Here is a 50,212-nt window from a genome sequence, read left to right as displayed (position 1 = left end):
GCCGGCGGCGCCCCCGTCACCGCCAAGGGCGCCCCGATCGCCGGCATCGGCGTCGCCGGAGCCCCCTCCGGCGACCTCGACGAGAAGTTCGCCCAGGCCGGCGTCGCCTCCCTCGCGAAGTGACCCCCGCGAGGAGGCGCGCGTGAAAGAGCGCCCCCAGCTGGTGGTGGCGCCCGGATCCCCCGCCGGGCGCCACCGCCTTTTTCGTTTTTGACCTTTTAAGATCGATACGTGTCACAGCGCAGCCGGACCAGAACGGCCACCCTCGCCGCCGCCCTGCTCACCCTCGCGGTGCTCGCGGGCGGCTGCACCGAGGCCGGCGGCGTCCGGGGCACCCCCGGGGCCGCCGGGCTGCGCGACCCCTTCTTCCCGAAGCTCGGCAACGGCGGGTACGACGTCAGCCACTACGGCCTGACCCTCGCCTACGACCCGGCCTCCGGACGCCTCGACGGCACCACCGAGATCACCGCCCGCGCCGGCCAGGACCTCAGCGCCTTCAACCTCGACCTCGCCGGCCTCACCGTGCGCGGCGCGACCGTCGACGGCGCCCCCGCCGCGTACAACCGCGCCGGGAACGAGCTGACCCTCCGCCCGCACGAGGAGATCCCCGAAGGGGCGGAGTTCCGGGCCACCGTCACCTACACGGGCGTGCCCGAGCCGCTCACCGACGCCGACGGCTCGAAGGAGGGCTGGCTGCGCACGGCGGGCGGGGCGGTCGCGGTCGGCGAACCGGCCGGCTCCATGACCTGGTTCCCCGGCAACCACCACCCCTCCGACAAGGCCTCCTACGACGTCACGCTCACCCTCCCGGCCGGGACCGACGGCTTCTCCAACGGCATCAGGACCGCGCGGCGGACGGAGCCGGACGGGCGGGTCACCACCGAGTGGCACTCGGCCGAGCCGATGGCGAGCTACCTCGCGACGGTCGCGATCGGCCGCTACGAGACCGGGACGGCGACCGCCCTCGGCTCCGTGCCCGTCCTGACCGCCGCCGAGCCGCCCGTCGCGGCGGGCAGCGCCGCGCTGCGCGGCGAGATCCCCGGGATCCTCGCCCGCCAGGTGGAGCGCTTCGGCCCGTACCCCTTCTCCGCCGCCGGGGCGATCGTCACCCGGGACGGGACCCTCGGCTACGCGCTGGAGACCCAGACCCGGCCCGTCTTCCCGTCTTCCTCCTTCGACCGGACGACGCTCGTCCACGAGCTGGCCCACCAGTGGTTCGGCAACTCCGTCACGCCCGCGGACTGGCGGGACATCTGGCTGAACGAGGGCTTCGCGACGTACGCGGAGTGGCTGTACTCGGAGGAGTACGAGCACGTGCCCGCGCGCACCCACTTCGCGCGCGCCTTCGCCCAGGACGCCAACTGGGCCTTCCCGCCCGCCGCCCCGCCCTCCGCCGAGAACCTCTTCGACCCGCCCGTGTACCAGCGGGGCGCGATGGTCCTGCACAAGCTGCGCGAGACGGTCGGCGACCGCGTCTTCGACGAGATCCTGCGCGGCTGGCCCGCGAAGTACCGCCACGCCAACGCCACGACGGACGACTTCACGGCCTACGCGGAGAGCGTGGCGGGCCGCGACCTCGACGCGCTGTGGGACGTCTGGCTGTACGGCGACGAGAAGCCGTCCACCCCCTAGTTCAGGCTCTTCCGCATCACGACGCACGCCCGGCCGTGCGCGAGGTCCGGGCGGCGGGCCGTCTCCTCGTAGCCGAGCGCGGTCCAGAAGGCCAGCGCCTTCGGGTTGTTCTCCAGGACGGCGAGCCGCAGCCCGGTGCGGCCCCCGGCACGGAAGCGGTCCTCGACGTACGCGGCCAGCCGGCGTCCGTGGCCCGCCCGCCGCTCGTCCGCGTGGACCATGAGGAGCCCGAGCCACGGGTCGGGATCGGCCGGGTCGGGATGGCGGCCCAGGGTAACGGCCACGGCGACGAGCCGGCCCTCGGAGCGGGCGAGCAGGACCTCGGCGCCCGGCTGGGCGAGCTCCTCGGCGAGCGCGGCCGCGACCTGCTCGGGCCGGATGTCGGAGGGATCCGGGAAGTCGCCGCTGAGCTGCTGGAACTCCTCGTTCGAGGCGTACAGCGCGGTGAGCTCGGTGAGCAGTGCGCCGGGGAGGGCGGCGCCGTCCTCCAGGGCCTTGGGGGCGAGGGCTTCGACGATCACGGGAAGAAGGGTAGAGCCCCGGCCGGGCATCCCGGCCGGGGCTCTACGGCGTCGCGACGGGTCAGAGGTTGACGCCGAAGTCGCGGGCGATGCCTTCGAGGCCCGAGGCGTAGCCCTGGCCCACGGCGCGGAACTTCCACTCGGCGCCGTTGCGGTACAGCTCGCCGAAGACCATGGCCGTCTCGACGGCCGCGTCCTCGGAGAGGTCGTAGCGGGCGAGCTCGGCGCCGCCGGCCTGGTTCACGATGCGGATGTACGCGTTGCGCACCTGGCCGAAGTTCTGCGAGCGGGACACCGCGTCGTAGATGGAGACCGGGAAGACGATCTTGTCGACGTTCGGCGGGAGGGCCGCGAGGTTGACGTTGATCTGCTCGTCGTCGCCGCCGCCCTCGCCGGTGCGGTTGTCACCGGTGTGCACGATGGTCTGGTCCGGCGTCGACTTGTTGTTGAAGAAGACGAAGTGGGCGTCCGAGGCGACCTTCCCGGCGGCGTCCACGCCGATCGCGGAGGCGTCGAGGTCGAAGTCGGTGCCGGTGGTGGTGCGGACGTCCCAGCCGAGGCCCACGGTGACGGCGGCGAGGCCCGGGGCCTCCTTGGTCAGGGAGACGTTGCCGCCCTTGGACAGGCTCACAGCCATGGAAAGTCCCTTTCGTCGTGATGTCGTCGCTCGCCTGGAGAAACGCGCTTCGGCCGTCGGCGGTTCCCGCAGGCGGCCGCGGGAAAACAGGATGACTCGTACGGCCCCCTGCGGGGAACATGGAGGGCATGTCCGGTCCGTATCCCATCCGCGGCTCCGTCTCGCTGCCCGAGGCCGAGCTCCAGTGGCGTTTCTCGCGGTCGTCGGGGCCGGGCGGTCAGCACGTGAACACCAGCGACTCGCAGGTGGAGCTCCGCTTCGACCTCGCGGCCACCGACGCGCTCCCCGAGGTGTGGAAGGCCCGCGCCCTGGAGCGGCTCGCCTCCCGCCTGGTCAACGGCGTCGTGACGGTCCGCGCCTCGGAGCACCGCTCCCAGTGGCGCAACCGCGAGACGGCGGCCGTCCGCCTGGCCGCGCTCCTCGCCGAGGCGACGGCCCCGCCGCCGAAGCCCCGCCGCCCGACGAAGATCCCGCGCGGGATCAACGAGCGCCGGCTGCGCGAGAAGAAGCAGCGCGCGGAGACCAAGCGCACCCGCCAGTCCCGCGACTGGAGCTGACGGCCGGCTCAGGACAGCTGCCGGTACTTCCCCTGGAAGTACGTCAGGGGGCCGCCGTTCCCCGTCCGCAGACCGACCGTCAGGACGCGGCCCACCACCAGCGTGTGGTCGCCGGCCACGACGCGGCTCTCCGTGCGGCACTCCAGGACCGAGAGGGCGCCGCCCATGAGCGGGGCGCCGCTCTCCTCGCCGCGCGTGTACGGCAGGTCGGCGAAGAGGAGCCGGTCGCTGACCCGGTTCTTCATCGCGAAGCGCCCGGCGACGTGCCGCTGGTCCTCGGCGAGGATCGACACCGCCCAGACCGGGACGTCGGTGAGCAGGTCGTCCATGCGGGAGCCGTTGCGGAGGCTGACGAGGACCAGGGGCGGGTCGAGGGAGACCGACAGGAAGGCGGTGGCCGTCATGCCGACGTCCTCGCCGCGCGGGCCGTCGTCGGGGTCGTGCGCGGTCACCAGGACCACGCCCGCCGCGAGGCGGGACATGGCCGCCCGGAACTCGTCGTTGCTCACCCCCTCAGCATGAGGGATGGCGAGATCGGACACGGGGGGCGAGGCGGGCGTCTTCTGCAGCACACCCGCACGCTAGCCCCGGGCCTCCGCGACCCGCATCGGGCCCCGGGACCAGTCGGTCACGGCCGCCGGACCTAGGACCCGGCACCCGCCGCGAGGATTCGCCCGACCCGCCACGACCTGCTGTGACTTGAGTCACACGGGGCAGTATTTGCTGACCCTGTGTACCGGGGGCGCAGCTCGCTGTGATTCAGTGGCGGTGACAGTGCAACACGAAGCCGATGAGAACCCTGGAGTTGCTGTCGAGGTCTCGGGGAGAGCGAGCGATGGAGACCGAGTCGGAGCCTTACGTCCGTCTCTCGACCCTGCGGCAGCTGCATCAGGTCGTGGCGGACCTCAATACTGCCCGCAGCCTGGCGGACACCCTGCAGACCGTCGCCGACGGTGTGGTCGCCGGTCTCAACTACGAGCTGGCCTGCGTCAACCTCGTCCGCCCCGACGGTGACCTCGTCGTCGCCGCCTTCGCCGGAAGCTCCGCCGCGGAGGCCCTGATCACCGGCCGCGTCGGCTCCCGCACCTCCTGGGAGCGGCGCCTGTCCATGGGCGTCTCCTGGGGCGACCTGCGGTTCATCCCGCACACCGAGGGCTGGGTCCTCATGGAGGACGACGTCCCCCAGTGGCACACCGACGGCCCCGCGCCCCGCTTCGAGGACGAGTGGCACCCGCACGACCGGCTCTACGCCCCGATGTACGCCTCCGGTTCCGGCCGTGAGCTCCTCGGCGTCATATCCGTCGACCGCCCGCGCAACGGCCGGCACCCCGGCCCCTGGGGCCAGGAGGCGCTCCAGATGTACGCCTCGCAGTCGGCCATCGCCATCAGCAACGCCCGCCTCCGCTCCAACATGCAGCGCGCCCTGGTCCGCCTGGAGCGCGAGCAGCAGGCCCTGCGGGCCTCGGAGGAGTCCTTCCGGCAGGCCTTCGAGTACGCCCCCTCCGGCATGGCGATCGCCGAGATGGGCGGCGACCAGCACGGCCGGCTGCTCCGCACGAACGACGCCCTGTGCCGGCTCCTCGGCCGGCCCGCCTCCGTCATGCGGCGGTACTCCTTCGCCGACCTCGTCCACCCCGAGGACATCGGGACCCTGCTCCGGACCTCCGCCGAGGGCGGCCGGGCCGAGCTGCGGCTCGGCCGGCGCGACGGCACGTACGTCTGGGTCTCCCTGCGGAACTCCGTCGTCGCCGACACCGCCGACGGTCCCCGCTTCCTCCTCACCCACGTCGAGGACATCGAGGAGCGCAAGCGGCACGAGCTCCAGCTCGCCCACCGCGCCTCGCACGACGCCCTCACCGGCCTCCCCAACAGTGCCGAGCTGCGCTCCCGGCTCTCCGCCCGGCTGTGCGAGCGCCCGTCGGCGCCGGGGGACGAGGCCGCGTACGGCACGTACGACGCGCAGCGGGACGGCGGCTACGGGGCGGGGCACGGCGGCTACGAGCCCGCGTACGACCCGTCGTACGACTCCGGCCACGAGCCCCGGCCGTACGAGCACGAGCACGAGCACGGCTTCGGTTTCGAGCCGGCGGGCGGCGCCGGTCCGTACGACCACCACGTCCACATCGTCGCGCCCACGGGCGGGGAGATCGACGACGGCACCAAGGGGCTCGCGGTCCTCTTCTGCGACCTCGACGGCTTCAAGTCGATCAACGACCGCTTCGGGCACCACACCGGCGACGCCGTCCTCATCGAGGTCGCGCGCCGGCTGACCACCGGCGTGCGGGACGGCGACACCGTCGCCCGGCTCGGCGGTGACGAGTTCGTCGTGCTCGCCGACGGCCTGGGCGCCGCCGACGCGGCCGACCTGGCCGTACGCCTGCGGAACGCGATCATCCCGCCGATCCGGGTGGACGGGCGGGCGGTCCGCGTCGGGGCGAGTTTCGGCATCGGCTGGGCCGAGTGCGGGATGACCGTGGAAGAGGTCCTGAACTCGGCGGACCAGCGGATGTACGTGGAGAAACGCTCCCGCGCCAAGGTCCACCGGCGGGCGGGCTGAGTCGCGCGCTGGTCCGTTCGGGGTAGGCTCGGCCGGTCGGCGACGGCTGGCGAGCATGGAGAGGTGACCCGGATGGCTGCCGGTAACGACGGCGCGAACAAGCCCGAGGACGACGATCCGTTCGGCTATCTGTACGCGGACGGACAGGCAGCGGGCGCTCAGCCCCCGCAGGGCGGCGGCTACGGCTACCCCGGCCCCGCGCCCGCCCAGCCAGGCGTGCCCCGGACCTCGTACAACCAGGTCAGGACGGTCGGCGAGCGCCAGTACGGCCACCACCAGCAGCAGCCGTACGTGCCGCCGCAGCAGCAGGCCCCGTACGGCCAGCCGCAGGCGCAGTACGCGGCGCCGGAGACGTACGGCGCGCAGCCGGGCCCCCGCACGGCCCCGATCCCGTCCCAGCGCGGCGGCTCGGGCCGCGGCCCCAACACGAAGGGCCTGCTGACCGGGGCGATCGCGGTCGTCGCGGTCGTCGTGATCGGCATCGCGGCCGCGGTGATCTCGAACTCGGGCGGCGAGAAGGACAAGGACGGTCAGGCCGGCGGTTCGCCGTCGAGCGGGCCGCCCGCCACGGTCTCCGAGCAGCCCAGCACCACGCCGAGCGCCGAGAAGACCCCGGAGGAGCTCCCCAAGCAGGACGCGGCGACGCTGACGCTGGGAGGCTCGGCCGCTACGGAGAAGACCGTCGCGGGTGCCGAGGGTGTCGGTGGTGTGTACGTGTCGGGCTTCGACGCGCGCGGCGCCTCGGTGACCTGGAAGGCGAGCATGCCGACGGGGGGCAAGTACCGCCTGACCGTCCGCTATGCCATCCCGGCGGCAGACGCCAACGCGACCCTGACGGTCAATGGCAAGGCGAACTCCCTGCCGCTCGGCCTGAAGAACTTCATCCACTCCACGGATCCGAACCTGGAGAAGAACTGGCAGACCACCTGGGCGCCGGTCGATCTCCAGAAGGGCGACAACGAGATCAAGATCTCGTGCGAGCAGGGCAATCAGTGCAACGTGCTGCTCGACTGGCTGGAAGTCACTCCCGCCCCAGCGGAGTAGCGGCTCGTTCGCATCCCGCAAGCGGCTCGAATACTCGTTCCACTGTCTTGTCGGCATTCGTAAGATCAACTACGGATCAGGCGTTCCCTCGTCGAACGTGAGGGGATGCGGGACAACCAGGGGAGGACCAGGATGCGCGCTGCAGTGAAGATCGCCTCGATCGGCGTGTTGTCTTCGAGTCTGCTTTTCGGAGCGTCGCCTTCGGCGTCTGCGGCCGTATCAGGGGCCTACGGACACGTCGACTGGAACGTTCGCGCGTCGGCCTCGACGAGTTCTACCGTGATCGCCCGGATTCACGCTCTGGGCACTGGGAACCCGGACACGGTCCCTTGCTGGACGGCCACGTGCACGGGGCGGGTGACCGCTGGCGCTTACAAGTGCGCCAATGAAACCGCCACGTACTACACCTGGACCCCTCTGAACTATGGAGGGGTGAAGAGGTGGGTCGCCGACAGGTGCGTGACGCTCGGTCGCATCGCCTGACACTTCGTCCGGCCGGATACTGCTGACAGGGTCGCAAGGCCGAAGGATGTTTACGGGGAGACCGGATACTCCGTCACCTTCACCCGGGTCAGCAGGTCCTCGTAGGCCGTGGCGTCGAATTCGCCGGCGACCGGCGAGAGGACCGTGGCCGCCGAGAGGGCGACCGCTCGGGTGAGGCGGTCGGGCCAGGGGGCCCCGTCGACCAGGCCCGAGAGGAGGCCGGCGACGGCCGAGTCGCCCGCGCCCGTGGGGTTGCCCTTCACGGCGGCGGGCGGGGCCGCGCGCCACAGGCCCTCGGGGGTGGCGGCGAGCAGGCCCTCGGGGCCGAGCGAGGAGATCACCGCGTGGGCGCCCCGGCGGCGCGCGTCGCGGGTGGCCCGGTGGGGTTCGCGGGCTCCGGTGAGCTGGGCGAGTTCCTCGGCGTTCGGCTTGACCAGGTCGGGGCGGGCGGCGATGCCGCGCCGGAGGGGTTCGCCGCTGGTGTCGAGGAGGACGGGGACGCCGGCCGTGCGGGCGAGGCGGATCAGTTCCGCGTACGCGCCGACGTGGATGCCCGGCGGGAGGCTGCCGCAGAGGGCGACGGCCCGGGTTCCGTCGAGGAGTTCCGTGAAGCGGGTGCGGAAGGCGTTCCATTCCGCGGCGGTGACGTTCGGGCCCGGTTCGTTGAGCTGGGTGGTGTCCCCGCTCGCGGTGTCGACGACCGCGACCGTACGGCGGGTGGGCCCGGCGGTCTCGACGAGTTCGTCGCGGACCGGTGTCGTCGCGAGCAGGTCCCGCAGGGTCGCGCCCGTCGCGCCGCCCGCGAAGCCGGTGGCGACGGTCTCGTACCCGAGGGCGCCGAGGACGCGGGCGACGTTGAGTCCCTTGCCGCCGGGCCGCTCGATGACCTGGGTGACCCGGTGGGAGGCGTGCGGGGTGAGCGCGGGGACCCGGTAGGTCAGGTCCAGTGCCGTGTTGAGGGTGACCGTGAGGATCAAGACCCGTCCACCCCCCGTACTCCTCGTGAAGTTCTGCGGAACGCGCGCTCCGACGGGCACCGATCATGCCAAACGAAAGGCGGTTGGCCCAGACCCCCGGCCAACCGCCCTCGTGAGTGACACCTGATCAGGCGGTCGTGTCCGCCGTCGGGTCGACGATCCACTCGCCCTTGCGCATGACGCCCTTGAGGGCGAACTCGGCGTCCAGGACGACGATGTCGGCGTCCTTGCCGGGCTCCAGGGAGCCCACGCGGTCGTACACGCCGAGCAGGCGGGCGGGGTTGGCGGAGATGGCCTGGACGACCGCCTCGACGGGGAGGCCGTCGACGGTGGCGGCGCGCTGGAAGGCGCGGTCCAGGGTGAGGGTGGAGCCGGCGATGGAGCCGCCCTCGACGAGGCGGGCGACGCTGTCCTTCACCTCGACGGCCAGCGGGCCGAGCATGTAGCGGCCGTCGCCGAAGCCGGCGGCGTCCATGGCGTCGGTGATGAAGGCGACGCGCTCGGGGCCGGCGTGGTGGAAGGCGAGCTCCAGGGCGGCCGGGTGGAGGTGGGTGCCGTCGTTGATGAGCTCGACGGTGATCCGCTCGTCCTCCAGGAGGGCGGCGATCGGGCCGGGGGCGCGGTGCCCGAGCGCGGGCATCGCGTTGTACAGGTGGGTGGCGACGGTGGCGCCCGCGTCGATGGCCGCCTGCGTCTGCTCGTACGTGGCGTCGGTGTGGCCGATGGCGGCGATGACGCCGTGCTCGGCGAGCAGGCGTACGGAGTCGAGGCCGCCGGGCAGCTCGGTCGCGAGGGTGACCATCTTGGCCCGGCCGCGGGCGGCGTCGATCAGCTTGCGGACCTCGGCCGGGTCGGGGTCGCGGAGCAGCGTCTCGTCGTGGGCGCCCTTGCGGCAGGGGGAGATGAACGGGCCCTCGAAGTGGAGGCCGGCGATCTCGCCCTGTTCGGCGAGCTCGGAGAGCAGTCCGGCCCGCTGGGTGAGGAAGTCCATCTCGCCGGTGACGAAGGAGGCGACGACGGTGGTGGTGCCGTGCAGGCGGTGGGTGTGGACGCCCTTGAGTACCTCGTCGACGGTGCCCGAGGTGAAGGACGCGCCGCCGCCGCCGTGGTTGTGCATGTCGACGAAGCCGGGGACGAGCCAGTGGCCGGTCAGGTCGAGGACGGGGGCGTTCTCGGGGGCGGAACCCGCGATGCGGTCGCCGTCGACGATCACGCGTCCGTTCTCGACCGTTCCGGTGGGCAGCACGACGTGCGCGCCGGCGAGAACCTGGTGATCGGCCATCAGGCGGAAACCTCCGAGTCGAGGGAGAGAAGGTCCCAGGCGAGGAGGCCCGCGCCCAGGCATCCGGCGGTGTCCCCGAGGGCCGCCGGGACGATGGCGGGCAGCTTCTGGAACGTGACGCGTTCCTCCACGGCGGCCCGGAGTGGTGTGAACAAGGTTTCCCCGGCCTCGGCGAGACCGCCACCGATGATGAGCGTGCGGGGGTCCAGCAGGGTGAGCGCGGTGACGAGTCCGTCGGCGAGGGCGTCGACGGCGTCCTGCCAGACCCGCACGGCGGTGGGGTCGCCGGATTCGACGGCCTTCGCGCAGTCGGCGGCGTCGGCGTCGGGGTCGCCGCTGGCCTCGGCCCAGGCGAGGGAGACGGCGGAGGCGGAGGCGTACCGCTCCAGGCAGCCGCGCTGGCCGCAGCCGCAGTCGGTGCCGCCGGGGCGGACGACGATGTGGCCGATCTCGCCGGCGTAGCCGTGGGCTCCGGCCTCGATGCGGTCGCCGATGCCGATGGCTCCGGCGATGCCGGTGCCGAGGGGCACGAAGAGGAAGCGGTCGGCGCCGTTGCCCGCGCCGATGCGGCCTTCGGCGAGGCCGCCGGTGCGCACGTCGTGGCCGAGGGCGACGGGGATGCCGTCGAGGCGGCGGCTGAGGAGTTCGCGCATGGGAACGTCGCGCCAGCCGAGGTTGGCGGCGTAGACGGCGATGCCGTTCTCCGCGTCGACGATTCCGGGGACGGCGACTCCGGCCGCGGCGGCGGGCTCTCCGTACCGCTCCTGGCCGAGGGCGCGGAGCTCTTCGGCGAAGCCGAGGATGGTCTCCACCACGGCCTCGGGGCCGCGCTCGCGCCCGGTGGCGCGGCGGGCCTCGTGCAGCAGGGTGCCGTCCGCCCCGACAAGGGCGGCCTTCATGCCGGTGCCGCCCACATCCAGGGCGATGACGTGTCTCACGGGGGACAGTCTGTCGCGGGACCACCCAAAAGGTCTAGTCCACTGAGCAGGATTGTTGCGCTCGGATACAAATTCGAGGCCGGTCATGGGGTCATGGTCCCGCCGCAGTTGCGGAAGTGATATCCGAGTGGTGTAGACCTCACACCCGGGCGCGGGGCAGACTTACGGCCCTGAGAAGAGCAAACACGCAGATCAATGCGGCGAAAGCTCTGGAAAAACGACAGCTCAACGACGAGCAAAAGGTGGATGAAGCCGTGGAGCGGCGACGATTCCTTGGACTGACCGCGGCCGCCGCCGCCCTCGGACTGACCACGACGGTCGCCGGCTGCGGCTCCCTCGGCGGTGACTCCGGCGACGTGACCCTGAAACTGGTCGCCGCCGACTACGACCTGACCGGTGGCGACACCACCAAGAAGTACTGGACCGACCTCGTCGCCGCCTTCGAGGCGAAGCACCCCGGGGTCAAGGTCGAGGTCGACGTCGTGTCCTGGGACGACGTCGACCGCAAGGTCGCCGACATGGTCAAGGCGGGCAAGGCCCCCGACATCGCGCAGATCGGCGCCTACGCCGACTACGCGGCCGCCGGGCAGCTCTACGCCGCCGACGAACTCCTCTCCATACCCGTGCAGGCCAACTTCCTCGGCCCGCTCGTCTCCGCCGGCGAGTACAAGCGCACCCAGTACGGCATGCCGTTCGTCGCCTCCACCCGGCCGCTCTTCTACAACAAGGACCTCTTCGAGGAGGCCGGCGCCGAGGCCCCCACCACCTGGGACGAGCTCACCGCGGCCGCCGCGAAGCTCAAGGCCAAGGGCGTCCCCACCCCCTTCGCGCTGCCGCTCGGCCCCGAGGAGGCCCAGGCCGAGGCCCTCATGTGGCTGCTCAGCGGCGGCGGCGGCTGGACCGACGCGTCCGACCGCTACGCCGTCGACTCCGACGCCAACGTGCGCACCTTCGAGTGGCTCCGCAAGAACCTGGTCGGCAAGGACCTCACCGGACCGGTCGCCCCCGCCAAGCTCAACCGCAAGGCCGCCTTCGCCGCCTTCGCGAACGGCGAGGTCGGCATGCTCAACGGCCACCCCTCGCTCCTCAAGGAGGCCGCGAAGAAGGGCGTCCAGGTCGGGCAGGTCCCCCTCCCCGGCGCCGACGGCACGCCCAAGACGTCCATGGGCGTCGCCGACTGGATCATGGGCTTCAAGGAGAACGGTCACCGCAAGGAGATCGGCGACTTCCTCAACTTCGTCTTCAGCGACGAGAACGTCCTGAAGTTCGCCGGCGACAACGACCTGCTGCCGGTCACCGTCACCGCCTCCACCCGCATGGAGACCGACCCCGAGCACGCCAACCTGCGCGTCTTCCTCAAGGTCCTCCCCGACGCGCAGCTCCCGCCCGTCGGCAAGACCTCCTGGGCCAAGGTCAGCGAGAACGTCAAGCAGAACATCGGCAAGGCCGTCGCTCCGGACGGCCGGCCCGCCGACGTCCTCGGCCGGATCGGCCGGGCGGCGACGGCGGCGGAGGCCGCCGAGTAATAGGTTGGTCGTATGACCGTGAGCGAGGGAACGGACGAAGGCGGGCTCGGGGAGCGCGAGCAGGCGCTCCTCGCCGTCGAACGCCGCTCCTGGCCCGGCCCCGGTGCCAAGGAGCGGGCCGTCCGCGAGCGGCTCGGCCTCTCCGCGACCCGCTACTACCAGCTCCTCAACGCGCTCCTCGACGACCCGCGCGCCCTGGCCCACGACCCCGTCACGGTCAACCGGCTGCGCCGGGTCCGCGAGGAGAAGCAGCGGCGCCGCGAGGGCTGACTCCGGTCAGTGACCCCGGCCACGCTGACGGGGTCCCCGTACGTCGGTAGGGTCGGAAACATGGTCAACAGCCTCCCGCACCCGACCACACCGACCGGCCGCGACGGTCTGGCCGCGCTCCTCGCGCGGCCCGAGAAGGCCGTCGTCGCCCTCGACTTCGACGGCACCCTCGCCGAGATCGTCCCCGACCCCGAGCAGGCCCGCGCCCACCCCGGCGCCGTGGCCGCCCTCGCCGCCCTCGCCCCCCAGGTCGCCTCCGTCGCCGTCGTGACCGGCCGCCCCGCCGGGGTCGCCGTCCGCTACGGCGGCTTCGCCGGCGTCCCCGGCCTGGAGCACCTCGTCGTCCTCGGCCACTACGGCGCCGAACGCTGGGACGCCGTCACCGGCACCGTCAAGGCCGCCGCCCCGCACCCCGGCGTGGCCTCCGTCCGCGCCGAGCTCCCCGGCTTCCTGGACCGGGCCGGGGCCTGGCCGGGCGTCTGGATCGAGGAGAAGGGCCGCGCGGTCGCCGTGCACACCCGCCGCGCCCTCGAACCCGAGGGTGCCTTCGAGGCCCTCAAGGGCCCGCTGGGCGACCTCGCCATCGCCCACGGCCTCGTCCTGGAGCCGGGCCGCATGGTCCTGGAGCTGCGCCCGCCGGGCATGGACAAGGGCGTGGCGCTCGCGGAGTACGTACGGGAGGTGGGCGCCGGGTCCGTGCTCTACGCGGGCGACGACCTGGGCGACCTGCCGGCCTTCGCGGCCGTCGAGAAGCTCCGCTCCGACGGCACCCCGGGCGTTCTCGTGTGCAGCGGCTCCACCGAGGTCCCGGAGCTGTCCGACCGCGCCGACCTCTCCGTCCAGGGCCCGGCGGGCGTGGTCGCGTTCCTGACGGAACTGGCGAGGGCCGTACGGGAGGCCTGACGCCCCCGGCACGCGGCGGGGAGCTCAGCGGCGCAGCAGGTCCACCACGCCCGCCAGGTCCTCCTCGCCGCTGCCCGCGTCGAGCCGGCGGCGCATCAGCCCGAAGTACGGGCCGATCAGCTCCGGGCTGACGCCCTGCCCCTCGGCCGTGGCCAGGAACGTCGGCGTGCCGGCCACCTGCATGGCGAGGTTCGAGACCACGCCGGTGGTGTAGTCGCCGCTCTTCAGCCGGGCGGCGGTCCCCAGGACGTGCGGGCCCGTCATCGCCGTGATCCACCCGGAGAGCAGCGGGGCGAAGGCGACCGGGTCGATGTCCTCCCCGCGGATCAGCGCGAAGGCCTGCGCGGCGCCCGCGAACATGCCGTACATGGCGCTCAGCAGGGCCACGTCGTGCAGGGCCGCGAAGCCCGCGTCCTCGCCGACGTAGGTGGTGCCGGCCGGGACGGCCAGGGTCTGGCGGTGCCGCTCGAACAGCTCCCGCGAGCCGCTGTAGAAGACGTACCCGCCGGCCTCCGGGACGCCGATCATCGGCGGGACGGCCATGATGCCGCCGTCCAGGTGGCGGGCGCCCCGCTCCTCGGCCCACACGGCCCGGGCCCGGGCCTGGGCGGGCGTCGTGGTGGTGAGGTCGACGAGGTCCTTGCCGGTGAGGTCGACGCCGTCCAGGGCGGCGTCGACGGAGTCGTCGTCGAGGAGGCAGACCACGACGAGGGTGCTCGCCGCGACGGCCGAGGCCGCGCTGTCCGCGGCCTCGGCGCCCTCGGCGGCGAGGGCGTCCGCGCGGGCCGGGGTGCGGTTCCAGACGGTGAGCGGATGCCCGGCGGCGAGCCAGGTCCGGGCGAGGGCGGTGCCCATGGCGCCGAGGCCGAGGAGGGTGACGGGGGGCTTCGCAGGCGTGTTCGCTGTCATGCCCACCAGGCTGCTCCGGGGCTCTGACCTGCTCAAGTACCCACTTTCGAGTGGGTGGTTACCCTGAGGTGAGCGAACAGGTCAGGAGGGGTGGGGCGTGGCGACACTGAACCGGCCGGGTGCGTCCGACGGGCACGTCTGCGGGATCGACGCCGCGATGGAGGTGATCGGGGGCAAGTGGAAGGTGCTCATCCTCTGGGCGCTCCACGAGCAGCCGCACCGCCGCTTCGGCGAGCTGCGCCGGCTGGTCCCGGGCATCACGGAGAAGGTCCTCGCGTCCCACCTCCGCGAGCTGGAGGCGGACGGCATCGTCGACCGCGTCTCGTACGACGAGGTTCCACCCCGCGTGGAGTACACCCTGACGAAGGACGGCATCCGCCTCAACGACGCCCTCGGCCCCCTGGCCGCGTGGGGCAGGGAGCGGGCCGGGGACGCTGGTTCCTGAGCGCCTCCAGCTGGTCCAGGAACCAGCGCTGCGGCGGCAGGGCCGTGGCCGCGGCCGCCAGGCGCTTCGTGCGGTCCGCGCGTTCCGCCGGGGGCATGGTCAGGGCCGTGTGCAGGGCCTCCGCCGTCTCGGTCACGTCGAAGGGGTTCACCGTGAGGGCGTCCTCGTGGAGTTCCTCGTGGGCGCCCGCCTCGCGGGACAGGACCAGGGCGCAGCCCGCCTCCGAGACGACCGGTATCTCCTTCGCGACCAGGTTCATGCCGTCGCGCACCGGGTTCACCAGGGCCACGTCGGCGAGGCGGTAGGCGGCGAGGGAGCGGGTGAAGTCGTCCTCGACGGAGACCAGGACCGGCTGCCAGTCCGCCGTGCCGAACTCGGCGTTGATCTCGTCGGCCAGTTCCGTGACGGAGGCCGTGTACGTCCGGTAGGCGTCGAGGTCCTGGCGCGACGGGTAGGCCGAGGCCAGATGGACCACCTGTTCGCGCCACTCGGGGTGGGTGGTCAGCAGCTCCCGGTAGGCGAGCAGGCCGCGCAGGATGTTCTTCGAGAGTTCGGTGCGGTCGACGCGGACGACGGTCTTCCGGCCGCCGGTCTCCTGGCGGAGGCGGGCCAGGCGGTCGTCCACCTCCGGGCGGTGTGCCAGCGCCCGCAGCTCCTCGCCGTCCACTCCCAGGGGGTACGTCGCCACCCGGGTGCGTCCGAGGTCGCCCGCGCCGCTCTCGAAGGCCTCCGCCCACGCGCGCGTGTGGAAGCCGAGGCGGTCCGCGCCGAGCATGCCCCGGAGGAGTTCCCCGCGGATGTCGGCCGGGAGCATCCGGAGGTGCTCCGGGGACGCCCACGGGGTGTGCGTGAAGTGGGCGATGCGCAGGTCGGGGCGGAGCTCGCGGAGCTGCCCGGGGACGAGGGCCAGGTGGTAGTCCTGCACCAGGACCGCCGCGCCCTCGGCGGCCTCAGCCGCCAGGGCCTCGGCGAAGGCGCGGTTGTAGGCGCGGTACGACTCCCAGAGGCGGCGGAACTCCGCGTCGAAGACCGGTTCGCGGGGGATGTCGTACAGATGGTGGTGGAGGAACCACAGCACCGAGTTCGCGATGCCGTTGTACGCGTCCGCGTACACGGAGGGATCGATGTCGAGCATCCGCACGCCCGGCTCGCCCGTCCCGCGCCGCACCGCCTCCCGGTCGCCCTCGCCGAGCGCCGCGCAGACCCAGAGGCTCTCGGCGGAGTCGATGGTGCTGAGGGCGGAGACCAGGCCGCCCCCGCCTCTGCGGGCGTCGAGCGAGCCGTCCTCGCCGAGCACGTACGAGACGGGGCCCCGGTTGGATGCGACGAGCACAGTAGCCATGTGGCGAACCTAGCCCGTCCCGTAAACGCTCAAACGTACGTATACGAGACGGGCTGATCCGGCCACGGGCGGTCACCGCAGGTCAGTCGCGTCGGCCGCGCATCGCCGCCTTCGCCACCAGGCCCGTCGCCGCCAGCGCCACCGCGAGCGCGCCGAGCAGCCAGAGCCGCTCGCCGTTGCTTCCCGTCTCCGCCATGGAGCCGGTGCCGGTGCCGGTGCCGGAGCCGGTGCCGGAGTCATAGCCGAGGTCCGGTCCCGAGCCCGCGTGGTGGCCGCCCTGCGGTCCCGGGGCCGGGGGAGCCGGGGGGGACGCGGTCGCCGGGACGGTGGGCGAGGTGCTCGGTTCCGGGGAGGACGGTTCCGGCTCCGCCGGGGTCGGTGAGGGCTCCGTCGGGGTGGGCGTGGGGGTCGGCGTCGGCCTCTCGTGCTCCAGCCTCGGGGTCGCCGTGCAGGACGGGTCCCGGCTGCCGTGTCCGCAGTTGGAGCGGGGTGTCTCCGCCTCGACGCCGGTGCGGAGTCTTCCGTCGCCGGTCGCCGGGTCCTTGACCGTCACCGAGTAGGTGACGGTCGCGGTCTTCCCGGCCGGGACGGTCCCCACGTACCCGATCCTCGGCTTCTCGTACGAGACCCTGCCGAGGTCCGTCCGCACGTCCCCGTTGTAGTCGGCGTCGTCCAGGATCCCCGTCAGGTCGTCGCCGAACCTCGCGTTCGGGTGGTCGGTCCCGCTGACGTTCTTCGCGGTGATCGTGTACGTGAGGGTGTCGCCCGGCTTCACCGTGCGCGGGCTCGCCGTCTTGGTGATCTCCAGGTCGGGGACCGGCACGGAGAAGGCCAGCGCGGACGGCACGTAGGTGTCGCCGCTCGTGGAGAAGGTCAGATCGGCGGAGGTCGCGCCCGGCGGGACGGCGCCGGCCGGGAGGTCGAAGGCCTTGGCGTCGATGCTCAGGTTGTCGGTCGGCTTCGGGGAGACCGCGCCGTCGTCCTCGCCGACGAAGAAGTTGTCCGTGTCGCCGGTGCGGGCCTCGGTGACGTTCCTGCCGTCGACGAGGAACCTGTCGCCCGGGGTGTTCCGGTCGCCCTCGTACGCGGTCACGCTCGCGCGCACCGTGCCGGGGCCCCGCCGGAAGCCGTCCACGGTGATCGTGGTGGCCGGGGAGGCCGAGCGCTGGAGGATGTGGCCGCCGTAGACGTGGATGCTCCGCCGCTCGGGTGCCTTCACCGGGTCCGGTCCCGGGAACCTGTGGACGACCGTCAGGGACCAGCCCGCCACGCAGCCCTTGCCGCTCGGCGCCCAGAGGTTGCCGACCGCCACCTGCGCGTCCGTCCCCGAGACGCCCGCGAAGGCGGCGGTCACGTCGGACTCGCCCGTGTAGTAGTGCGGGCCGCCGGTGTCGGCCGGGTCGGCGACCATGCTGTCGATCGAGACCGGGGTCGCCGCGCCCGCCCCGACCTTGATCAGCGGGGCCGTCGTCGTCGGGTCGCCGGGGGAGCGCCCGACGTCCGCGCCCGAGGGGTCGCAGCGCTTCAGCGGGGCGCCGCCCGGGCCCTTGTACGTGCCGTCGTTGCCGCCCCAGAAGAGGCGGGCGTACGCGACCTCGGCGCCCGCGGGGATCTTCACGTGGCCGGTGCTGGAGCCGAAGCCGTCGTCCCCGATGCCGCCGGCGTCGATCCGCCGCATCACGAAGGTGTCGTTGTCGTCCGAGCCCTGGCCGGACGCCGCCGTCGCGCAGCGGCCGGCCAGGTCGGCCGGGGCGGTCGGGCAGCCCATGACCGTGTTGCCGATCGTGGTGAAGTCGCCGTACAGCGACGCGTCGTACCGCTTGCCGAAGGGCTCGATCACGTCCGCGGCGGCCGGGGCGGCCGCCGTGAACGCGAGCGAGCCCGCCGTGAGCCCGATGGCCGCGAGCACCCTGCTCAGGTGAGGTTGTCTGAAGCGCATAAAAGGGCAATTTATGCAAAACGGATCATCATGCGGCGTTACGCCACGCGGCGGTGCGCGTACTCCGTGATCTCGGCCATCGGCGGCCGCTCCTCCGTGTCCACCGCGTACGTCCGCGGCTCGAAGCCCTTCTCGCCCCGCTCGAACTGCGTCAACCTCGGCCGCACCAGATGACCCCGCGAGAGCCGCAGCTGCGCCGTCCGGTAGATCGCCGCCGCCATCCGGCCCAGCGCCTGCCCGTCCTGGTGCCGATGCTTGCGCACCCCTACGTCCACCTGTGCGAGCGCGTCCAGGCCCACCGTGTGCAGGGCGTCCACCAGCAGCCCCAGCTCCACTCCGTAACCGACCGGGAAAGGGAGCCGTTCGAGCAGCGAGCGCCGCGCCGCGTACTCGCCGCCCAGCGGCTGCACGAAGCCGGCCAGCTGCGGCCAGTGCAGATTGAGCAGCGGGCGCGCCACCAGTTCCGTCACCCGGCCGCCCTGACCGGGGGTGTCTCCGAACGGGCGGTCGTACATCGCCTTGACGAAGTCCACGTCCGGGTCCGTGAGCAGCGGGCCCACGATCCCCGTCACGAAGTCCGCGGAGAAGTCCCGCAGGTCCGCGTCCACGAAGCACACGACGTCCCCGCTGGTCACCATCAGCGACCGCCACAGGACCTCGCCCTTGCCGGGCACGGCCGGTATCCGGGGGAGTATCGCGTCCCGCGCCACCACCCGCGCGCCGGCCGCGGCGGCCACCTCCGCCGTACGGTCCGTGGACCCCGAGTCGATCACCACCAGTTCGTCGACGAGCGGCACAGCCTCGGTCATCAGCTCGCGGCGGATCACGGCGACGATGTCCCCGACCGTCGCCTCCTCGTTCAGCGCGGGCAGGACGACGCTGACCTTCGTGTTCCGCTTGGCGGCGAGGATCCGCTCCAGCGGCCGGTCCGCCACGGACCAGGACCGCCGGTCCAGCCAGCGCTCCACCTCTTCCAGCACGTGATCTCCATCTCGCGGTTCGGACGGCCGGTTCAAGCGTCCGGGCCTTCGGTTACAGTCTTGAACAACGCGGATGCCCGATGCACGTCGGGGTGCCGCCCGCGCCGGAGCGCAGGAACGAAAGTCCACCGCGCTTCACAATCGAATACCGCTCATCCAGAGGGGCAGAGGGAAACGGCCCGTTGAAGCCCCGGCAACCCTCCAGTCGGTTACTCGTCCTCCAGCGAGGTCCCCGACTAGGGAAGGTGCCAAATCCGTCTCATGACGAAAAATTCGTCATGGGAAAGATGAGGAGAAAGGGCCTCGCCTCCATGGCTGTACAGACCGTCGCACCCACCACCGTCGACCTCGGTCCCGCGTCCGGACTTTCCTGTCGCGAATGCGGTGAAATCTTCCCGCTCGGCCCGATCTTCGCCTGCGAACTCTGTTTCGGACCGCTCGAAGTCGCGTACGACCTCCCCACCGGTGACCCCGAGGCGCTGCGCAAGCAGATCGAGGCCGGCCCCGCCAACATCTGGCGCTACGCCCCGCTGCTGCCCGTCCCCGCCGACGTCGCCGAGAAGCCGAACCTGAACCCCGGCTGGACCAAGCTCGTCCAGGCCGACAACCTCGCCCGCGAGCTCGGCGTCGCCCCCGGCAAGCTCTTCGTCAAGGACGACTCCGGCAACCCGACCCACTCCTTCAAGGACCGGGTCGTCGCCCAGGCGCTCGAAGCCGCCCGGGCCTTCGGCTTCACCACCCTCTCCTGCTCCTCCACGGGCAACCTGGCCGGCGCCGTCGGCGCCGCCGCCGCCCGCGCCGGCTTCCGCTCCTGCGTGTTCATCCCGCACGACCTGGAGCAGGGCAAGGTCGTCATGGCCGGTGTCTACGGCGGTGAACTCGTCGCCATCGAGGGCAACTACGACGACGTCAACCGCTTCTGCTCGGAGCTCATCGGCGACCCGCTCGGCGAGGGCTGGGGCTTCGTGAACGTCAACCTCCGCCCGTACTACGGCGAGGGCTCCAAGACGCTCGCGTACGAGATCTGCGAGCAGCTCGGCTGGGTCATCCCCGACCAGCTCGTCATCCCGATCGCCTCCGGCTCCCAGCTCACCAAGATCGACAAGGGTCTGCAGGAGCTCATCAAGCTGGGCCTCGTCGAGGACAAGCCGTACAAGATCTTCGGCGCCCAGGCGGAGGGCTGCTCCCCGGTCTCCGCCGCCTTCAAGGCCGGCCACGACGTCGTCCGCCCGCAGAAGCCGAACACCATCGCCAAGTCGCTGGCGATCGGCAACCCGGCCGACGGCCCGTACGTCCTCGACATCGCCCGCCGCACCGGCGGTGCCGTGGAGGACGTGAACGACGAGCAGGTCGTCGAGGCCATCAAGCTCCTCGCGCAGACCGAGGGCGTCTTCGCCGAGACCGCGGGCGGCGTGACCGTCGGCGTGACGAAGAAGCTCGTCGAGGCCGGTCTCATCGACCCGGACCTCACCACCGTCGTCCTCAACACCGGCGACGGACTCAAGACCCTGGACGCGGTGGCCGACACCTCTCAGGCGACCGCCACCATCCGCCCGAGCCTGGACGCGTTCCGCGACGCCGGCCTGGCGCTCTGAAAGGTTAAGAAGACATGGCCGTGAACGTCCGCATCCCCACCATCCTCCGCACCTACACGGGCGGTCAGTCCGAGGTCCAGGCCGAGGGCGCGACCCTCGCCGAGGTCATCGCGGACCTGGAGAAGAACCACACCGGGATCGCCGCCCGCGTCCTGGACGACCAGGGCAAGCTGCGCCGCTTCGTCAACGTCTACGTCAACGACGACGACGTGCGCTTCGAGCAGGGCCTGGAGACGGCCACCCCGGCCGGCGCGGGCGTCTCGATCATCCCCGCCGTCGCCGGCGGCTGCTGACCTTTACCAGTCGGTACGAATTGCCCCTTCCGCGCGATAAGCGGAAGGGGCAATTCTGTATGGTTGAGCGCGGTAGAGTTGGGGAAGTCCCCTCCGCTGCTCATGCCGGACGCATATGAGAATGCGTCCCCGCGCGACAAGAAGCAGCCAAAGTGCCTGCGCGTTGTGTACGTTCTGCGCGCTTTGCCGGGCCCGACTTGCCCCGTAATTCAGGGGATTCTCCCCAATTCCCCTTTCCGGGGCGCCCAGAATTCTCGGTCGAATGACCTGTTGCAGAGGGCAGTTGGGCAGATACATTCAGCGGCGGTCGACGCGTTCCGGCGCAGGGTCTGACCCGGGTCCGCGAGGTGCGGTCCCGCGCAAGGGCCAGTAATAGGGGAGTTAGGCATGGCTCAGGGCACCGTCAAGTGGTTCAACGCGGAGAAGGGCTACGGCTTCATCGCGGTCGACGGTGGTGCGGATGTTTTCGTCCACTACAGCGCGATCCAGATGGATGGCTACCGCAGCCTCGAAGAGGGACAGCGAGTCGAGTTCGAGATCTCGCAGGGCCAGAAGGGTCCGCAGGCGGACATGGTCAAGCTCGCCGTCTGAGCGCGGCGCGATCGGCCACCGACGCAACGCCGTCGAGGGGTCCGCATCCCTGAGGGGATGCGGACCCCTCGTGCGTTCCCGAGCCTCGTGCGTGAGGTGCCCGATCCACGAGAGTCGCTTGCACTCGCATGGGTCGAGTGCTAATCATTGGCGTTAGCACTCGGAAGGTGAGAGTGCTTACGAGGATCGGGCAGACGAGGTCCGCGGCCAGGTGGGGCAAGGAACCATCGGGCACGCAGGCCGTCCGTCGCGGGCGTCGGCGCGGTCCTGGAGCGTTATCCACCCCATGTCCGGGAGGACCACTTCACATGGCCAAGATCATCGCGTTCGACGAGGAGGCCCGGCGCGGTCTCGAGCGCGGCATGAACCAGCTCGCTGACGCCGTCAAGGTCACCCTCGGCCCCAAGGGCCGCAACGTCGTCCTCGAGAAGAAGTGGGGCGCCCCCACGATCACCAACGATGGTGTCTCCATCGCCAAGGAGATCGAGCTCGAGGACCCGTACGAGAAGATCGGCGCCGAGCTGGTCAAGGAAGTCGCCAAGAAGACGGACGACGTCGCCGGCGACGGTACGACCACCGCCACCGTCCTCGCCCAGGCGCTCGTCCGCGAGGGCCTCCGCAACGTCGCCGCGGGTGCCAACCCGATGGCCCTCAAGCGCGGCATCGAGAAGGCCGTCGAGGCCGTCTCCGGCGCCCTGCTCGAGCAGGCGAAGGATGTCGAGACCAAGGAGCAGATCGCTTCCACGGCCTCCATCTCCGCCGCCGACACCCAGATCGGCGAGCTCATCGCCGAGGCGATGGACAAGGTCGGCAAGGAAGGCGTCATCACGGTCGAGGAGTCCCAGACCTTCGGTCTGGAGCTGGAGCTCACCGAGGGCATGCGCTTCGACAAGGGCTACATCTCGGCGTACTTCGCCACCGACATGGAGCGCATGGAGGCGTCGCTCGACGACCCGTACCTCCTGATCGTCAACTCCAAGATCTCCTCCGTGAAGGACCTCCTTCCGCTCCTGGAGAAGGTCATGCAGTCGGGCAAGCCGCTGCTGATCATCGCCGAGGACGTCGAGGGCGAGGCCCTGTCGACCCTGGTCGTCAACAAGATCCGCGGCACCTTCAAGTCCGTCGCGGTCAAGGCCCCGGGCTTCGGCGACCGCCGCAAGGCCATGCTGAACGACATCGCCATCCTCACGGGCGGCACGGTCATCTCCGAGGAGGTCGGCCTCAAGCTCGAGAACGCGGGCCTGGACCTGCTCGGCCGCGCCCGCAAGGTCGTCATCACCAAGGACGAGACCACCATCGTCGACGGTGCCGGTGACAGCGAGCAGGTCGCCGGTCGCGTGAACCAGATCCGCGCCGAGATCGAGAACTCCGACTCGGACTACGACCGCGAGAAGCTCCAGGAGCGCCTCGCGAAGCTGGCCGGCGGCGTGGCCGTCATCAAGGCCGGTGCCGCGACCGAGGTCGAGCTCAAGGAGCGCAAGCACCGCATCGAGGACGCCGTTCGCAACGCGAAGGCGGCCGTCGAGGAGGGCATCGTCGCCGGCGGTGGCGTGGCCCTGCTCCAGGCGTCCAACGTCTTCGAGAAGCTCGAGGCCGACCTGTCGGGCGACGAGGCCACCGGTGCCAACATCGTCAAGCTGGCGCTCGAGGCCCCGCTGAAGCAGATCGCGGTCAACGCCGGTCTCGAGGGCGGCGTCGTGGCGGAGAAGGTCCGCAACCTGCCCGTCGGCCACGGCCTGAACGCCGCGACCAACGAGTACGTCGACCTCATCGCCGAGGGCATCATCGACCCGGCGAAGGTCACGCGCTCCGCGCTGCAGAACGCCGCGTCGATCGCCGCGCTGTTCCTCACCACCGAGGCCGTCATCGCCGACAAGCCGGAGAAGGCGTCCGCGCCGGCCGGCGGCGGCATGCCGGGCGGTGACATGGACTTCTGATCCTGACGGATCGGTGGTTCATCGCTGAACGCGCAGCTCGCGTACGCGAACGAGGGCGGCACCCCCACCAGGGGGTGCCGCCCTCGGGCGTTCGGCGGATGCTGGAGGAGTGAGTTCCCTCCGGGAAGGGGTCGCGACGATGGTCACCCTGCTCACGACACCGGCCGACCGCGAGCTGGTCGTCACCCGCACCTTCGACACCGTGCCGGAGCGGCTCTGGGAGGCGTGGACCCGCCCCGAGCACGTCCGGGAGTGGTACGGCGTCGCCGCCCTGACGACCACGGTCGTCGACATCGACCTCCGTGTCGGCGGAGCCTGGCGCTGGGGCCAGACCGGTCCGGACGGCCAGGAGATCGTCTTCTCCGGCGTGTACGAGGACGTCGTCCCGGCGGAGCGGCTCGACTACACGGAGGTCTTCGAGCAGATGCCGGACGGCGAGCCGGTCCGGGTGACCCTCACCTTCGACGCGACGCCCGACGGCGGCACGGCCCTGACCAGCACGTCCTTCTGGCCCTCGAACGAGAGCAGGGACCAGGCGCTGGCGGCGGGCATGGAGGCGGGCATCAGGGAGCAGTACGACCGGCTCGCGGAGTACCTGAAGACGCTGTGAGCCCGACGGGCGGCGCGCCGCCGCTCACGCCGGCGGGGCCAGCAGGTCCTCGTCCTGGCCCGAGTGGCGCAGGGAGGCCGTGACGAAGCCGTTCGCCTTCAGTTCCTCGACCGTGGCGCGGAGGAAGGCGACGGTCTCGGGGCGGCGGGCGACCGTCGTTCCGACGGCCTGGCGGATCTCCATGAAGCGGCCGTCGATCAGCCGTACGTCCGGGTGTGCGGCGGCGTACGCGGTGAGCGGCTGCCGGATCCCCGCGCCGACCTCCAGGGCCTCGGCCCGGAAGGTGTCGACGCCCTCGTCGCCGCGCACCACGGTCGCGTGGGTGAGGCTCCTCGACAGGAACAGGTCGTACGCGGAGCCCTTCTTGACCCCGATCCGCACGCCCGGTGCGTCCACCTCCTCGACGGTGGTGAGCGCCGAGTCGCGCGGCACGGCGTACACGCCCTCGATGACGACGTACGGGGCGGTGAACGCGACCTCCGTCTCCCGGGCCGGGTCCACGGCGAGGAAGCAGAGGTCCGCCCGGCCGTCCGCCATCGCCTCGAAGGACTTCCGCGCCGCGTCGAAGCAGAGCAGCTCGACGGGGAGGCCGAGCCGCGCTCCGATCTCCCGCGCCAGATCCACGGTGATCCCGCCGGGGGCCTCGGGCGTGCCCTGCGCGAGCACCGGGTTCCCGAGGTTGACGGAGGCCCGGAGGACCCCGGTGGGCGCGAGGTCGGCGGCGATGGCGGGGTGCGGTGTGGTGGTCGTCATGGGCGGAGTCTAGGCAGGGGGCGGGGTGTGGTCGGGGCGGAGTCAGGGCAGGGGGGTCGGGGCGGAGTCGGGCAGGGGCGGGGTGTGGTCGTGGTCGGTGACCGAGGCCCCCGCTCCCCGCCGGTGAACACCCCCCGGCCGGGCGGGGGTTGGCCCCACCTCTCACTCGCCGGTCTGCCGGATGGGTGGCGGGGGCCCGGTCCGCGAGGCTGTGCGCATGACAACGAACCGTGGACGCAAGGCCCTGTTGCTCACCCTCTCCGCCGCCGTCGTGGCCGGCGTCGCCCTCGCCGGGGGCGGGGTCGCCCCCGCTGCCGCCGCCGGGCTCGAGTGGGGTGACTGCGACCCCGCCGTGAAGCCGCTGCCGGGGCAGCGGTGCGCCACGCTCTCCGTCCCCCTCGACTACGCCGACCCCGAGGGCGAGCAGATCGGGCTCGCCGTCGCCCGGCTGCCCAGCACCCGGCCCGAGGCGCGGCGCGGGACGCTCATGGTGATCCCGGGCGGGCCGGGGAGCTCCGGTGTGCAGCGCCTCGGGCAGAAGGGGGCCGCCCTCGCGAAGGAGATGAACGGCGCCTACGACCTCGTCGCCTTCGACCCGCGCGGGGTCGGCGGCTCGGCGAAGGCCCGGTGCGGCTTCGGCGAGGACGACCGGCGCCTGGTGACCCTGCGGTCCTGGCCGGCCGCCGACGGCGGCATCGGCGAGAACGTGGCCCGCTCGCGCCGGATGGCCGAGGCCTGTGCGCGGAACGGCGGCGCGATGGTCCGCGGTCTGACCACGGCCAACCAGGTCCGGGACCTGGACCGGCTGCGGCAGGCGCTCGGTGAGCGGAAGCTGTCGGCGTGGAGCGTCTCGTACGGGACGTACGTGGCCGCCGTGTACGCCCAGAAGTTCCCGGAGCGCACCGACCGCTGGGTCCTCGACAGCAGCGCCGACCCGGACCCGAAGCGCGTCGCCCGGGGCTGGCTCGCGGGCATGGCGCGCGGCGCCGAGGACCGCTTCCCGGACTTCGCGGCCTGGGCCGCCCACCCGGACCGGGCGAAGGAGGGGCTGCGGCTCGCCGAACGCCCGGAGGACGTACGGCCGTTGTTCCTGGACCTGGCAGCCCGTCTCGACCGTGAGCCGCGTCCGTCGACGACCCCCGGCACCCCCCTGACGGGCACGGTCCTGCGGCAGGCGCTCCAGCAGACGCTGTACGCGGACGCCGCCTTCCCGGCCTTCGCCCGGCTGATGGCCCAGGCCCTCGACCCGGCGGGCGTGCCGGTGCTGCCGCCGGAGCTGGCCGGGCCGATGCCGGACGAGGCGGCGACGGTGAGCGTGGGCGTGATCTGCAACGACGTGGACTGGCCCCGTTCCGTGCCGGCGTACGAGCGGGCCGTCGCGGCGGACCGCGTGCGGTACCCGCTGACGGCGGGCATGCCGGCGAACATCACGCCCTGCTCGTTCTGGAAGGGCGGCGCGGTGGGGAAGCCGACCCGGATCACCGACCGGGGCCCGTCGAACGTGCTCATGATCCAGAACCTGCGCGACCCGTCGACCCCGCACTCCGCCGGCCTGAAGATGCGCGAGGCCTTCGGTGACCGGGCGCGCCTGGTCTCCGTCGACAAGGGCGGCCACGGGGTCTACCTCGGGAACGGGAACGCCTGCGGCGACGGTGCGGTGACCCGCTTCCTGACGGAGGGCGTGCGGCCCGCGGAGGACGTCCTCTGCCGGTGACGCGAGGGGAAGGGCCCGCCCGGATCTCTCCGGGCGGGCCCTTCCGCTGCGAGGGGGTCTTCAGGCGTGCAGGGCCGCGCGCAGGTGACCCTCGGACGCGGTCAGCCGCTGCTCGGCGGTCTTGGCATCGATGTCGGCGAGGATCATCAGGATCGCGGTCTTCACCTCTCCGTCGGCGGCGGCGAGGGCGGTCTCGATCTGCTCGTCCGGTGCGCCGGTGGCCAGGGCGACGATCCGCCGCGAGCGGGCCTGGAGCTTCTCGTTGGAGGCGCGGACGTCGACCATCAGGTTTCCGTAGGTCTTGCCGAGGCGGATCATCGTGATGGTCGAGATCATGTTGAGGACGAGCTTCTGGGCGGTGCCGGCCTTGAGGCGGGTGGAGCCGGTGAGGAGCTCGGGCCCGGGGACGACCTCGATGCCGTGCTCTGCGGCGGCGGCGAGCGCGCTGTCCTCGTTGCAGGAGAGGCCGATGGTGAGCGCGCCGAGGGCGCGGGCGTGCTCGACGGCGCCGACGGCGTACGGGGTGCGGCCGGAGGCGGAGATGCCGACGACGGTGTCGTCGGCGGTGAGGCCGAGCGCGGTGAGGTCCTCCACCGCGAGTTCCTTGGAGTCCTCGGCGCCTTCGACGGCCTTGACCATGGCGGACGGGCCGCCCGCGATGAGGCCGACGACCTGCGAGGGGTCGGTGTTGAAGGTGGGCGGGCACTCGCTGGCGTCGAGGACGCCGAGGCGGCCCGCGGTGCCTGCGCCCATGTAGATGAGGCGGCCGCCGCGGGCCATGCGGGCGGCGGTGGCGTCGATCGCGGCGGCGATCGCGGGGAGCTGCCGGGCGACGGCCTCGGGGACGGTCCGGTCCTCGCCGTTCATGGTGCGGGCGATGTCCAGGGTGGGGAGCTGGTCGATCTCGGCGAGCTCGGGGCGGAAGGCCTCGGTGGTGAGGGTGGCCAGCTGGGCGCGCAGTTCGGAGTACGTGGTGGGCACGGGGGCTCTTTCGGTGCGGCGGCGTCGTCGGCGCCGGTGATCGAGTGGGTCAGCGGGTGCGGGGGGAGTGGCGGTGGGCGAGGGCTTCGTACGAGGCGGCGAGGGCAGGGGCCGCCGTCTCGTACGTGCGCTGGGTGACGCAGGTGAACAGGCAGTCCACGACCAGGAGCTGGCTGGTGCGGGACGACATGGCAGCGGGGCGCAGTTCGCTCTCGCGCGCGGTCGAGGTGGTCAGGACGTGGTCGGCGTACTGGGTGACCGGGCCGTCCGGGCGGCCGGTGATGGCGACCGTGGTGGCGCCGTGGTCGAAGGCCACGCGCAGGGGTTCTATGACGTCGCCGGTGGAGCCGGAGTGGGTGATGGCGAGGGCGACGTCGCCGGAGCGGAGCTGTACGGCGTTGGTGACGGCGAGGTGCGGGTCGCTGTGGGCGTGCGCGATCAGTCCGATGCGGAGCAGTTTCTGGCCGAGGTCCTGGGCGACGAGGCCGGAGGCGCCGACGCCGTAGATGTCGATGCGGCGGGCGACGGCGAGGGCGGCGACGGCGGCGCCGAGCTGGACGGTGTCGAGTCCGGCGGCGGTGTCGGCGAGGGTCTGCTGCTCGTCGTAGGCCAGCTTGGCGACGACGTCGGCGATGGGGTCGTCGACGGCGATGTCGGCGGTGACGGCCGGGGCGCGGCCGGACTGCTGCTGGGCGGCCAGGCCGGCGAGGGCGAGGCGCAGGTCGCGGTAGCCGGGGTAGCCGAGGAGCCGGGCGGTGCGGACGACGGTCGCCTCGCTGGTGCCGGTGAGCTCGGCGAGGCCGGTGACCGTGAGGGCGGCGCAGCCGGCCGGGTCTCCGGCGACGGCCTCGGCGACCCGCTGCATGGAGCGGGTCATGGACGGCGCGAGGGTCCGCACCTTGGCCGCGAGGGCGGCGGGGGCGGGCGGCGCCTCGCTGGTGAAACTTTCCTTCACGTCATTGGTCACACCTGAAAGATACTTTCGGCCCGGTGGGGCGACAAGACCCCGCGGGTCCCGGATACGGCGGGGCTTCCGGCGGGACTCCGGCGGGACTCCGGCGGTGGCTTCCGGCGGTGACTTCCGGAGGGGACCTTCGCCCTTTCCCTCGGACGGGTGACAATGAGTGCATGGACGACATCGACCCCGTGGAGCAGGCGCTGCATGCCGCCCGCGCGCTGGTTCTGGCCGACCTCGTGGCCCGGAAGGTGTCCGCCGCAGAGGTCGTGTCGATGGTGGAGGACGCCGTGACCCACCGGCGCTGGTGGGTCGAGCAGTGGCCCGAGGGGGTGTCGTACGTCGCCGGGCTCGTCGCCCAGGACGTGCAGGACGCCCTGCTCGAACGGTACGGACGCTGGCCGCTCTGCCCGGTCTGCGCCTCGGGCGACCCGCACGCCCTCGACGTGGAGCCGGAGCTCGGCCCGGACCCGCACTGGGTCTGCGGCAAGCAGGGCGTGGTGGTGGCCCCGGTGGGCGGCCTGACATGACGGGAGCCCCCGCGTGAGCCTCTACATCGACCCGCCGACCTGGCCGGGGCACGGCCGCATGTGGTCGCACCTGGTCAGCGACGTCTCCTTCGAGGAGCTGCACGCCTTCGCCGCCGGGATCGGCGCCCCGCCGCGCGCCTTCGAGCGGGACCACTACGACATCCCCTCCGACCGGTACGCGGACGCGGTGGCGGCCGGCGCGATCGAGGTGGGCTCGAAGGAACTGCTCCGCCACCTCACGAAGGCGGGCCTGCGGCGGCCGAAGGGACGGCCGGCTTCCTGAGGCGCGGCCTCAGGGCAGGAAGGTGACGCCGACCTGCATGTGGATGTGGTCCGTGTGGGCGTCGCGGAGCCGGGCGTTCTCGCTGCCGGGGGCGGCGTCCGGGGCGTAGTCCGGGTAGATCACGAAGCCGGTGCCGCCGAGGTCCGGCATGGGCCACTTGTTGGCCGGGCCGAACGCCGTCGCCTCGCACTCGAAGGTGGCGGACCGGAAGGCGGTCGTGAACAGCCCGAACCCGAGCGCGTCCGCGGCAGGGTCGATCCTGACCTTCACACCGGCCGGTCGCGGCAGGTTGCCCCAGTCCTTCTTCACCGACCGGGTGAACGAGGTCCCGTCCAACTGCCCCGTGAAGCCCGAGAGATCGAGCGCGCGGCCCTGGTTGTGACAGTCCTTCAGGTTCGGCCCGCCGTGCCCGATGCCCAGGTGGAGGAGTTCGGCGACGTCCGGCGCCGAGGCGTTGATCCAGCGGGTGAGGCGGTACAGCGCGATCAGCATGGACTGGTCGAGGTTGTCGATGACCGCGGACGCCGGGTTGATCTGGTTCGTGTAGCGGACGCTGCCGAACGACGGCGGGCTCACCACCACCCGCTGCCCCGGTCTCGGTGACACGACCCCGCCCGGCCCGTCCACGAAGGCCGGGCTCTTCAAGGTCATGATGCCCCGCCGCGCCAGGTCCGCCGTGAGCTGGTTCGCCTGGGCGGCGGTCAGCAGCCGGGCCGGGGCCACGCCTCCGGAGGGGGTGGGCGCGAGACGGAAGGAGGCGTCCAGAGGACCACTCGCGTCCACCCGGTCGGCGTCCACGTCGAAGCGCTGGAACTCCTCGCCGCGGAAGAAGTAGGCGAACCGGCCGCCCGGGTACACGGCGGCGTCCACGCCCTCGGTGAACAACCCGGTCCAACTGCCCGCGATCGTACGGGGATAGCCGGGGTCCACCCGGTCGGCGGTGATGTCGTACCGCACGTACGCGTCGCCCTTGAAGAGGTACACCTTGCCGTTCCCCCAGTTCACGCCCGCGTCGATGCCGGTGCGCCAGTCGGGGCCGCCGCCCGAGCCGTCGGGCAGACCGGTCCAGCCGAACTCGACCGTGAACGGATCGTTGGGCGGCAGGTACTCGGGGTCGACCCGGTCGGCGGGGGCGTCGTACCGGACATAGGTGCCCCCCATGAAGGCGTACGCCTTCCCCGCACCCCACCAGACGAAGGCGTCCGGCGAGCGGGGCATGCCGGGCCACAGGCTGATCGCGAGACCGGAGTCCTCACGGACCCCCGTGACCGAGTCGTACCGGTCGTAGGTGTCGTCGGCGTGGAACAGGTACGTCTTGTCGTTCGGCCAGGAGACGGCCGACCTCACCGTGGTCATGACGGTCTCGGCTCCTTCCTGCGGGGACGGGCCGCTCGGCGGGCGACCCGTCCCCTTCCCTTTCCCTCACAGGACGTTCCCTCACAGGACGCCGGTCCACCGGCAGCCCGTCGGCGCGGACTGCCAGCCGCGGCCGTAGCCGTGGACGAGCGGCGGGGGGTCCCCCGGCAGCCCGCCGAAGTTGCCCCTCGGCTGCTTGTGCACGTGCTGCTCCTGCCCGTCGGCGTCCACGAACGTGACGACGATGCGGTACGGCGCGTAGCGCTCCCGCCGGTCCACCGCCGGGACCTGTTTCGGCAGATCGAGTCGCATGGTTCTTCCTCGGGTCGGGCGGGACCGGACCGGTCACGGAGTGGCGGCCCGGTCCCGCCGGTGACGCGGGACTCAGATCGGCAGGACCTGGCTGAGGAGGCCGCCGAGGAACCCGCTGGCGGCCGCGCCGCCGGAGGCGTCGGAGCCCTCGGGGTGCTTGCCGCGCTGGACGGGTGCGGACTGCTGCGGGAGCTGGAGCCGGAGCTGTCCGGCGGGGGACCGGCGGGGCGTCTCGGCGCCGCCGTCCTCGTGGGCTCGGGTCTCGTTGAACATGGTGTGCTCCTTACCTTTTATCTCCTGTTTCGCGGCGTGAGGGCCTCAGAACGGGAGGATGTCCGGGAAAAAGCTGGTCAGCAGGCCGCTGGCCGCCGCGCCGCCGGAGGCGTCGGAGCCCTCGGGGTGCTTGCCGCGCTGGACGGGTGCGGACTGCTGCGGCAGCTGTAGCCGGAGCTGTCCGGCCGGGGACCGGCGGGGCGTCTCGGCGCCGTCGTCCTCGTGGGTCCGGGTCTCGTCGAACATGGTGCGGTCCCTTCCTTTCGTCTCCTGTCGCGGAACGGGAGGTCCTCACTCGGGGAGTGGGGTCCTCAGATCGGGATGATGTCGCCGAGCAGGCTGCCCAGCAGGCCGCTGGCGGCCGCGCCGCCGGAGGCGTCGGAACCCTCGGGGTGCTTGCCGCGCTGGACGGGTGCGGACTGCTGCGGCAGCTGCAGCCGGAGCTGTCCGGCGGGGGAACGGCGGGGCTTGTCGCCGGTGTCGGGGGTGGTGTGGGTCTCGTCGAACATGACGGTTTCCTTTCTCTTCTCTCCTGACCGGTCGCGGGGTTCCCGTCAGACGGAGACGCCGTGGCTGGCGTAACACATCTGCCGGGCGGGGCCGGTCATGGTGGCGCAGGAGGACATGGCTGCCTCGGCGCCGGTACGGGTGTCCCCGGCTCCGGCTCCGGGGCCCTCGCGTCGGACGGGGCGGGCCTGGAGCGGCATGGCTCCTGGTCGGTTGCGGCGGGTGTCCATGGCGGTGTCTCCTCTCGGGGGTCGGCGGCTTCAGAGGGAGCCGAGGAACGTGTGGACCGGGGCGAGGGTGACCGGCAGCTCGTCGCTCACGTCGACGGTGAACAGGTACGAGAGCCGGGACCTGCGCTCGTCCTCCGGGTCGTAGAAGGTCACGGTCACGTCCTGGCAGTCCGAACCGACCCTGCAGTAGGGGCTCTTGGTGACGGTGATGGTGTCGAGCGCGTACAGGTTCTTGGTGGAGCCCGGCACCTTGCTCGCGGACAGCAGCCCTTCCTTGATCTTGTCGCCGAACAGGAAGGCGTTGGTGCCCATGTAGTTGAGCGCGCGGTCGGCGGAGGTCTGCCCCAGGTTGCGGAACTGGTAGTAGATCTTGTCGAGGAAGGCGCGGATCGTCAGCTTCAGCTCGGCCTCGTCGCGGACCTTCACCTTGGTCTGCTGCTTCGGGTCCTTGGGCTGCTCCATCTCGGAGTCCTTCTTGACCTGGTCGAAGACGGCGTCGACGAGTGCCGCCTCGTTCCACGTGTACAGGCCGCGGCTCTTCACCTCGACCACCGGCACGATCTGGCCGGAGTAGAGGCGTGTGGTCCGGTCGGTGAGGACTCCGGGCACGGAGACGCGGGAGATGTATCCGTCGCGCTCCTGCTCGTCGTCCGGGTCGAGGGCCTGGCCCCAGATGGCGTCACGGAAGACCCGGTACACCGTCGACACCGGCGGATTCGCGAACAAGTTGAACAGGTCGGCGTCCGTCCTGCCCTTCTCGGTGGCGATGCGGGCCGGTGCCTTGCGGGCCTTCTGGGCCTCCACCGGAGGGACGAGCGGCTCGCTCCAGTCCATGCCGGCGGCGGGCTCGGCCTCCAACGCGTACACCGTGGCGCCGTCCATGGTGAGGGTCCAGGTGACCTTGTCGGAGACCCAGGGGGCGCTCGCGAGGTAGTCGCGGAGCTGGCGGGGGCTGTACGGGTCGGGTGCCTGCTCGACGGCCTTGCCGTCGACCGTCACCTCGACGTACGGCATCTGCTGCCGGAAGCTGTCGCGGCGCGCCTCGGTCGGGTAGTCGAAGCCGATGGTGCCGATGACGTAGATCAACTGCCGTGGGGACGCGCCTCCACTGCCGCCGCAGCTGCACGCGGCGGGGTCGCCACCGCAGCCACAAGAGGGGCGCACTCCGGCGCTTGTAGTGGCGTGAGGAGCGTGAACGGGGGGCGCAGTGGGGCTCGGTGCGACGGGTGCGACGGGTGCGGCGGCCGCGGCGACGGCTTGAACCGGGGGCGCCAGGGCCGGGGCGGGCGGTGCTTGGACCGGTCCCGGGGCGGGCGGCGCGGCCGGCGCCGGCGGGACCGGGGGCGGGGGAGGCGCGCCACCGTCGGCAGCGACGCCCGCCGGTACGGGCGGGGCCACCGGTACGGGTGCCGCGGGCTGCGCGGGTGCGGGTGCCGCGGGCGCGGCGGGTGTCCCGTACGGCGCGGGGGTCTCGTACGCGGCCGGGGCGACGCTCGGCGCGGGGGCCTCGGACGGAGTGGGGGCGGCTGCGGGAGTGGTCACGGCTGTCTCCTCTTTCCTGGTCGTGATGAGGGCGTACGCCCGGGGGGCGTCGAGGCTGCCGCCGAGTCCCCGGCGGCAGGCCGGGGTGTCCGGGTCGGCGCAGTCGGCGGGTGCGGTGGCCGTCGCGAGCAGCGCCTGCCCGGCGGCCTTCGGGTCGGCCGTCCCGCCGCCGGCCAGCTGGGCCGCGACGAGCAGCGCCGCGGTGCCGGCCACGAGGGGGGTGGCGAAGCTGCTCCCCGTCAGGGAGGCGAGGCCGCCGCCGGGTGCGGCGCCCTCGATGTCCTGCCCGGGGGCGAGGAGTCCGTGGGTCCGGAAGGCACCGCCCCAGTTGCTGATGTCGAGCGGGGAGCCGTCGGCCGCGGCGGCGCCGACGGCCAGGACGGAGGGGACGGCGGCGGGGACCTGGAGGGTGTCCGCGCCGTCGTTGCCGACGGCGGAGACGACCAGGACACCCTGGTCCTCGCAGAGCCGCAGGGCCCGTTCGAGGAGGGCGTCGGCCTGGCCGGCGTCGGTCCGTTCGCCGCCGCTGATGTTGATGACGTGGGCGCCTTCCTCGACGGCGCGCTCGATGGCCCGGGCCAGGTCCATCTGGGGGACCCGGCCGTTTCCGCCGTCGGGGAAGACGGGGAGGAGCAGGCCGCGGCAGTGCGGGGCGATCCCGGTGACGGGGGTGCCGGGCATGCCGAACAGAAGGCTGGCCACGTGGGTGCCGTGCAGCGACATCGGGCCGGAGCCCGCGGGCTCCTGCACCAGCGTGACCAGGCGCGTGAGATCCGCGCCGGCGAAGCAGGGGTGGGACAGGTCCACGGGGCCGTCGAGCAGGGCGACGCACACCCGAGGGTCGCCGTACGGCTCGTCCGGCCGTGGGCGGAGTTCTCCCAGGACTGCCCGAGGCTTCATCTCGGACCTGCCTTCCGTGCCCGAGGGCACCGCGTGCGGAAAGGCTTCTCGGTCCGACCCTGGGGTGTCGATGTCGGCGGTTCGTCACCCGGACTGTGCAAGCGGCGTCCCCAGAGCGTTTCCGGGGCGTTGCCGGTCCGTCCGAGGGGCCGTTTGGCCGCCGGTCAGCCCCGGTGGAACAGCGCGCCGGACCGCGCTCCGAATACCCGCCCGGCCGGTCGGGGCGGCACCGGGGACGCGGATGGCGGGGGCGGTGACGTGCGGTTGCGCGGATGCGTGATCCACCGGCCGGTTGCACAGTGAGGGTGTGTCATCGAACGGCGTATACCTCGAACTGCTCGGTGCCTTCGAGCTCTCTTACGCCGGATGCCGTATCCCCCTCCCCTCGGGGGCGCAGCGCCTGTTGGCGCTCCTCGCCGTGCATGCCGCCGGCGTCTACCGGGGTGCGGCAGCCGAGCGGCTCTGGCCCGACTGCAGCCCGAACAGGGCCTCGGCGAACCTCAGGACCGCCCTGTGTCACGGGCGGCGGGCGGGTCCCCTGCCCACGGTGGAGTGCGTGGACCGCCGGCTGCGGCTCGCGCCCGTGGTGGAGGTGGACCTGCACCGGGCGCGGTCCCAGGCGCAGGACGCGATAGGCGACGGGCCGCCACCCGACGACCCCGAGGCGCTGTCCGCCCTGCTCGGGGAGGAGCTGCTGCCGGAGTGGCCGGACGAGTGGCTCGTCCTGGAGCGGGAGCGCTGGGACCAGGTGCGGCTGCACGCGCTGGAGAGCCTGGCGCAGCGGCTGCGGCGGGACGGGGAGTATCTGGCGGCGCTGCAGACGGCGCTGACGGCGACGGAGATCGACCCGATCCGGGAGACGGCGCACCGCATCCTCATAGAGATCCACATCGCGGAGGGCAACACGGCCTGTGCGGTGAAGCGTTACAAGGCGTACCAGCGGTTGCTGCGGCGGGAGTTGGAGGTGGAGCCGTCCCCGCTGATGACGCGGCTGGTGCAGGATCTCACCTCGGCCTGAGCGTCACCCGGGGTTCCGGCCGTCACGTCAGCGCGGCGGCGATGGCGCGGGCGCATTCCAGGGACTCGGCGCGCGTCGTGTCGACCTCCAGGTCGTACTCCACGCCTTCGTGCACGATCAGGGCCTGCTGCGCCGCCATTCCGCCGGTCCGGTCCCCGCGGGCGATCTCGCGTCCTTCGGCGACCTCGCTGTCGCACCGGACGCCGACCCACAGCACGGGCAGGTCGCCGAGGGCCTCGCGCCAGCGCCGCTGGGAGGCGGCCCCGCCGAGGAAGACGTCGTCGACGACGATCCTGGCACCGGCCCGGGCCATCGCCACGAGCCCTCCGGCCCAGGCGGCCTCCAGGGCCCGGAAGTCGGCGCCGACGCTGACGCCGCCGTCCGCGTCGAAGACGATCCCGCTGTCGGAGTCCTGCATCTTCGCGGGCAGGGCGTCGACGAAGGAGTCGACCCCGAACGCCAGCCACGGTTCGGGCAGTACGGCCTGGAGGCACCGTACGATCCCGGACTTGCCCGAGCTGGAACCGCCGTTGAGGATGATCATCCGTGTCGTCACCGCGCCACCCTAGGGGGCGCGGTGACGACCCGCAGCCGATTTCCGCCGGTCCTCAGCAGCTCGCTTCGGCGGGCTGTTCCGTCCGGTGGCCGGCCGCGCTCGAAGTCACCACGCGGGACGTGGACTTGTGGAGCCTGAGGGCCACCGCCGCCGTGGCCAGGCCGAGGGCCGTCATGGCGGCGCCCGCCCAGGCCGTGGAGGCGTAGCCGAGGCCGGCGTCGATGACGGTGCCGCCGAGCCAGGGGCCGCCGGTGTTGCCGAGGTTGAAGGCGGCGGTGGTGGTGGCTCCCGCGAGGGTGGGGGCGGCGCCGGCCACGTTGAACATGCGGGCGTTGAGGGCCGGGGCGGTGTAGAAGGCGGAGACGCCGAGGAGGAAGGTCAGGAGGACCGTGGCGATCGGGCTGGGGGCGAGGAGGGCCAGCGCGATCAGGAAGACGGTCGAGGCGGCGATGCCGCTGAGCAGCACCCCGAAGAGGTGGGCGTCGGCGACGCGGCCGCCGATCGTCGTACCGACCAGGGCGCCGATGCCGAAGAGTCCGAGGACGGCGGAGACCCAGCTCTTGTCGAGGCCGGAGACGTCGGTGAGGAGCGGGGCGAGGTAGGAGAAGGCGCAGAAGACGCCGCCCGCCGCGAGCGCCGTGATCGTGACGGCGAGGAGGACCTGCCGGTCGCGGTAGATGGCCAGCTCCCGCTTGAGGCGGGGCCTGGTCTCGGGGAGCGGGATGTGCGGGATGCGGGTCACGACGCCGACGAGCGCGATCGCGGAGGCCGCGCCGACCGCCCAGAACGCCGAGCGCCAGCCGAGGTGGTCGCCGAGGAACGCGCCGGCCGGGACGCCGAGGACGTTGGCGATGGACAGGCCGCCGATCATGACGGCCATGGCCCTGGCGCGGGAGCCGACGGGCACCATCGCGATGGCGACGGCGGCGCCGACCGCCCAGAAGCCGGCGCAGGCGAGGGCGCTGACGACGCGCGAGGCGAAGAGGACGGTGTAGTTCGGGGCCAGCGCGCCGGCGATCTGGCCGAGGCCGAAGACGGTGATGAGCGCGACCAGGGTCGTCTTGCGGGGGAGCCGGAGCGTCGCCACGGCGAGCAGCGGCGCGCCGACGACCATGCCGATCGCGAAGGCGGAGATGAGCAGTCCGGCGCGGGGGATGGAGACGTTCATGTCCTCCGCGATGGGCGGCAGGAGTCCGGAGAGCATGAACTCGCTCGTGCCGAGCGCGAAGACGGACAGGCCGAGGATGTACACGGCCAGAGGCATACGGGTGGGGGGTATCGCCTCGGGGGTGGACGGGGCGGCGGTCGCGGTGGCGGTCGTGCGCTCGGCCGAGGGGGGCGGCATGACATGCGTCAACCTGTGGTTTGTTGCTGTCATTCCATGGAGGTCGGACTTCTCGGGATGTGAGACGGTCAGCCGCCGGTGGTCAGCTCCGCCAGTTCGCGCTCCAGGTTCTCCCGGGCGCGCTCCTCCCAGACCGCCGCCCCGTAGGGGGTGCGGAAGAGGCGGGGGAGGCCGAGGAGGTGGCGGAGGACGGCCGCGCGGCCTGCGCGGAAGTCCGCCTCCGGGACGAAGGAGTACTCCTCGCGCACCGCAGCCGTATACCCCCCGTACGTATCGGGGTCGGTGGCCAGGATCGCGAGGTCGGCGTCGCAGAGCGTCTCGCCGTTGAGGTCGCCCGCGGCCGGGTCGTGGGTGGTGGTGAGCCGGACCAGGCGGGCCACCTCGGCCACCTCGTGCGGGGTGAGGCCCGCTTCGGCGAGGGCCTTCTCGGCCAGGACCGCCGAGCGTTCCTCGTTCTCCGAGCGGTCCGGGCGGTAGACGGCGTCGTGGAACCAGGCGCCGAGCCGTACGAGCTCCAGCTCGCCGCCCTCCCCGCCCTGGTCGGCGAGCTCGTCGATGCGGTCGAGGACCGCCCTGAGGTGGTCGACCGTGTGGTAGCGGCGCTGCGGTTCGGCCCAGCGGGACAGCAGGTTCTGGCCGTACGGGGCGGGGTCGGGGCCCTCGTGGCCGGCGCGGGCGGCGAGCAGCGTGGCGTTCCAGCGTCGGAGGAGTGCGGGGTCCTGGTCTGCGGTCATGGGGGCATTCTGCCCGGCCGGGGGTGCGGAGGGAGTGCTTCCCACGCGCCCTCATCTCACTCTTACATACCCCCCATGGGTATGCTACGGTGCTCCGCACAGGTACCCCCTAGGGGTATGCAGCAGCGAGTGAAGGGTCAGGGCAATGTCAACCGTCAATCCCCGGCGCTGGTGGGCACTTGTCGTGCTCGCCGCCGCTCAGTTCATGGTCATCATGGACACCTCGATCATCGGGGTCGCGCTCCCCGAGATGCAGAAGGACCTGGGCTTCACGCAGGGCGAGCTCCAGTGGGTCTTCAACGCCTACGTGATCGTCTTCGGTGGCCTGCTGCTCCTCGGCGGACGCCTCTCCGACCTCGTCGGAGCCCGGAAGATCTTCGTCACCGGCTGGGCCGTGATGATCGCCGGCTCGGTTCTCGCCGCGGCCGCCCAGACCGCCTGGGTCGAGATCGCCGGTCGCGCCGTGCAGGGCGTCGGCGGCGCGCTCATCGCGCCCTCCGCCATGACCCTGCTGATGATGCTCTTCATGCACGACCCGAAGGAGCTCGGCAAGGCGATGGCGCTCTACGGCGCCGCCGCTCCCGCCGGCGGCACCGCGGGCGTCTTCCTCGGCGGCGTCTTCACCGAGTGGGCCGCCTGGCAGTGGGTCTTCATCATCTACATCCCGATCGGCCTCGCGACCCTCGCCGCGACCAGGCTCCTCCCGAACGTCGAGTCCCGCCGCGGCTCCGTCGACGTCCTCGGCGCCGTCGCCGTCACCGCCGGTCTCGCGCTCGCCGTCTTCGCCGTCGTCCGCGCCCCCGAGGTCGGCTGGGGCTCCACCGCGACCATCCTGGAACTGGTCGGCGCCGCGGTGCTCCTGGCCCTGTTCTTCGCGATCCAGAAGAGCATCCGCGAGCCGCTCATGCCGCTCAGCGTCTGGCGGGTCCCGCGCCTCGGCTCGGCCAACCTGGCGATGACGCTGCTCGGCGCCGCCTGGATCCCGATGTGGTACTTCCTCAACCTGTACCTCCAGCAGGTCCTGGGCTACGGCGCCTTCGCCTCCGGTGCCGCGCTGCTCCCGATGACCGTGCTCCTCATGATCTTCATGACGGCCATCACCGCCCGGCTCATGATGAAGGTCGGCGCCAAGCCGCTCATCGGCATCGGCCTGCTGCTCCTCGCCGCCGGACTGGTCTGGCTCGCCGCCGTCCCGCCCACCGGCACCTTCCTGGTCGACGTCCTGCCCGCCTCGCTCGTCGCCGCGCTCGGCATGTCCCTCGCCTACATCCCGGCGATGATCGCGGCCATGTCCGGCGCCCCGCAGGAGCAGGCCGGCCTCGCCTCCGGCATCGTCAACACCACCTACAACGTCGGCTCCGCGCTCGGCCTCGCCGCGCTCACCGCCGTCGCCATGTCCCAGGGAGCCGACCAGCTCGGCAACCTCCCGAAGCTGACCGACGGCTTCTCGGCCGCCTTCATCGGCGCCGCGATCATCGCCGCCGTCGGCGGTGTCGTCACCCTCCTCGTCATGAAGGGCGACAAGGCGGTCGCGGCCGAGGCCGCCGCCGCCCCCGCCCCCCAGGGCGAGAAGGTCTCCGCCTGACCCCGCCCCGAAGGGGCCGCCCGATGTCCGCCCCCGGACGTCGGGCGGCCCCTTTTCCGTATCCGGAAAGGACAGAGCCGTGGAACTGAACACCCGTGCCGTGCACGTCGTCAACGAGCCCTTCCCGAGCGGCAGCAGGCCGCTCTCCGTGCCCCTCGTGCAGTCCTCCGCCTTCGCCTTCGACTCCGCCGCCGACCTCGCCGACGCGATGGCCGGCCCCGACGGGCGGTACGTCTACAGCCGCCGCGGCAACCCGACCGTGCGGGCCCTGGAGCAGACCCTCGCGGGGCTCGAAGGAGGAGAGGGGGCGATCGCCTTCGCCTCCGGCATGGGCGCCCTCAGCGGCGTGCTCCTCGCCCTGCTGCGGCCCGGCGACCGGGTGGTCGCCCAGCGCTGCCTGTACGGCGGGACGCACGCGGTCCTGTCGGACCTGGCCGAGCGGTACGGGATCGAGGTCGTACGGATATCCGGCGATGACCCGGCCGAGCTGACGGACGCCGCCGTGCACCCGGCCACCCGCCTCCTCGTCCTGGAGACGATCGCCAACCCCACAGGCCAGGTCCCCGACCTGCCCGGGCTCCTCGCCGCCGCGCGCGCCCTCGGGGTCACGAGCCTGGTCGACAACTCGCTCGCCTCGCCCGTCCTGTGCCGCCCCCTGGAGCTCGGCGCCGACATCGTCGTGCACTCCACCACCAAGTACCTCTCCGGGCACTCCGACGTGCTGGGCGGCGCGGCCGTCTTCGCCGACGGGGCGCTGCGCCGCCGGGTGTGGCCCCGCACGGTCGAACTCGGCGCCTGCGCCGACCCGTTCGCGGCCTGGCTCACCCTGCGCGGGATCCCCACGCTGCCCCTGCGGATGCGCGAGCACTGCGCCAACGCCGCCGCCCTCGCCGAACTGCTCGCCGCGCACCGCGCGATCGGGTCCGTGCACTACCCGTGGCGCGCCGACCATCCCTCGTACGGCATCGCCCGGAAGGTCCTGGCCGGCGGTGGCGGGCTGCTCTCCTTCCGGCTCGCCGGGGGCCGGGAGGCGGGCCGGGCCTTCATCGAGCGCGTACGGCTCGCGAAGCTCGCGCTCTCGCTCGGCGGCGTCGAGACGCTCGTCGCCCATCCGGCGTCCACGTCCCACCGCGAGCTGGACGAGAACGAGCTGGCGGCGGCGGGGATCGCTCCCGGCCTGGTGCGGATGTCCGTCGGCATCGAGGACGTGGAGGACCTGTGGAAGGACATGGAGCAAGCCCTGTGACGAAGGGCCCTCCGGGCCCTTCTTTTGGGTTGACAAAATAATGGAGTGATTCGTAGATTTGGAGGTGCCAGGAAAAGACCACTCCTAGGTCAAGGGGGGCGCGCGATGCGCTACTTCGAGGACTTCCGGCCCGGCGACGTCCATGAGCTGGGCACCGTCACCGTCACGGCGGAGGAGGTGCTGGAGTTCGGCAGGCGCTTCGACCCGCAGCCCTTCCACACGGACCCCGAGCTCGCGAAGGACTCCCCGTTCGGCGGTCTGATCGCGAGCGGGTTCCACACCCAGTCCATGTTCATGCGCCGCTACGTCGACGGACTGCTCGCCTACAGCGCCTGTACGGGCTCGCCCGGCATCGACGAGGTCCGCTATCTGCGGCCCGTGCGCCCGGGTGACGTCCTCACCGCGCGCGTCGAGATCCTCGGCTCCACCCCGTCGCCGTTCAATCCCGCCACCGGCACCGTCAAGCCGCGGTGCACGCTCGTGGCCGCCGACGGGACGGCCGTGTTCAGCATGATCCTGCACAGCATCTTCCGCCGGCGCCCCGCCGACTCCGAGGCCGGCCATCTGTCGTCGATGCCCGCGGCCGAGGACCCCGTCGCCTGCGTGCGACCGGCCAAGAACTGTGTCCCGGCCATGAGCGCCTGACGAACCGTCCTTCGTCGGGCCCCTGAACACGGCCGTCCGTATCTCCGCAACCCAACCGAAGGGGGACCTCCTGTGGAGGCCGTATCCCGCACCGCCCAGTGGACCGCCGCCGCGCGCGCCCTGGAGACCGAGCGCGAGGACCGGCTGTTCGCCGATCCCTACGCGCGCACCGTCGCCGACGAGACCGGCTTCGAACTGCTCGCGCGCTACGACGGGGGCGGCATCGTGCCGTTCCTCGCCATCCGCACCACCTACCTCGACCGGGCCGTCGTGAAGGCGGTGGAGGAGCGCGGCATCCGCCAGGTCGTCTTCCTCGCCGCCGGCATGGACACCCGCTTCTTCCGGCTGCCCTGGCCCGACGGCGTCACCGTCTACGAACTCGACCGCCCGGCCCTCCTGGAGGCCAAGGCCGAGATGCTCAAGGACGAGCCGCAGCCCGCGGGACGCACCCGGGTCACCGTCCCCGTCGACCTCACCCAGGACTGGACCGGCCCCCTGAAGGAGGCCGGCTGGAAGAGCGAGGAGCCCGTCCTGTGGGTGGTCGAGGGCCTGCTGTTCTTCCTGCCCGAGCAGGCCGTACGGACCCTCATCTCGACGCTCTCCGCGCACGCCGCGCCCGGCTCCGTACTGCTCGGCGACGTCATCTCGAAGTCCGCCCTGGAGAACCCCCTCGCCCGCGGCTTCATGAAGGCCCTGGAGGAGGACGGCAACCCGTGGCTCTTCGGCACCGAGGAGCCCGAGACGCTGCTCGCCGACTGCGGCTGGGCCGTACGGGAGGTCAAGCAGCCCGGTGAGGACGGGGCCGCCTTCGACCGCTGGCCCTACCCGGTGCCGGCCCGCTCCGTCCCGCGCATGCCCCGCTCCTTCCTGTTCACCTGCGACACGCCCACGTTCGAGGAGGGGAAGGCCGCATGAGCGCCCACGACTTCCACCAGCGGGTCATCACCGACGCGGGCGCGGCCGTCCGCGGCCTGACCGTCGCCCTCGGCGAGCGCCTCGGCCTCTACCGGGCGCTGGCCGCGCAGGGACCGCTCACCGCCGGGCAGCTCGCGGCGGCGACCGGCACGAACGAGCGGTACATCGAGGAGTGGCTGCACGCCCAGCTCTCCGCCGGGTACGTCGAGCGGCACCCCAGCTCCCGCACGTACACGCTCCCCGCCGACCACGTCGAGGTCCTCGCCGACCCGAAGGCCGTCACCTACGCCGCCGGGTTCTTCACCGCCCTCAAGGCGCTGTACGCGACCGAGGACCTGCTCGTCGAGGCGTACCGCACCGGCGACGGCGTCGGCTGGGCCGAGCACGACGCGGCCCTCGACACCGGCATGGGCTCCTTCTTCCAGCCCACGTACGAGCACAAGCTCGTCGCCGACTGGCTGCCCGCCCTGCACGAGGTCACCGGCAAGCTCGCCGCCGGCGGCACCGTCGCGGACGTCGGCTGCGGTGTCGGCCACACCACCCTCCTCATCGCGAAGGCCTTCCCGAACGCCACCGTCCACGGCTTCGACTACTCCGAGGAGGCCATCTCGATCGCGCGGGAGCTCGCCGAGGAGGCCGGCCTCTCCGACCGGGTCGTCTTCGAGGTCGCCTCCGCCGACGACTACCCGGGCTCCGGCTACGACCTGGTGTGCTTCTTCAACGCCCTGCACGACATGGGCGACCCGGTCGCCGCCGCCCAGCACGTCCACAAGTCCCTGGACGCGGACGGCACCTGGATGCTCGTCGAGTCCAACGTCTCCCCGCAGGACATCGACACGCAGACCCCCGCCGCCCGCATGTTCATGGCCCTGTCCGCCGTGATGTGCCTGCCGGTCGCGGTCGCGCAGCGCGGCCCGCACGCCCTCGGCAACCACTCCGGCGAGAAGGCCTTCCGCGGCATCGCCGAGGAGGCCGGCTTCACCCGCTGGCGGCGCGCCACCGAGACCGCGGTCAACGCGGTCTACGAAGTCCGGCCGTAGTCCCCTTCCCAAGGAGTCGCATCATGGGCGTCACCGCCCCCCTGCCCGTCACCGACCGCTTCATGGAGGTCCTGGAGCGTCTCAGCGAGCGCTCGGTCGAGGACTACTACAACCCGTACCAGACCTTCCAGTGGCCCGAGACGCTGGAGGAGAACCGTTTCTGGATGACGCCGGAGCTGCTCACCGTCCACGGCACCGAGCACTACGACACCCTCGGCGAGGAAACGCTTCAGCGCCTCTCGAAGTGGGAGTCCATCAACTTCTACAGCCTCAACGTGCACGGCATCCGCGAACTCCTCATCGAGGTCGTCGGCCGCATCCACATGCCGGGCTTCGAGGTCCCCTCGGACTTCTTCCACCACTTCATCGGTGAGGAGAACGAACACATGTGGTTCTTCTCCGAGTTCTGCCGGCGCTACGGCCACAAGATCTACGGCTCCACCGCCATGCGCGCCGACGCCGCCTGGGAGCCCGAGGTCGAGAACTTCCTCGTCTTCACCCGCATCCTCTTCTTCGAGGAGCTCGTCGACCACTACAACTCCCGGATGGCGAAGGACACCTCCCTCTGCCACACCATCCGCGAGGTCAACCGCATCCACCACCAGGACGAGTCCCGCCACATCGCCTTCGGGCGCGAGCTGGTCTCCCTGCTGTTCCAGCGGATGTGCCAGGCCGTGAGCGCCGAGCGGGTCCGCGAGGTCGAGGCGTACCTCAAGCGGTACGTCGTCTACAGCATCAACTCCCTCTACAACCCGCACGTCTACCGCGACGCCGGCATCGCCGACCCGCTGGCCCTGCGCAACGCCCTGGTCGCCGACGAGAGCCGCCGCCCGCACGAGCGCAAGGCGATCCGCAAGCCGCTCTCCTTCTTCCTCAAGACCGGGATCTTCTCCGACGACACCCTGCCCGTCGTCTGAGCCCCTCCCTGGAACCTCCCTACCGAGAGGTGCACCGACCATGACCGTGACGACCCCCGAGAGCATCGGGGACACGAGGGGCCTGCCCGCCCTCGGCCCGGAGGGGACCCGCCTGCTGCGGCTCCTCGACGACACCTTCGAGGGCTGGGGAGTGGCAGCGGGCGCCCGCCCCATGACCATGCCCCCGCTGCTCCCGGCCGCCGACCTGGCCAAGCTCGACTACTACGACAACTTCCCCCACCAGGCCGTCGTCGCCGCCCCGCTCGACCTGGAGCGCCGCGCGACCACCCCCTTCGACACCACCGCCGGCCGCTTCCCGAGCGACGCACTCGAACCCGCCGCGCTCGGACTGCCCTCGGCGTCCTGCTACGCCGTCTACCTGACCCACCAGGGCACCCAGGTCGCCGACGACACCCTCGTCACGATCTGCTCCTGGTGCTTCCGCAAGGAGACGCACTACGAGGGCATGCGGCGCCAGCTCGGCTTCCGCATGCGGGAGATCGTGGCCATCGGCGGCCGCGAGCACGCCGAGAACCACCTCGCCGAGTTCACCACCCGCATCCAGTCCTTCGCGGCGGCGCTCGACCTGCCGCTGCGCCGGGAGGCGGCCTGCGACCCCTTCTTCGACAAGGGCAGCTCCAAGGCGGTCCTCCAGCGGCTCACGCCGGTGAAGTACGAGTTCCTGTACGAGGACCTGGCGATCGCCTCGGTCAACACGCACCGGAACTTCTTCGGCGACCGCTGCGACATCACGCTGGCGTCGACCGGCGGACCGGCCTTCACCAGCTGCGTCGCCTTCGGCCTGGAGCGATGGCTGTCGGCGCTGACCCGCCGCCACGGCAGCTGGGAGTCCGCCACCCAGGCGGTGCTCGACGCCTCCCGAGGGGCGTCGGCCGGCGCGAGCGGCGCGGCCGGGCCGGTGATCTGACGTGCCGGCCCGTCCCGCCGCCCCGCCGGCGGGCGGCCTGGGGTGGGCGAACCTCGGCATGGACATCGTGTCCGTCAACCGTGTCCGCAGGCTCCTCGCCCAGTACGGGGAGCGGTTCTTCGAGCGGATGCTCACTCCCGGCGAGCTCGCCGACTGCCGTACCTCCTCGGGGCTCGACGTCCTGAGCCTGTGCGGGCGGATCGCGGCGAAGGAAGCGGCGTTCAAGACCTTACGGGTCAGAGGCAGGTTCCTGCCGTGGCCGGACATCGTCGTGCGGCGCTCCGAGGGCGGCTGGCCGCTCGTGGAGCTGCACCGGGCGGCCGCCGAGATGGCGGCGGAGTCCGGCATCACCGAGATCACCGTGTCCATCAGCCACGACGTGGACTACGCGGTCGCGGTCGCCGCGCCGATCATCGCCCCCACCCCCTACGTATCCAGCAGTAGCTAACAAGGAGAGCAACCATGGCCGACGGCCTGCAGACGGTGAAGAACTGGATCCTCGAGCGTCACCCCGAGCGCGACGACATCGCGTCCGACCTGGACCTGATCGAGAACCGGCTCATCGACTCGCTGTCCTTCGTCGAGTTCGTCTTCCTCCTGGAGCAGGAGAGCGGCACCGCCATCCAGATGGAGACCCTGGAGGTCGACTCCATCCGCACCCTCGGCGCCATCGAGCAGCACTTCTTCAAGACCCCGGCGGAGGCCCAGGCATGAGCCGCCGCCTCTTCACCTCGGAGTCCGTGACCGAGGGCCACCCCGACAAGATCGCCGACCGGATCAGCGACACCGTCCTCGACGCGCTGCTCGCCGAGGACCCCCACTCCCGGGTCGCCGTGGAGACCCTGATCACCACCGGTCAGGTCCACATCGCCGGCGAGGTCACCACCTCCGCGTACGCGCCGATAGCCCAGCTGGTGCGCGAGGCCGTCCTCGACATCGGCTACGACTCCTCCGCGAAGGGCTTCGACGGCGCCTCCTGCGGCGTGTCGGTGTCCATCGGCGCCCAGTCGCCGGACATCGCGCAGGGCGTCGACACCGCGCACGAGGCCCGCGTGGAGGGCGCGGACGACGAGCTGGCGGCCCAGGGCGCCGGCGACCAGGGCCTGATGTTCGGCTACGCCTGCGACGACACGGCCGAGCTGATGCCGCTGCCGATCGCGCTCGCCCACCGCCTGTCGCGGCGGCTCACCGAGGTCCGCAAGGACGGCACCGTGCCGTACCTGCGCCCCGACGGCAAGACGCAGGTCACCATCGAGTACGACGGGGACCGCCCGGTCCGCCTCGACACGGTCGTCGTCTCCTCGCAGCACGCGGCCGACATCTCCGTCGAGGGCCTGCTGACCCCGGACGTCCGCGAGTACGTCGTCGAGCACGTCCTGAAGCAGCTCGTCGAGGAGGGCGTCAGCCTGGAGTCCGACGGCTACCGGCTGCTGGTCAACCCGACCGGGCGCTTCGAGATCGGCGGCCCGATGGGCGACGCCGGACTCACCGGCCGGAAGATCATCATCGACACGTACGGCGGGATGGCCCGGCACGGCGGCGGCGCCTTCTCCGGCAAGGACCCGTCGAAGGTGGACCGCTCGGCCGCGTACGCGATGCGCTGGGTCGCGAAGAACGTCGTCGCGGCCGGTCTCGCCCGCCGCTGCGAGGTGCAGGTCGCGTACGCGATCGGCAAGGCGGAGCCGGTCGGCCTCTTCGTGGAGACCTTCGGCACCGGCACCCTGCCGGACGAGAGGATCCAGGAAGCCGTGTCGGCCGTCTTCGACCTGCGGCCGGCGGCGATCATCCGAGACCTGGACCTCAAGCGGCCGATCTACGCGGCGACCGCGGCGTACGGCCACTTCGGCCGCGAGCTCCCCGAGTTCACCTGGGAGCGCACGGACCGCGTGGAGGCCCTGAAGAAGGCGGCGGAGGCCTGACCCATGCGTATCGCTGTCACGGGATCCATCGCGACCGACCATCTGATGACCTTCCCCGGCCGGTTCAGCGAGCAGCTGCTCGCCGACCGGCTCGACCGGGTCTCCCTGTCGTTCCTCGCCGACAACCTGGAGGTCAGGCGCGGCGGAGTGGCAGCGAACATCGCCTTCGGGCTCGGTGTCCTCGGCCTGCGGCCCGCCCTCGTCGGCGCGGTCGGCGCCGACTTCGAGCCGTACCGGGTCTGGCTGAAGGACCACGGTGTGGACACCGACTCGGTGCGCGTCAGCGCGTCGCTCCACACCGCCCGCTTCGTCTGTACCACCGACCGGGACCAGAACCAGATCGCCACCTTCTACGCGGGGGCGATGGCCGAGGCGCGCGAGATCGACCTCCGCGAGGTCGTGGCGCGCACCGGCCGGCTGGAACTGGTCCTGGTCTCCCCGGACGACCCCGAGGCCATGCTCCGGCACACCCGCGCCTGCCGTGACCTGGGGATCCCCTTCGCCGCCGATCCGTCGCAGCAGCTGGCGCGGCTCGACGGGGGGGAGGTGCGGGAACTGGTGGACGGGGCCCGGTTCCTGTTCACCAACGAGTACGAGACGGCTCTCCTCCTGGAGAAGTCCGGCTGGACCGAGGGGGAGGTGCTGCGGCGCGTCGGCACCTGGGTCACCACCCACGGCGAGGCGGGCGTCCGCATCCGCGGCGAGGGCCGCGGCCCGCTGGCGGTGCCGGCGGTGGAGGTCCCCGCGGTCGTCGACCCGACCGGCGTCGGGGACGCGTTCCGCTCCGGGTTCCTCGCGGGGACGCTGTGGGGCGTGCCCGAGCGGTGCGCGGCGCAGCTGGGCTGCGCGGTCGCGGCGACCGTCCTCGACTCCGTGGGGACGCAGGAGTACCGGCTGCACCGGGACTCCCTCCTGGACCGGATCAGGACGACGTACGGCGTCGGCTGCACGGCGACGCTCGTCACCCATCTGAGGGGGCTCACATGAGGCGTTCCCTGCGGGAGGAGTTCGCGACGCGGGTCGTCGTCGCCGACGGGGCGATGGGCACCATGCTCCAGGCCGCCGACCCGTCGATGGACGACTTCCGGAACCTGGAGGGCTGCAACGAGATCCTCAACCTCACGCGCCCCGACATCGTCGCCTCCGTCCACGACGCCTACTTCTCGGTCGGCGTGGACTGCGTGGAGACCAACACCTTCGGGGCGAACCTGGCCGCGCTCGCCGAGTACGGCATCGAGAACCAGGTGTACGAGCTGTCCGAGTCCGGCGCCCGGATCGCCCGCGCCTCCGCCGACGCCCACACGGCCGCCGACGGGCGCCCCCGCTGGGTCCTCGGCTCCATGGGGCCCGGGACGAAGCTGCCGACCCTCGGGCACGTCACGTACGAGCCCCTCCGGGACGCCTTCCAGCAGAACGCGGAAGGCCTGATCCGGGGCGGCGCGGACGCCCTGCTCATCGAGACCTCGCAGGACCTGCTCCAGACGAAGGCGGCCGTCATCGGCGCCCGCCGGGCCCTGGACTGGGTCGGCGTGGACCTGCCGGTGATCGTGCAGGTCACGGTGGAGACGACGGGCACGATGCTGCTCGGCTCGGAGATCGGGGCCGCGCTGACGGCCCTGGAGCCGCTCGGCATCGACATGATCGGCCTGAACTGCGCCACGGGCCCGGTGGAGATGGCCGAGCACCTGCGGCACCTCTCCCGGCACGCCCGGATCCCGATCTCGGTCATGCCGAACGCGGGCCTGCCGGTGCTGACCTCGGACGGTGCCCACTATCCGCTGTCGCCGGCCGAACTGGCCGACGCCCAGGAGCAGTTCGTACGGGAGTACGGCCCGGCCCTGGTCGGCGGCTGCTGCGGGACGACCCCGGAGCACCTGCGGCAGATCGTGGAGCGGGTGCGGGGCGCGGCCGTCCTCGACCGGCACCCGGTCACGGAGCCCGGCGCGTCCTCCCTGTACAGCCATGTGCCGTTCCGGCAGGACACCTCGTACCTGGCGATCGGCGAGCGGACGAACGCCAACGGTTCGAAGAAGTTCCGCGAGGCCATGCTCGAAGGCCGCTGGGACGACTGCGTCGAGATGGCACGCGACCAGATCCGCGAGGGCGCGCACCTGCTCGACCTCTGCGTGGACTACGTGGGCCGCGACGGCGTCGCCGACATGGAGGAGCTCGCCGGCCGCTTCGCGACGGCCTCCACCCTGCCGATCGTCCTCGACTCCACCGAGGTGGGGGTGCTGCGGGCCGGTCTGGAGAAGCTCGGCGGCCGGGCCGTCGTCAACTCGGTCAACTACGAGGACGGCGACGGACCCGAGTCCCGCTTCGCGCAGGTCACGGCGCTCGCGAAGGAGCACGGCGCGGCGCTGATGGCGCTGACGATCGACGAGGAGGGGCAGGCGAGGACGGCCGATCACAAGGTCGCGATCGCCGAGCGCCTCATCGAGGACCTCACGGGCAACTGGGGGATCAGGGAGTCGGACATCCTGATCGACACCCTCACCTTCACGATCTGCACGGGCCAGGAGGAGTCGCGGAAGGACGGCATCGCCACGATCGAGGCGATCCGCGAGCTGAAGCGCCGCCACCCGGACGTGCAGACGACCCTGGGCCTGTCGAACATCTCCTTCGGTCTCAACCCGGCCGCCCGGATCGTCCTCAACTCGGTCTTCCTCGACGAGTGCGTGAAGGCGGGCCTGGACTCGGCGATCGTCCACGCGTCGAAGATCCTGCCCATCGCCCGCCTGGAGCCGGAGCAGGTCGAGGTCGCACTCGACCTGATCCACGACCGGCGGCGGGAGGGCTACGACCCGCTCCAGAGGCTCCTGGAGCTCTTCGAGGGCGCGACGGCGAAGTCCCTCAAGGCCGGCAAGGCGGAGGAGCTCCTCGCGCTGCCACTGGACGAGCGCCTCAAGCGGCGGATCGTCGACGGCGAGAAGAACGGCCTGGAGGCCGACCTCGACGAGGCCCTGGCCGAGCGGCCGGCCCTGGAGATCGTCAACGAGATCCTCCTCGACGGCATGAAGACCGTCGGCGAGCTGTTCGGCTCGGGGCAGATGCAGCTGC

The 50,212-nt window shown here is 72.1% G+C and carries 53 protein-coding genes and 1 riboswitch; of the genes, 30 read left to right on the top strand and 23 right to left on the bottom strand.

The window, feature by feature from the left end:
• Positions 1 to 123 (top strand): heme-binding protein (locus IE237_RS38895; RefSeq protein ID WP_189806934.1); only part of this gene is annotated, 123 nt, incomplete at its 5' end.
• A gap of 108 nt (positions 124 to 231) precedes the next feature.
• Positions 232 to 1,632, top strand: a complete 1,401-nt coding sequence (locus tag IE237_RS38890) for a M1 family metallopeptidase (protein WP_189806933.1) — start codon at positions 232 to 234, stop codon at positions 1,630 to 1,632.
• Here the strand turns inward: IE237_RS38890 and IE237_RS38885 are convergent.
• Together IE237_RS38885 and IE237_RS38880 are read right to left on the bottom strand one after the other, a co-directional pair.
• The gene (locus IE237_RS38885; protein ID WP_189806932.1) at positions 1,629 to 2,153 is read right to left on the bottom strand and encodes a GNAT family N-acetyltransferase; all 525 of its coding nucleotides are present in this window, start codon (positions 2,151 to 2,153) and stop codon (positions 1,629 to 1,631) included. The two genes, IE237_RS38890 and IE237_RS38885, sit on opposite strands and share 4 nt — an antisense overlap.
• 61 nt (positions 2,154 to 2,214) lie before the next feature.
• A complete protein-coding gene (locus tag IE237_RS38880; RefSeq protein WP_073911578.1) occupies positions 2,215 to 2,790 on the bottom strand; it encodes a TerD family protein in 576 nt (191 codons plus the stop codon).
• A 119-nt stretch (positions 2,791 to 2,909) separates the two neighbouring features.
• Between IE237_RS38880 and arfB the strand changes: the two genes are divergently transcribed.
• Positions 2,910 to 3,347, top strand: a complete 438-nt coding sequence (gene arfB / locus IE237_RS38875; RefSeq protein WP_189806931.1) for an alternative ribosome rescue aminoacyl-tRNA hydrolase ArfB — start codon at positions 2,910 to 2,912, stop codon at positions 3,345 to 3,347.
• Positions 3,348 to 3,355: 8 nt separating this feature from the next.
• Here arfB and IE237_RS38870 read toward each other — a convergent pair whose 3' ends face one another.
• Positions 3,356 to 3,919, bottom strand: a complete 564-nt coding sequence (locus IE237_RS38870) for a flavin reductase family protein (RefSeq protein ID WP_189806930.1) — start codon at positions 3,917 to 3,919, stop codon at positions 3,356 to 3,358.
• Positions 3,920 to 4,182: 263 nt separating this feature from the next.
• On the opposite strand from IE237_RS38870, the gene cdgB reads away from it, so the two are divergent.
• Together cdgB and IE237_RS38860 are read left to right on the top strand one after the other, a co-directional pair.
• On the top strand, positions 4,183 to 5,904 hold the full coding sequence (gene cdgB, locus IE237_RS38865) for a diguanylate cyclase CdgB (RefSeq protein WP_189806929.1): 1,722 nt from the start codon (positions 4,183 to 4,185) through the stop codon (positions 5,902 to 5,904).
• A 72-nt stretch (positions 5,905 to 5,976) separates the two neighbouring features.
• Complete coding sequence (locus IE237_RS38860) at positions 5,977 to 6,948, top strand: CBM35 domain-containing protein (protein ID WP_189806928.1); 972 nt, start codon at positions 5,977 to 5,979, stop codon at positions 6,946 to 6,948.
• Between the two features lie 533 nt (positions 6,949 to 7,481).
• Here the strand turns inward: IE237_RS38860 and IE237_RS38855 are convergent.
• The 3 genes from IE237_RS38855 to IE237_RS38845 form a co-directional block, all read right to left on the bottom strand.
• A complete protein-coding gene (locus tag IE237_RS38855) occupies positions 7,482 to 8,408 on the bottom strand; it encodes a 1-phosphofructokinase family hexose kinase (RefSeq protein ID WP_189806927.1) in 927 nt (308 codons plus the stop codon).
• 127 nt (positions 8,409 to 8,535) lie between these two features.
• Entirely contained in the window at positions 8,536 to 9,690 is a 1,155-nt protein-coding gene (gene nagA, locus IE237_RS38850; RefSeq protein WP_189806926.1) for an N-acetylglucosamine-6-phosphate deacetylase, read from the bottom strand.
• Positions 9,690 to 10,628: an ROK family protein gene (locus IE237_RS38845; RefSeq protein WP_189806925.1), complete on the bottom strand. Its 939-nt coding sequence runs from the start codon at positions 10,626 to 10,628 to the stop codon at positions 9,690 to 9,692. Before IE237_RS38845 ends, nagA begins: the two co-directional genes overlap by 1 nt.
• 242 nt (positions 10,629 to 10,870) lie before the next feature.
• On the opposite strand from IE237_RS38845, the gene IE237_RS38840 reads away from it, so the two are divergent.
• Genes IE237_RS38840 through otsB form a run of 3 tightly spaced genes read left to right on the top strand, consistent with a single transcriptional unit; the run spans position 10,871 to position 13,327 of the window.
• A complete protein-coding gene (locus IE237_RS38840) occupies positions 10,871 to 12,154 on the top strand; it encodes an extracellular solute-binding protein (protein WP_189806924.1) in 1,284 nt (427 codons plus the stop codon).
• A gap of 12 nt (positions 12,155 to 12,166) precedes the next feature.
• Positions 12,167 to 12,424 (top strand): DUF3263 domain-containing protein, encoded by a 258-nt coding sequence (locus tag IE237_RS38835; RefSeq protein WP_189806923.1) that lies wholly within the window; start codon positions 12,167 to 12,169, stop codon positions 12,422 to 12,424.
• 60 nt (positions 12,425 to 12,484) lie between these two features.
• Entirely contained in the window at positions 12,485 to 13,327 is an 843-nt protein-coding gene (gene otsB / locus IE237_RS38830) for a trehalose-phosphatase (RefSeq protein WP_189806922.1), read from the top strand.
• 24 nt (positions 13,328 to 13,351) lie between these two features.
• Here the strand turns inward: otsB and IE237_RS38825 are convergent, their stop codons facing one another.
• A complete protein-coding gene (locus IE237_RS38825; RefSeq protein WP_189806921.1) occupies positions 13,352 to 14,236 on the bottom strand; it encodes an NAD(P)-dependent oxidoreductase in 885 nt (294 codons plus the stop codon).
• Positions 14,237 to 14,333: 97 nt separating this feature from the next.
• On the opposite strand from IE237_RS38825, the gene IE237_RS38820 reads away from it, so the two are divergent.
• Positions 14,334 to 14,681 carry a winged helix-turn-helix transcriptional regulator gene (locus IE237_RS38820; protein WP_189806920.1) on the top strand — a complete coding sequence of 116 codons (348 nt, stop codon included), beginning with the start codon at positions 14,334 to 14,336 and terminating at the stop codon, positions 14,679 to 14,681.
• On the opposite strand, the gene IE237_RS38815 is transcribed toward IE237_RS38820, so the two are convergent.
• The 3 genes from IE237_RS38815 to IE237_RS38805 form a co-directional block, all read right to left on the bottom strand.
• Positions 14,617 to 16,023: an alpha,alpha-trehalose-phosphate synthase (UDP-forming) gene (locus IE237_RS38815; protein WP_189806919.1), complete on the bottom strand. Its 1,407-nt coding sequence runs from the start codon at positions 16,021 to 16,023 to the stop codon at positions 14,617 to 14,619. The genes IE237_RS38820 and IE237_RS38815 overlap by 65 nt on opposite strands.
• A gap of 82 nt (positions 16,024 to 16,105) precedes the next feature.
• Entirely contained in the window at positions 16,106 to 17,962 is a 1,857-nt protein-coding gene (locus IE237_RS38810) for a DUF7927 domain-containing protein (RefSeq protein WP_189806918.1), read from the bottom strand.
• Positions 17,963 to 18,000: 38 nt separating this feature from the next.
• Positions 18,001 to 18,942, bottom strand: a complete 942-nt coding sequence (locus IE237_RS38805) for a glucosyl-3-phosphoglycerate synthase (RefSeq protein ID WP_189806917.1) — start codon at positions 18,940 to 18,942, stop codon at positions 18,001 to 18,003.
• A gap of 149 nt (positions 18,943 to 19,091) precedes the next feature.
• Positions 19,092 to 19,236, top strand: a riboswitch (SAM riboswitch).
• Here IE237_RS38805 and thrC point away from each other — a divergent pair.
• The 5 genes from thrC to IE237_RS38780 all read left to right on the top strand — a co-directional run bounded on the left by thrC (position 19,230) and on the right by IE237_RS38780 (position 23,968).
• Entirely contained in the window at positions 19,230 to 20,537 is a 1,308-nt protein-coding gene (gene thrC / locus IE237_RS38800) for a threonine synthase (RefSeq protein WP_189806938.1), read from the top strand. (Overlaps the previous riboswitch by 7 nt.)
• Before the next feature lie 14 nt (positions 20,538 to 20,551).
• On the top strand, positions 20,552 to 20,830 hold the full coding sequence (locus IE237_RS38795; protein WP_017238235.1) for a MoaD/ThiS family protein: 279 nt from the start codon (positions 20,552 to 20,554) through the stop codon (positions 20,828 to 20,830).
• Between the two features lie 387 nt (positions 20,831 to 21,217).
• Positions 21,218 to 21,421 carry a cold-shock protein gene (locus IE237_RS38790; protein ID WP_015035246.1) on the top strand — a complete coding sequence of 68 codons (204 nt, stop codon included), beginning with the start codon at positions 21,218 to 21,220 and terminating at the stop codon, positions 21,419 to 21,421.
• Between the two features lie 308 nt (positions 21,422 to 21,729).
• Positions 21,730 to 23,358, top strand: a complete 1,629-nt coding sequence (gene groL / locus IE237_RS38785) for a chaperonin GroEL (RefSeq protein WP_189806916.1) — start codon at positions 21,730 to 21,732, stop codon at positions 23,356 to 23,358.
• A 109-nt stretch (positions 23,359 to 23,467) separates the two neighbouring features.
• Positions 23,468 to 23,968 (top strand): SRPBCC domain-containing protein, encoded by a 501-nt coding sequence (locus IE237_RS38780; protein WP_229844033.1) that lies wholly within the window; start codon positions 23,468 to 23,470, stop codon positions 23,966 to 23,968.
• Between the two features lie 24 nt (positions 23,969 to 23,992).
• On the opposite strand, the gene IE237_RS38775 is transcribed toward IE237_RS38780, so the two are convergent.
• Positions 23,993 to 24,721, bottom strand: a complete 729-nt coding sequence (locus tag IE237_RS38775) for a transporter substrate-binding domain-containing protein (RefSeq protein ID WP_189806915.1) — start codon at positions 24,719 to 24,721, stop codon at positions 23,993 to 23,995.
• Positions 24,722 to 24,938: 217 nt separating this feature from the next.
• Here IE237_RS38775 and IE237_RS38770 point away from each other — a divergent pair, with 217 nt between their 5' ends.
• On the top strand, positions 24,939 to 26,435 hold the full coding sequence (locus IE237_RS38770) for an alpha/beta hydrolase (protein ID WP_189806914.1): 1,497 nt from the start codon (positions 24,939 to 24,941) through the stop codon (positions 26,433 to 26,435).
• Between the two features lie 60 nt (positions 26,436 to 26,495).
• On the opposite strand, the gene murQ is transcribed toward IE237_RS38770, so the two are convergent.
• Together murQ and IE237_RS38760 are read right to left on the bottom strand one after the other, a co-directional pair.
• Positions 26,496 to 27,416 (bottom strand): N-acetylmuramic acid 6-phosphate etherase, encoded by a 921-nt coding sequence (murQ, locus tag IE237_RS38765; RefSeq protein WP_189806913.1) that lies wholly within the window; start codon positions 27,414 to 27,416, stop codon positions 26,496 to 26,498.
• Positions 27,417 to 27,465: 49 nt separating this feature from the next.
• The gene (locus IE237_RS38760; protein ID WP_189806912.1) at positions 27,466 to 28,383 is read right to left on the bottom strand and encodes a MurR/RpiR family transcriptional regulator; all 918 of its coding nucleotides are present in this window, start codon (positions 28,381 to 28,383) and stop codon (positions 27,466 to 27,468) included.
• A 161-nt stretch (positions 28,384 to 28,544) separates the two neighbouring features.
• On the opposite strand from IE237_RS38760, the gene IE237_RS38755 reads away from it, so the two are divergent.
• Positions 28,545 to 28,901, top strand: a complete 357-nt coding sequence (locus IE237_RS38755) for a DUF8819 family protein (protein WP_189806911.1) — start codon at positions 28,545 to 28,547, stop codon at positions 28,899 to 28,901.
• Between the two features lie 13 nt (positions 28,902 to 28,914).
• Positions 28,915 to 29,184, top strand: coding sequence for a DUF4031 domain-containing protein (locus IE237_RS38750; protein ID WP_189806910.1), 270 nt, complete (start codon positions 28,915 to 28,917; stop codon positions 29,182 to 29,184).
• Between the two features lie 9 nt (positions 29,185 to 29,193).
• Here IE237_RS38750 and IE237_RS38745 read toward each other — a convergent pair whose 3' ends face one another.
• The 7 genes from IE237_RS38745 to IE237_RS38715 form a co-directional block, all read right to left on the bottom strand.
• Complete coding sequence (locus IE237_RS38745; protein ID WP_189806909.1) at positions 29,194 to 30,540, bottom strand: hemopexin repeat-containing protein; 1,347 nt, start codon at positions 30,538 to 30,540, stop codon at positions 29,194 to 29,196.
• Positions 30,541 to 30,621: 81 nt separating this feature from the next.
• Entirely contained in the window at positions 30,622 to 30,852 is a 231-nt protein-coding gene (locus IE237_RS38740; protein ID WP_189806908.1) for a hypothetical protein, read from the bottom strand.
• A 72-nt stretch (positions 30,853 to 30,924) separates the two neighbouring features.
• A complete protein-coding gene (locus IE237_RS38735) occupies positions 30,925 to 31,125 on the bottom strand; it encodes a hypothetical protein (protein WP_189806907.1) in 201 nt (66 codons plus the stop codon).
• Between the two features lie 45 nt (positions 31,126 to 31,170).
• On the bottom strand, positions 31,171 to 31,371 hold the full coding sequence (locus tag IE237_RS38730) for a hypothetical protein (RefSeq protein WP_189806906.1): 201 nt from the start codon (positions 31,369 to 31,371) through the stop codon (positions 31,171 to 31,173).
• Positions 31,372 to 31,436: 65 nt separating this feature from the next.
• Positions 31,437 to 31,634 (bottom strand): hypothetical protein, encoded by a 198-nt coding sequence (locus IE237_RS38725; RefSeq protein WP_189806905.1) that lies wholly within the window; start codon positions 31,632 to 31,634, stop codon positions 31,437 to 31,439.
• 45 nt (positions 31,635 to 31,679) lie between these two features.
• Entirely contained in the window at positions 31,680 to 31,862 is a 183-nt protein-coding gene (locus IE237_RS38720; RefSeq protein WP_189806904.1) for a hypothetical protein, read from the bottom strand.
• Positions 31,863 to 31,892: 30 nt separating this feature from the next.
• Positions 31,893 to 34,304, bottom strand: coding sequence for a cyanobactin maturation protease PatG family protein (locus tag IE237_RS38715; protein ID WP_189806903.1), 2,412 nt, complete (start codon positions 34,302 to 34,304; stop codon positions 31,893 to 31,895).
• Positions 34,305 to 34,611: 307 nt separating this feature from the next.
• Between IE237_RS38715 and IE237_RS38710 the strand changes: the two genes are divergently transcribed.
• A complete protein-coding gene (locus tag IE237_RS38710; protein ID WP_189806902.1) occupies positions 34,612 to 35,322 on the top strand; it encodes an AfsR/SARP family transcriptional regulator in 711 nt (236 codons plus the stop codon).
• Between the two features lie 22 nt (positions 35,323 to 35,344).
• On the opposite strand, the gene cpt is transcribed toward IE237_RS38710, so the two are convergent.
• The 3 genes from cpt to IE237_RS38695 all read right to left on the bottom strand — a co-directional run bounded on the left by cpt (position 35,345) and on the right by IE237_RS38695 (position 37,957).
• Positions 35,345 to 35,866 (bottom strand): chloramphenicol phosphotransferase CPT, encoded by a 522-nt coding sequence (cpt, locus tag IE237_RS38705; protein ID WP_189806936.1) that lies wholly within the window; start codon positions 35,864 to 35,866, stop codon positions 35,345 to 35,347.
• A 64-nt stretch (positions 35,867 to 35,930) separates the two neighbouring features.
• On the bottom strand, positions 35,931 to 37,142 hold the full coding sequence (locus IE237_RS38700; RefSeq protein WP_189806935.1) for a Cmx/CmrA family chloramphenicol efflux MFS transporter: 1,212 nt from the start codon (positions 37,140 to 37,142) through the stop codon (positions 35,931 to 35,933).
• A 149-nt stretch (positions 37,143 to 37,291) separates the two neighbouring features.
• Positions 37,292 to 37,957: an HD domain-containing protein gene (locus IE237_RS38695; RefSeq protein WP_189806901.1), complete on the bottom strand. Its 666-nt coding sequence runs from the start codon at positions 37,955 to 37,957 to the stop codon at positions 37,292 to 37,294.
• Positions 37,958 to 38,102: 145 nt separating this feature from the next.
• On the opposite strand from IE237_RS38695, the gene IE237_RS38690 reads away from it, so the two are divergent.
• The 12 genes from IE237_RS38690 to IE237_RS38635 form a co-directional block, all read left to right on the top strand.
• Complete coding sequence (locus IE237_RS38690) at positions 38,103 to 39,542, top strand: MFS transporter (RefSeq protein WP_189806900.1); 1,440 nt, start codon at positions 38,103 to 38,105, stop codon at positions 39,540 to 39,542.
• Between the two features lie 79 nt (positions 39,543 to 39,621).
• The gene (locus IE237_RS38685; protein ID WP_189806899.1) at positions 39,622 to 40,788 is read left to right on the top strand and encodes a trans-sulfuration enzyme family protein; all 1,167 of its coding nucleotides are present in this window, start codon (positions 39,622 to 39,624) and stop codon (positions 40,786 to 40,788) included.
• 105 nt (positions 40,789 to 40,893) lie between these two features.
• A complete protein-coding gene (locus tag IE237_RS38680) occupies positions 40,894 to 41,433 on the top strand; it encodes a MaoC family dehydratase (RefSeq protein ID WP_189806898.1) in 540 nt (179 codons plus the stop codon).
• Between the two features lie 72 nt (positions 41,434 to 41,505).
• Positions 41,506 to 42,348, top strand: coding sequence for a class I SAM-dependent methyltransferase (locus tag IE237_RS38675; protein WP_189806897.1), 843 nt, complete (start codon positions 41,506 to 41,508; stop codon positions 42,346 to 42,348).
• Positions 42,345 to 43,388 (top strand): class I SAM-dependent methyltransferase, encoded by a 1,044-nt coding sequence (locus IE237_RS38670; protein WP_189806896.1) that lies wholly within the window; start codon positions 42,345 to 42,347, stop codon positions 43,386 to 43,388. The genes IE237_RS38675 and IE237_RS38670 overlap by 4 nt, the downstream gene beginning before the upstream one ends.
• A gap of 23 nt (positions 43,389 to 43,411) precedes the next feature.
• Entirely contained in the window at positions 43,412 to 44,305 is an 894-nt protein-coding gene (locus IE237_RS38665) for a diiron oxygenase (protein WP_189806895.1), read from the top strand.
• A 40-nt stretch (positions 44,306 to 44,345) separates the two neighbouring features.
• A complete protein-coding gene (locus IE237_RS38660; protein ID WP_189806894.1) occupies positions 44,346 to 45,233 on the top strand; it encodes a class-II aminoacyl-tRNA synthetase family protein in 888 nt (295 codons plus the stop codon).
• 1 nt (position 45,234) lies between these two features.
• Positions 45,235 to 45,681 carry a holo-ACP synthase gene (gene acpS / locus IE237_RS38655; protein ID WP_148004825.1) on the top strand — a complete coding sequence of 149 codons (447 nt, stop codon included), beginning with the start codon at positions 45,235 to 45,237 and terminating at the stop codon, positions 45,679 to 45,681.
• 14 nt (positions 45,682 to 45,695) lie between these two features.
• Positions 45,696 to 45,947: a phosphopantetheine-binding protein gene (locus IE237_RS38650; RefSeq protein WP_093874787.1), complete on the top strand. Its 252-nt coding sequence runs from the start codon at positions 45,696 to 45,698 to the stop codon at positions 45,945 to 45,947.
• Complete coding sequence (gene metK / locus IE237_RS38645) at positions 45,944 to 47,152, top strand: methionine adenosyltransferase (protein ID WP_189806893.1); 1,209 nt, start codon at positions 45,944 to 45,946, stop codon at positions 47,150 to 47,152. The genes IE237_RS38650 and metK overlap by 4 nt, the downstream gene beginning before the upstream one ends.
• 3 nt (positions 47,153 to 47,155) lie before the next feature.
• A complete protein-coding gene (locus tag IE237_RS38640; RefSeq protein ID WP_189806892.1) occupies positions 47,156 to 48,139 on the top strand; it encodes a carbohydrate kinase family protein in 984 nt (327 codons plus the stop codon).
• Positions 48,136 to 50,212 (top strand): homocysteine S-methyltransferase family protein (locus IE237_RS38635; RefSeq protein ID WP_189806891.1); only part of this gene is annotated, 2,077 nt, incomplete at its 3' end. The genes IE237_RS38640 and IE237_RS38635, both read left to right, overlap by 4 nt.

Source organism: Streptomyces tanashiensis, assembly GCF_014648895.1.
GTDB classification, from domain to species: Bacteria; Actinomycetota; Actinomycetes; order Streptomycetales; family Streptomycetaceae; genus Streptomyces; species Streptomyces tanashiensis.
The sequence above is the reverse complement of the archived record's forward strand: the minus strand, read 5'-3'. Positions and strand labels throughout refer to the sequence as shown.

Bases quoted from the DNA above. Each gene is read 5' to 3' on its own strand.
- IE237_RS38880 (WP_073911578.1), bottom strand. From the start codon at position 2,790: ATGGCTGTGAGCCTGTCCAAGGGCGGCAACGTCTCCCTGACCAAGGAG.
- arfB (WP_189806931.1), top strand. From the start codon at position 2,910: ATGGAGGGCATGTCCGGTCCGTATCCCATCCGCGGCTCCGTCTCGCTG.
- cdgB (WP_189806929.1), top strand. From the start codon at position 4,183: ATGGAGACCGAGTCGGAGCCTTACGTCCGTCTCTCGACCCTGCGGCAG.
- IE237_RS38860 (WP_189806928.1), top strand. From the start codon at position 5,977: ATGGCTGCCGGTAACGACGGCGCGAACAAGCCCGAGGACGACGATCCG.
- nagA (WP_189806926.1), bottom strand. From the start codon at position 9,690: ATGGCCGATCACCAGGTTCTCGCCGGCGCGCACGTCGTGCTGCCCACC.
- IE237_RS38835 (WP_189806923.1), top strand. From the start codon at position 12,167: ATGACCGTGAGCGAGGGAACGGACGAAGGCGGGCTCGGGGAGCGCGAG.
- otsB (WP_189806922.1), top strand. From the start codon at position 12,485: ATGGTCAACAGCCTCCCGCACCCGACCACACCGACCGGCCGCGACGGT.
- IE237_RS38825 (WP_189806921.1), bottom strand. From the start codon at position 14,236: ATGACAGCGAACACGCCTGCGAAGCCCCCCGTCACCCTCCTCGGCCTC.
- IE237_RS38815 (WP_189806919.1), bottom strand. From the start codon at position 16,023: ATGGCTACTGTGCTCGTCGCATCCAACCGGGGCCCCGTCTCGTACGTG.
- IE237_RS38810 (WP_189806918.1), bottom strand. From the start codon at position 17,962: ATGCGCTTCAGACAACCTCACCTGAGCAGGGTGCTCGCGGCCATCGGG.
- thrC (WP_189806938.1), top strand. From the start codon at position 19,230: ATGAGGAGAAAGGGCCTCGCCTCCATGGCTGTACAGACCGTCGCACCC.
- IE237_RS38795 (WP_017238235.1), top strand. From the start codon at position 20,552: ATGGCCGTGAACGTCCGCATCCCCACCATCCTCCGCACCTACACGGGC.
- IE237_RS38790 (WP_015035246.1), top strand. From the start codon at position 21,218: ATGGCTCAGGGCACCGTCAAGTGGTTCAACGCGGAGAAGGGCTACGGC.
- groL (WP_189806916.1), top strand. From the start codon at position 21,730: ATGGCCAAGATCATCGCGTTCGACGAGGAGGCCCGGCGCGGTCTCGAG.
- IE237_RS38775 (WP_189806915.1), bottom strand. From the start codon at position 24,721: ATGACGACCACCACACCGCACCCCGCCATCGCCGCCGACCTCGCGCCC.
- IE237_RS38770 (WP_189806914.1), top strand. From the start codon at position 24,939: ATGACAACGAACCGTGGACGCAAGGCCCTGTTGCTCACCCTCTCCGCC.
- IE237_RS38755 (WP_189806911.1), top strand. From the start codon at position 28,545: ATGGACGACATCGACCCCGTGGAGCAGGCGCTGCATGCCGCCCGCGCG.
- IE237_RS38745 (WP_189806909.1), bottom strand. From the start codon at position 30,540: ATGACCACGGTGAGGTCGGCCGTCTCCTGGCCGAACGACAAGACGTAC.
- IE237_RS38740 (WP_189806908.1), bottom strand. From the start codon at position 30,852: ATGCGACTCGATCTGCCGAAACAGGTCCCGGCGGTGGACCGGCGGGAG.
- IE237_RS38735 (WP_189806907.1), bottom strand. From the start codon at position 31,125: ATGTTCAACGAGACCCGAGCCCACGAGGACGGCGGCGCCGAGACGCCC.
- IE237_RS38730 (WP_189806906.1), bottom strand. From the start codon at position 31,371: ATGTTCGACGAGACCCGGACCCACGAGGACGACGGCGCCGAGACGCCC.
- IE237_RS38725 (WP_189806905.1), bottom strand. From the start codon at position 31,634: ATGTTCGACGAGACCCACACCACCCCCGACACCGGCGACAAGCCCCGC.
- IE237_RS38720 (WP_189806904.1), bottom strand. From the start codon at position 31,862: ATGGACACCCGCCGCAACCGACCAGGAGCCATGCCGCTCCAGGCCCGC.
- IE237_RS38715 (WP_189806903.1), bottom strand. From the start codon at position 34,304: ATGAAGCCTCGGGCAGTCCTGGGAGAACTCCGCCCACGGCCGGACGAG.
- cpt (WP_189806936.1), bottom strand. From the start codon at position 35,866: ATGATCATCCTCAACGGCGGTTCCAGCTCGGGCAAGTCCGGGATCGTA.
- IE237_RS38700 (WP_189806935.1), bottom strand. From the start codon at position 37,142: ATGCCTCTGGCCGTGTACATCCTCGGCCTGTCCGTCTTCGCGCTCGGC.
- IE237_RS38695 (WP_189806901.1), bottom strand. From the start codon at position 37,957: ATGACCGCAGACCAGGACCCCGCACTCCTCCGACGCTGGAACGCCACG.
- IE237_RS38690 (WP_189806900.1), top strand. From the start codon at position 38,103: ATGTCAACCGTCAATCCCCGGCGCTGGTGGGCACTTGTCGTGCTCGCC.
- IE237_RS38680 (WP_189806898.1), top strand. From the start codon at position 40,894: ATGCGCTACTTCGAGGACTTCCGGCCCGGCGACGTCCATGAGCTGGGC.
- IE237_RS38670 (WP_189806896.1), top strand. From the start codon at position 42,345: ATGAGCGCCCACGACTTCCACCAGCGGGTCATCACCGACGCGGGCGCG.
- IE237_RS38665 (WP_189806895.1), top strand. From the start codon at position 43,412: ATGGGCGTCACCGCCCCCCTGCCCGTCACCGACCGCTTCATGGAGGTC.
- IE237_RS38660 (WP_189806894.1), top strand. From the start codon at position 44,346: ATGACCGTGACGACCCCCGAGAGCATCGGGGACACGAGGGGCCTGCCC.
- IE237_RS38650 (WP_093874787.1), top strand. From the start codon at position 45,696: ATGGCCGACGGCCTGCAGACGGTGAAGAACTGGATCCTCGAGCGTCAC.
- metK (WP_189806893.1), top strand. From the start codon at position 45,944: ATGAGCCGCCGCCTCTTCACCTCGGAGTCCGTGACCGAGGGCCACCCC.
- IE237_RS38640 (WP_189806892.1), top strand. From the start codon at position 47,156: ATGCGTATCGCTGTCACGGGATCCATCGCGACCGACCATCTGATGACC.